Below are 57,671 nucleotides of genomic sequence, written 5' to 3' on the forward strand. Positions count from 1 at the left end.
CCCCAACCGGGGAAGGAGAAGGGGCCCCCCCTGGGGGGGGGAGCGAGGGGGGGCGGGCCGCTAAACGGAGGGGCAGGGTCACGGGGGGGGGCGGGCAGCCGAGGGCGCGGGGGGGCGGGGCGACGGGGGGCCCCCCCCCGCGCCCGCCCCCGATCCCGCCCCGGAGGGCCCGGCCGGGGCGGCCCCAAGGGCGGTGGTTGCGCCGCCGAGCGGGGGCTTGTGCCCCCCCGCGGGGGGGGGGGGGGCGGCGGACGGCGGCGCGGCACGGGGGGGCGGGGGGCGGAGGCGCCGGCCGGGGCGGGCCCCCGGCTTTGGCGGGGGCGGCCGCGGAGGGGGCGAGGGGGGAGGGGCGCGGGGACGGGCGCGCCCGGGGGGGCGCGGGGCGGGCGGGGGGCACGCCGGGGGGGGGGCGGCCGCGCGAGCGGGGGGCGGGGGGGGGCAGGCGGGGACGGCGGGGCGGGGGGGGTCTCCGCGGGGGGGGGGGGCGGGGGGGCCGCCGGCGGGCGGGGCGGGGGGGGGGGGGGCGGAGGGGGGCCGCCCGGGGACCCGCGGGCCGCCCCCGTCGAGGGGGAGGGGAGCCCCCGCGAGTGAACGCGACCTTCCTGCGTCGCGATGCGCTGGTCGCTGCGGTCGGAGAGCGACTCGAACACGTGATCGAGCTCCTGCCCTTGGCGTTTCGTTTTGCCCGCGGCTCGCGTCTGCGCCTGTGTCTGGGCGCGGCGGACGTCGACCATTTCACGACTCCTGGCCCGGCACGCGTGACCTGGCGAATCGAGCGTGGGGGCTCGCGGCTGCTGTTGCCGGTGCTCTGACTCGTGTTTCGCCGGAGAGGGCGAAACACGTCAGGTCGGCGCCGCGACGGGCAGCGGCTCGCGCCGGGCGGGGGGCAGGTGCTCGCGCAAGTCCGCCAGGAGCTCGTCGCGCCGCGCCCGATACTCGGGCTCGCCGAAGCGATTTTCGAACTGATGAGGATCGGCGTTCAGATCGTAGAGCTCACCTTCGCTGCCGTCGAAGCGCGGGATCTCGCAGCCACGACCCCAGATCGGCCAGTACAGTGAGAACTTGCCGCCCTGGTCTCGGGTGCTCGGCAGGTAACGGGTGCACAGCTGCCCGTCCCGATAGATCGTCTCGAGGTGCATGCCCACGCGGGCAAACTGACTGTCGAACGTGGTGATCACCCGCTCGCGCTTCGAGCCGGAGGTCTGCGGCAGCGTCGCACCCTGCATCCAGTCGAGCGTGCCGAGGCCCGCTACCTCGGCGAAGGTCGGCGCCAGATCGACGTGTCCCACGGGCTCGGTGATCTCCGCGGGGGAGATGCCCAGCGACGGCGCCGGGCGCCAGAACAGCGGGATGTGGAGCAAGGACGTGACGTGATAGGGCCCCTTGAAGAACAACCCCAAGTCCCCCTGCAGCTCGCCGTGATCCGAGGTGTAGAAGATGTCGGTGTTTTCGTCGACGCCGCTCTCGACCAAGAGGCAGAGCACTCGCTTCACGGCGTCGTCGATCAGCTCGTTCTCGACGTGGATCATCGCGTGCATCTCGCGCAGGGCGTCGTCACTCAATGCGCCCGGGCGAAATGCCGTCGGGCCGCCCTCGGGATTCGTGAAGCGACCCTGCCACCACATGCGCCAGTGGGCGGGCTTCTTGGCCAGCACACGCTCGATGTCAGCGCGCGCCGGGCGCCCCGGCGGTAGCGCCAGGTCGCGCCAGTCGATGCGCCGCCTCACCTCCGACAGCGGCGGATCGAAGGGATGGTGCGGATCCGGGAAGCTCATCCAGCAGAACCAGCGCTGCTCGGGCGTGCGTGTACGCTCGCGCAGCCACGCCAGCGTGCGCTCCGCCACCCAGTCGGTGTGGTACAGCTCCCGCGGGATGGGATTGTGGGCCACCTCGGGCGCACCGGTGTCGCCGCCGCCCATGCCGGTCAGCACCGACGAAAACCCCGCGACCATCTCCGGGTGCTGGCGCCGAATGAAGTCCGCGTAGTGGTGGCCGCCGATGGGCCCGTGGGTGGCTAGCTCGAGATGCTCGAAGCCGTGCCAGCGGCCCGAGTGCGGACGGGCGGCCAGCTGATTCTCGGTGTAGCGCAGGGTCGGATCGAGATGCGGATCGAAGTGGGCCTTGCCGATCAGCGCGGTGCGATACCCGGCGCGCGCCAGGGCCTCGGCGACGCTGGGTGCGTCGTCCGGCAGCCGGATGCCGTTGGCCACGACGCCATGTGTGCGCGGATGCTGCCCGGTCAACATCGTGGCTCGCGACGGCATGCACACGACGTTTTGCACATGCGCTCGACGGTAGTTGATGCCGCTCCGGGCCAGAGCGTCGAGCGTCGGCGTCTTCGCGACGCGACCGCCGTTCACCCCGAGCGCGTCGTAGCGCTGTTGATCCACGGTGATGAACAACACGTTGCGACCGGTGGTCGATGCCGGCGTCGAGGCGCGCGGCGCGGGCGCCCTGCGCCCTTCCAACCGGGCTTGAGCACGCCGCAGCGCCAGCATCGCCCCCGTGACGTGCACCAGTGCGCGCGCGCCCCGCTCGATCACGCTCATGGGCCGAGTAGCGCCGAGGCCTCGGGCTCTGTCAAGCGCGAGCGCTGTGACACGCCCTCAGTAGGTGACGACCGTACGGATGCTCGTGCCGGCGTGCATCAGCTCGAACGCTTCGTTGATGCGGTCGAGGGGCAGGGTGTGGGTGATCAGGCTGTCGATGTCGATCTTGCCGTCCATGTACCAGTCGACGATCTTGGGCACGTCGGTGCGGCCGCGGGCTCCGCCGAACGCGCTGCCGCGCCAGACACGGCCGGTCACGAGCTGGAAGGGTCGCGTGCAGATCTCCGTGCCCGCAGGCGCTACCCCGATGATGATCGACTCACCCCAGCCCTTGTGACAGCACTCGAGCGCCTGCCGCATCAAGTTCACGTCTCCCACGCACTCGAAGCTGTAGTCCGCGCCGCCGCCAGTGAGGTTCACCAGGTGCGCTACCAGATCGCTGCCGAGCTCCTTCGGATTGACGAAGTGGGTCATGCCGAACTTTTCGGCGACCGCACGCCGGGCCGGGTTGATGTCGACGCCTACGATCATGTCGGCGCCGACCAGGCGAGCGCCCTGCACGACATTGAGGCCGATGCCGCCGAGGCCGAAGACCACCACCTTCGACCCGGGTTCGACCTTGGCCGTGTGGATCACGGCGCCGATGCCGGTGGTGACACCGCAGCCGATGTAACAGACCTTGTCGAAGGGCGCGTCGCTCCGGATCTTCGCCACCGCGATCTCCGGCAGCACCGTGTGGCTCGCGAACGTGCTCGTGCCCATGTAGTGATAGAGCGGCTGGCCGCCCGAGGAAAACCGACTCGTGCCGTCCGGCATCAGACCCTTGCCTTGGGTCGCGCGGATGGCCTGGCACAAGTTGGTCTTGGGATTCAGGCAGTACTCACACTGGCGACACTCGGGGGTGTAGAGCGGGATCACGTGGTCGCCGGGGCGCACGCTGTGCACGCCGGCCCCGACCTCGAGCACGACACCCGCGCCCTCGTGGCCGAGGATGCTCGGGAAGATCCCCTCGGAGTCCTTGCCGCTGAGGGTGTACTCGTCGGTGTGACAGACACCGGTTGCCTTGAGCTCGATCAGGACCTCGCCGGCGCGTGGGCCGTCGAGCTCGACGCTCTCGATGCTGAGGGGTTGGCCAGCTGCGCGGGCGACTGCGGCGCGGATCTGCATGCTGTTCTCCGGAGGATTCAGGCTCGTTAGGGTTTGGCGGTCGCGACGGTCAGGTCGTCGACCCAGAACGACTGCGCGACGGGCGAACCGTCGCCGATGTACGGCAGGACGGCGAACTGGTTGAAGGCGAGGGTGGGGTGGGCGTTCGTGCGCATCAAGATCTTGTCGGATTTGATCAACGTCACCCCGTCCTGAACCCAGCGGATCTTGCCGTCGGCGACTCCCTTGCCACCCACGATGGAGTTCATCGCGAAGTAGACCTCGACGAAGTGCCAGTCGCTCTTCAGGTTCGGCCCCGCCGCGTCCACGAAGGCGTTGGGGCTCGACCAGCTGCGTGAGCTGTACCAGGTGCCATTGCCGTTCGAGAAGCAGTCTCGGCCTTGGAGCTCTCCCAGGAGGCCGTTGCACGCACACACCGAGCGGTTCTCGGTGAAGGGATAGGTCGAGAAGCTGCCGCTGCAGCCGTTGAAGCTGTCGTCGTTCTTCAGGATGCAACCGAGGTCGACGTTCTTGCTGTCTTGCAACGCCAGGAGCGCCTTGCCCTGAACGACCTCCATGTAGGTCGTGAGGTAGGTGTGCGAAGGCCCGACCCACTGATCATCCAGGTCGTTGATGAAGTGGAACATGTGCGGGTGATAGGCCTTGCCAGAGCCTTGCCAGTTCTGGCCGAACTTGAGCCAGAAGCTCGCGTAGACCGTCGGGCTGGCGGTGAGCTTGTGGCGCGCGGGTTTGCCCGCGGTGCACGTCGTCGCACCCTTGGCGAACGCACACTCGAACGAGCTGGTGCTGCCAGGCGCGTGCTCGGTCGCGCTGATCGTGCCTTTCGAACCGTCGTACCAGCCGCGCGCGGTGAAGTTTTCGTCAGCGAACTTCTCTTGAAACAGGATCGTTCCGCCGCCGGGAATGTCGGTATTCGCGCCGCCAGTGCCGCCGGTGTTGGCGCCGCCGCCTCCACTCGCGCCGCCACTTCCGCTCGCGCCGCCACTTCCGCTCGCGCCGCCACTTCCGCTCGCGCCGCCACTTCCGCTCGCGCCGCCGCTTCCGCCCGCGCCGCCGCTTCCACTCGCACCGCCGCTTCCGCTCGCGCCGCCGCTTCCGCCGGTGTTGGCGCCGCCGCTGCCTTTGCCGCCACTTCCGCCGCCGCTACTGCCGCCGCTGCCGGGCTTGCCGTCGCTTCCCCCATCGTCACCGCAGCCGCTGGCGCCAAAAGAAACCAGCAGCGCGACGAGCCCCATCGAGATGTGCCGCATCACAGTAAGGGACCACATCGAGGGTGAGCTCGACAAGCTCCGGCGTTTTCTGCGGCGTTCTGCCGGGACGCGCGCAGCCAGCGGGGCGCGTGCGCACCCGATCATGGTCATGGCCGCCGCGTCGAAGCTGTGCATGAATCCGCGCTCCCGATGCCTCCCGAGATCCGCCGAACCGTCGCCGAGTTTCGCGCGCACTGCGACCACGTCCGCGGCCAGGGTCGCCGACTCGGGCTCGTGCCAACCATGGGTGCGCTGCACGATGGGCATCTCGCCCTCGTGCGGGAGGCCGGCCGGCGTTCGGACGAGGTAGCGGTGACGATCTTCGTCAACCCAACCCAGTTCGGGCCCAAGGAGGACTTCTCGAAGTACCCGCGCACGCTGGCCTTGGATCTCGAGAAATGCGCGTCCGCCGGCGCATCGGTGGTCTTTGCGCCGGACGTGTCCGAGATGTACCCCGGCGGAGAAAAGACGCGCGTGCGGGTCGACTCGCTCACCGATCACCTGTGCGGGAGCTCGCGGCCCGGGCACTTCGAGGGCGTGACGACCATCGTCGCGAAGCTCTTCGCCGTGGCGGGGCCGTGTGTCGCGGTGTTCGGGCGCAAGGACTACCAACAGCTGAAGGTAATCGAGCGCATGACCCGGGATCTGCTCCTGCCCGTGGAGATCGTCGGGCACGCTACGGTGCGGGAGCCGGACGGACTCGCGCGCTCGTCGCGCAACGCGTACCTGTCGGCTGACGATCGCCAGCGAGCGGTCGTGCTGTCGGCTTCCCTCAGCCAGGCGGTGCGGCGATTCGCGGCGGGCGAGCGCAGCGTGTCGCGGCTGCGCAAGCCGGTGGAGGAGGCCATCGTCGCCGCGGGGCTCAGGCCGGACTACGTGACCTTGGCCGATCCAGAGCAGCTCTCTCCCATCGCGGACGATGCGCTTGCTGGTGAGCGGGCGCTGCTGGCGCTGGCGGTCTTCTGTGGCCCGGCGCGCCTGATCGACAACGTGGTGCTGGGAGAGGACCCGCCTCCGACGCCCGGGGCGTCGTCGTGACCTTTCAGCGCGGACACTTCATCGTTCTCGAGGGTATCGATGGCGCGGGCACGACCACCCAGCTCCAGCTGCTCGGGATGGCGCTCGAAGCGCGCGGGCTGGCCGTGCACAAGACGCGTGAACCGAGCGACGGCCCCGTGGGTAAGTTGATTCGGCAGTACCTGCGCCACGGCCTGACGCTCGAGAGCGGCGAGCCACGTCCGGTGAGCTGGGACACGATGGCGCTGCTCTTTGCGGCCGACCGAGTCGATCACGTGGCCAGCGAGATCGAGCCGGCGCTGGCCCGCGGGAGCTGGGTGCTCTCGGATCGCTACGATCTGTCGAGCCTCGCCTATCAGTCGGCGACCGCGCCGAGCGGTGACGTGGTGGCGTGGATCCGAACGCTCAACGCTCGCGCCATGCGCCCGGACTTGACGTTGGTCCTCGATGTGCCACCGGAGCTCGCCGAGGGTCGACGGGGCGCGCGCGGAGGGGCCGAAGAGCTGTACGAAAAGGCCGAGCTACAGCGGCGCTTGGCGCAGGTCTACGCCGGGGCAGCGGAGCTGATTCCGGGCGATCGGATCGTGAACGTCTCCGGCGAGGGAACGCGCGAAGAGGTTGCGGCACGAGTGCTCGGCGCAATCGACACGGCGTTCGGCTGCCCATGATGCGAGCGGGTCAGTCGCACGCCCAGCAGATGAACTCGTTCTCGCCGTTGAACGGGTAACTCTCGGCGCAGCCGGCGTTGTGAAAAAGCTTCGTTCCCTTCGGGTCCGTCTCCGTGACGTGGACCGTGGTCGGCGCGAAGCTCTTGCAGTACGTGAGCTCCCCGACGGTGCAGCCGCTGGAGCACGCCGGGTCGGTCTTCCAGTCCGTGCCTGGCACCTTCTGGACGTTGACCTTGCCACACCAGGTCGCAAAGCGTCCCACCTCCTTGCAGCTAGCTGGGTTCACGCAACCACAGGAGGGTGCGCCACCCGAGCCGCCGGCTCCACCGGTCGCGCCGCCCGCACCGCCTGTTCCACCGGTTGCGCCACCCGAGCCGCCGGCTCCACCAGTTGCGCCGCCCGCACCACCGGTTCCGCCAGTTGCGCCGCCCGCACCACCTGTTCCGCCAGTCGCGCCGCCCGCACCGCCTGTTCCACCGGTTGCGCCACCCGAGCCGCCGGCTCCACCGGTTGCGCCGCCCGCACCACCTGTTCCGCCGGTTGCGCCGCCCGAACCACCGCTGCCGCTCACGCCGCCGCCGCTGCTAGTGCCACCCGGGCCCGCGTCGCCTCCCGGTACGACACAGCGGTTGCTCGTGACGTCACACACGTAGCCTGAAGCGCAGGGGCAGGCCTTGCCCTCGACATCGACACCGTCCACGGTGCAGCCGGCCACCCAGACCGCAAGCAGCCATCCTGCACCCGTCAGCGCCCGCACCCCGGGATTGTCACTCACGTCGGCCTCGGACGCCACCGTCGAAGGAAAATCGCTGACTCTCCCTCATCCCGTCACCCTGCGCAGTGCGGCCTCGAAGCGGGCATGCCTGGCGAGCAGTTGAGTCGCCTCGGTCTCACTTGCTCCGCCCTTGCCACGCACGCGCCCCGTTTGGGGGACAGGGCTCGGGGATCCGCAGTGGGTTTCGGATCTCCGGGACCAGCTCGAAGCGCTCGTTCTCGAGCGGCTCGGGCTGAAAATACGGCGGGCGCCCTCCGATTTCGATCTCGGCGCGGGCACTGCCTGGTTGACTCGCGGTGAACCGGATGGGGATGTCGCAGGGCGATCACCTGGCGCGTGGCAGCGAGCACCTCCGCGTCATCGGGGTAGGCGCGCAAGAACTCGAGCAGCTGGCAGAGTTCGGGCAACGCGCCGTTCGGCGCTCGAGTCTCACAGCTGGCGTCCATTCACCGCGAGCTCGGGCAGTAGCCGCTTCTTCTCTCGCCGCGCGCGAGGCCGAAGTCGGGGTTTGGGGCGCAGCCCCAACGTAAAGGTCCTAGAACACGAGCAGCGCAAGCTGATCGGTGTTCTAGGCTCGGGGGCATTGGCTCATCTCCTGCCGAACGTTCGCGCGTGTTCCGGCACGTCGTCCAGGAACGCGCGGCGTAGCTCCGGATCACTGATCTGCTCCGCCAGCTCGCGAACGCGGGCTTCGGCAGCAGTCAGGGCGAGCTTGGCGCGCTCGAGCTCACCGACGCCACGGAGCGCGTCCACCCAGGCCAGGCGCACCATGAGCTCGCCCTCCTCGACTCCGACGCTCTCGAGCAGCTCCATGGCCTCGCGCGCTCTCTCCAGCGCCAGCGTGAGGTCACCTCGCACGAGCGCGACCCGAGCACCGACCGCCAGGGCGTAGGCGCGCACCCGACCCAGGCTCGAGGAGCCGGCCGCCGCCGCTTCAGCCTCGGTCTCGGCCGCTTCGAGTTGGCCCAGCTCGAGCAGGATCCAGCCGAGATACGCGCGTGACGCCGCAGCCATGCGCACGTCGCCGAAGCTGCTGAACGCGTCGACCGCTTCCCGTTCGACGAGCTCCGCTTCAGGGAGTCGGCCGCGGCGCATCAGGACCAGGCCCAGGTTGTTCTTGGCCATCGCGCTGGCGTTGTGCAGACGCAGTTCGTTGGCCGTCGCGAGTGCCTCGCGCAGGTGTCGCTCGGCCGGTTCGTACAGGCCGAGCAGCGACTCTGCGTAGCCCAGGTTTACGCGCTGCAGTGCTGCCGTGCGCACGTCGCCCGCGGCGTCGAGCTGCTCCACCGCAGCCTGCGTTCGGCTCAAGCACTCCGCCAGGTCACCGACGTGCCCGGCACGGGTGGCGTGCGCGCGGTTGATGGCGGCAGCGAGCAATGGGTCGGTGCCCCCCACCTCGGGCGCGTCTTCCACGCGCGCGAGCAGCCGTGCCGCGAGCTCGAATGAACCCGCGTTGAACGCCTGAACCGCCGCCTGGGCCAGCGCAAGCTGGTGGGCGCGGCGGGTAGCCGGACTGGGCGCGACCCGCACCAACTGCTCAGAGAGACTCGAGAGGCGATCCAGGCTGCCGAGCCTGCCCGCGGCGGCGACGACCTCGCGCGCTGCGCGGCACCAGAGCGGCGAGCCGGGTGGGAGCGCGTCGAGTGCCTGGGCCCCGGCGCGTTCCGCCTCGGCGTTTTCCCCCCGCCACTGATGCGCTGCGGCCTTCACCCAAGACAGACCACCGAAGAGGACCGCGTCGGCGTCGCCGGCGGCGTTGCAGGCAATGCCGCGATTGGCCCGCGTGATCGCGGCCTCGAGATCGTCGGCGTGCAGCGCCGCGATGGCGGCTCGCTCCCACCAGGGGCCTGCGCTGGCGGGGCTCTGGCCGCGCTCGAAATGCTCGGCGAGCATGCCCGCGTCGGTTTCACCCGCCTGCTCGAGCCACTGTGCAGCCAGGCGATGTCCGATGGCGTGATCGCGCTCGGTCAACGTTGCGTAGGCGCCCTCCCTCACCAGAGCGTGACGAAAGACCAGCTCCCGCTCTCCGGGAAATCGGCTCTCGCTGCGCGGGCTGAAGAGCTCCCGCTCCGACAGCACCTTCAGCCACTCGCCGAGCCGCTCGGCTTGGTTGTCCCCACCGAGCAGCGCAAGCACTCCGCCCTCCCAGAACGCTTGACCAAAGACACTCGCAGCACGCATGACCTGTCGCGCCTCGGGTTCCAGCGCTTCGAGTCGCGCTTGCACGGTCGCGAGGACCGTCTCTGGCATATGCTCGCTGCCTCGCTCCGACACCGAGCGCGCGAGCTCTTCGAGATAGAAAGCGTTGCCGGCGGCGCGGTCCACGATTTGTTTCACCGTCGCCGCGGACACGTCATCACCCAACGCCGAACGGACCACACGTTCGCTGGCGCGCCGCGTGAGCTCGAGCAGCTTGAGCTCGCTGAGCCCGCGCTCGGCGAACAAGCGGGGGAAGATGTCGTGAACCTCCGGGCGACCCAGCGCGAGCAATAGCAGCGGACGCTCCGCGAGGGCGTCCAGCGCTGCGTCGAGATACTTGATGGTCGGCAGATCGCCCCACTGCAGATCCTCGAGCACGAGGGTGAGCGGCGCGGCCTCGCACTCCGCGCGCAGGAAATCGATCCAAGCGCGCAAGGTCTGGTCGTGCATGAGCTGGGCGCTGTCCCGCGCCATGGCCAGCGCCCCATCGGGGTCCGCCTTCAGTCCCGCGACCTCGCCCAGGAAGGCGGTCACCCGCGCGACCTCGGCGCTCGCCACCCGCTCTTTGACGCGGGTCTCGAGCGCCTCGCGCTGCACCTCGACGGGGTCGCCATCGCGCATGCCGGCGGCGCGCCGGATCAACTGGCCCAGCATGCCGAACGCCGAGCCCGCGCTCATCAGCTCGCCGCGGGCGATCCACACGCGAGGTGGTTCGTCGCGGGTCTCGAACAGCTTCAGCAGCTCGTAACGGATGCGCGATTTTCCGACCCCCGCCGGCGCTGTCACCAGCACGGCGCGGGCGACGGACTCGGACACACACTCGTCGAAGAACGCGAGCAGCGTCGCGAGCTCCCGCTCTCTGCCAAAACACGGCACCGCCCGACCGAGCAGCTTGCGCACGCCGGGGGACACCGCGTGTTCGCCGACGAGCTCCTGTCCTTCGGCGCGGCTGCGCACGTCGAGCTCGGGACCGAGCAGCCCTGCCGTTGCGTCGTCCAGCCACACACTGGGCAGCGTGAGCGTCTCCGCGCGAGCGAGCAGCGTGATGCCACGATCCACCAGGTCGCCGGTGGGTTTGCCCTTGCCGAGCACCTCCCCGCCGGACACCACCACGATGTGTGACTCCGGGAGCGCGGCCCTGAGCGCCAGCGCGCAGCGGGCGCCGCGCTGGGCGAGGTCACTCGCCTCGGGTGTGCCCAGGAGCACGGCGATGGCGAGGTCTTCGCCCAAGATTTCGACCCGGACGTTGAAGCGGTCGAGCACGGCGTGAACCACGCTTGCATGCGCCGCGATCACACTCTGAGCGAGGGTGACCTCCGGGTCGCCGAAGGCGGAGAGCCGAGCCATCACCAGGCACATCAAGCGCCGCTCGGTGGTCGTCAGTCCTTCACTGAAGGCCAGGCGCTCCGACAACGGTCCGCCCTCCACGAGCGTCGCGAGCAAGAGATCGATTTCCCGCGTGACCAGGCTCGCCTGCTCGGGTCGGTTCTCGGCGGCCTTGGCCAACAGGTGCTGGACGAGGCCGTCCACCTCCGGCGGGACGTCAGGGACCAGCTCGACCAAGCGGGGGGCGTCTTCCAGCAGCAACTTCAGGACAACGCCGATGGCGTCGTCGCCGATGAACGGTGGACGTCCGGCGATGCAGCTGAACATGATGGCGCCCAGCGCAAACAGGTCGGCGCGCGAGTCGATGCCCCCGGCGCTGCGCGCTTGCTCCGGCGCCATGAACGACGGTGTACCCAGCATGGCGCCGGTGCCCGTGATGGCGTGGGTCTGGCGCACGCTGCGAGCCAGGCCAAAGTCCAGGAGTTTTACCCGCGTTATTTCGCCATCGACCAGCATGATGTTGCCGGGCTTCACGTCGCGGTGCACCAGCCCGCGCGAGTGAATGGCGCCGAGGGCGTCGGAGATGTGGCGCGCCACGGTCAGGGTCTGCACGAGCGTCAGCGGGGCTCGCTTGAGGCGGTCCGCAAGTGTCTCGCCCTCCAGCCACTCCATTGCCAGATAGAGCTGGCCGTCGTCCGCAACGCCGTGCGCCACGTAGCGCACGACGTCGGGGTGACTGATGCCGGCCAGGACCTGGGCCTCACGCAGGAAGCGCATGGGTTCGAGCTCGTCCCCGCCGTGCAAGACCTTCAGCGCCACGTCCTCCCCGGTCACTTTGTCCCAGGCCTGATAGACCACTCCCGCGCCACCCGCGCCCACTCGGCGCCTGACGTCGAAACGGTCGCTCACGCGGATCTGCACGCTCACAAACGCACGAGCCTAGACGCAATCAGTCCCTGACGCGAGGCCATCTATGCTTTAGAACACCGATCAGCTTGCGCTGCTCGTGTTCTAGAACACTTACGTTGGGGCTGCGCCCCAACCCCGCGGCCTTCGGCCGTGCGCGCTCCGCGCGCGAGCGCCGAACACATTGCAAGTCGCTGAAAACAAACGACGTTCAACCTGCTCGGCGCTCTAGAAGAGCCAGCCGACGCTGAAGTCTGCGCCGAGCGTCACGCGAGTGTTGGGCGCGAGGCGCCCGCCTTGGTCGAAATCGTGGCGCACGTCGAACGACGCGGCGAGGCTGATCTCCTGGAGGCCCCAGATGACAAAGCGGTTGCCGAAGCGGAACGACTCCTGGAGCTGCCAGAGTGTGCCGACGTCGCGATCCGTGGGCACGTAACGCACGGAGGTGCGGCCGGCGTCGAAGGCGACGCCGAGGTAGGGGCCCGCCATGCCGCGGAAGCCCGAGGCCCAGTCCCGGCGAGTGAGCCAGTATCTGCCCTCGCTGATGAACGACAGCGTGTACGAGTCGAAGTCCTCGCGCGCGGCACGGCGCGCACCCAGCCCCGCGAGGGCGCTCCAGCGCTCCGCCAGCTGACGCTCGTATTGCAGCGTCAGCCCGCTGGCAGCCAGGGCGAACGGTTTGTGGGAAATGGCGTTGTGTTTCGTCACCGGAGCGGCCTCGGCCGCACCGGGCAGCGCCAGCAGCGCGAGGCCCGCGACGAGCCCGCCGAATTTCATGGCTCTCCGATGTGGCGAGCCAGAAAGTCCGCGATCACCAGCCACGCTTCGGGGGTCTCGGTCAGGACCTCGAAGGCCAGCTCGCCTGGATCGACTCCAGGCTGCAGCAGGTGACCGCCGCCCGCGAGCCGTAGCTCGTCGGCCTCGGTACCAACGGCGCGCAGCGCGTCACGCATCGGGCGTGCTTGTTCAGGCGCGCCGATCCAATCGCCGCCGCCGTCGATCAACAAGAAGGGCGGCTCCCCGGGCTGGATCTGCGCAATGGGGGAGGCTTGCTCGTATTTGTCGGGCAGCTCGTCCAGCGTACCGCCCATGAAGTCCTGCACCCACTCCGCGTCGGCGCGCGCGCGCAGATCGTGGGCGCCGGCGCCAGGGATCACCGCTGCAGGTCGGGCTGGGCGTCCCCACTCACAGTCCGGCGCGATGCTGTCTTCGTCCCACGCCACACCCAGGAGCGACGTGAGATGCCCACCGGCCGAATAACCCATGATGGCGATGCGCTTGGGATCGATGCCGTACTCGTCGGCGTTGGCCTGCAAGAACGCCAACGCGCAACCACAATCCTTGGGTGCGTTGGGGTACACCCCGGAAGGGACCAGCCGGTAGTTGATGCTCGCGGCGACGTAGCCCGAGCGCGCGAAGCGACGGGCGGCGTTGGCGAAGTGGCGTTTGTCGCCCCAGCGCCAGGCCCCGCCATGGATGAGCAGGATCGCTGGCTGCGGGCCGGACTCGTCGGGCAGGTACAGGTCGAGCTTGGTGTCGTCGCCGTAGCGGGAGTCGTACGGGACATCGTCGATCTCGGTCGGGGCCCGGCAGGCCGTCGAGATCCCCACGACCGCCAGCGAGGCAAGAGCGCGGCGCCACATGACCCGGGAGTTTTACGCCGGAAACGCGGCGCCGACCCGCCCGAAGCACCGACTCGCTCGGATGCCGTGGAAAAACCCCGGGCGCGGCGCCGGGCTCGGCGCCCGGGAGCCCCAGAAGTTGCCAGCGCCCGGGGGCCCAGCCCATATTGAGGGCCTGATGCGCCGGCTGTTCCTGATTCCGATCTTGGCGTTCGCCCTCGGCGGCTGTGCCGGACGCGACAGCGAGGCCGAGTACCCCTCGGACGACGCGCTGTCCGCCGAGGCGGAAACCTTCGAGGCAGACGAAGACGACGCGGAGGCTGCCCGCCCGGCGCCGCCGCCCGGCACACTCTGGCGCGACGAGGTGCACTCCATCGTCGACGCCGGCCTCGGTTGGTTCTTGCAGCGGGTCGACGTCGAGGCCGCACTGGAGGCGGGGCGCTTCCGTGGCTTCCGTGTGGTTCGGCTCAAGCCGGCGGACTTCTGGCAGGGCGTGGATCTGAAGCCGGGTGACGTCGTTCTCAGCGTGAACGGCATGTCGATCGAACACGAGACCGAAGCCTACGGCGCGTTCCAGTCCCTGAAGAAGTCGGACGAGCTGCGGAGTCAAGTACGTGCGCGGTGGGAGCGAGCGTGAGCTCGTGTATCGCATCGTGGAGCCGCCCGCAGAGGCGCAGGTCAAGCTGAAGACCGACAAGAAGCTGGCGGCCAAGGCAGCGCGCTGAGCGCGGCGGCTTGGCGCGCGCCGAGCTCAGGTCGCGAGCTGGAACTTCGCCACGCTGTCGAGTAGCGAGTTGAATCGCTGGCGATCGAAGTGGGCGCCGCTGGTCATCCAGTCGACGTGTTCGCCATCCGGTTGGTCGTCGTGGAAATGCCCGAGCACGTCCAGGTGGTCACCGTCACCACACCACAAGAGCTCACCCCAGATCTGACTCAAGCTGGGCACGATGCCGTCGCTGCTCTTGTCGGTGACCTCGCCGCGAATGCCGGCAGCCAAGAGCTCGAGCTGCTCCGGCGACGGCGTGGCGTAGGGGTACATCTTGTGACGCTGGCTCGTGAATTGGTACAGCGTGGTGTACATCGCGGCGGTCAGCGCGGCGTACGGTGAGCGGACTTTCTTGGCGAAACGCACGGCCTGGGGCGGAGGCGCGGCGGTGACCACCGAGGCGTAGCGCACCTGCGGAGCGTCCTCTGCGGTGGCGTTGAACAGGTCCATCGCCTCCGGCATGATTTGTACGACCCCGCCCTGGTCAGTGCGGATCTTCTCCAGAAATCCGGAGATCTCGCCCCGACCATTCTTGTCGACGAAGCGTAAGATCAAATCTGTGGCACCGCTGATCAGGCGCACGTCGCCGCCGAAGAGTTGTTCCACCCCGCCGAGAGCCGCCAGGAGCTTCGAGAAGACCGCGAGTGAGGGCTCGCCGACCGAGAGTGAGACGACGGTGAGCAGCGAGAGGGCGTACAGCACGCGTGTGCCCGAGACGGTGGCGAAGTAGCCGGCCAGCGGCGTCCCGTAGTGCGGTGTGTTGAAAGTGACCGCCGTCCGGACCCGCGGGCGCCAGCGCAGGCGTTCTGCGTCGCTCTTCAGATCCGTGGTGGGCGACAGGACCAAGCGGATGTCGAGACCACCCGTGGAGTGACCGACCAGGTGAATGGGCCCGTCGCCGGTGGCGCTGCCCTGGACCGCCTTCGCCAACATCCGTGCGCGGTGCCGCAGCGACGAGGTCGGCGGCGTCGGCACGACGTCCGCGACGAGTTTCACCCCCGCGTCGTCGAAGCGTCGTTCCAGCCCGCGGCGCAGATGGCGAAAGTAGTCGTACCCAGCCAGGCTGCCGAAGCCGAACATGCCCGGCACGAAGTACACACGGTGAGTGGGCATACGGCGGGGGAGCGTAACACTCTCGTACGGGATTTTCGCCGCGCGCGCGACGATTCAGGCCAGAGCGTTCAGGTCCGCGAGGTCGGCCTCGGGAGCCGAGTCGCGCTCGGTCAGCGGAAACGAGAGCACGACGTCGCCGCCACGTCGAACGACGTGCGCCCGATCGACCGCCCCGTGGCGGCCCCCCGCGCGGTGCAGCGCCTCGAGCGCGTCGCGGAGGCGGGCATGCTCGGCGCGGCTCAACGCGCCGTCGAGGGGGGTGCCCACGACGACCTCGACCCAAACGGTGTCGTCGCCGGGTTGCACGGCGAGCACGCCGGCAAGAGCCGAATGATCCGCCTGGGCAAAGGCCCGGGCCCGTTCGAAGCTCGGGCCGTGCGTCGGCAGGACCACGAGCTCGCGCCCGAGCCAGGTGTCTCTGAAACGATGCGCGTCGAGAGCCTGGAGTCGGCCCTCGGTGTTTTGTCGTCGACGTGACTCCGGGGGAACACTCGCGTGCCGTCGCTCCAGTTTTTTCTCGGGCCAGCGGAGGCCTGCCAAGAGCTCGCGGGCCTCGCGGGCGCTCTCCGGCCGCTCGGCTTCGGGCCCAATCAAGCGCCGGACCAGCGCGCACTCGGCCTCACCGAGCAGGTCCGACGGCAGTTCCATTGCCGCCGCCGGTGGCGCGTCGGTCAGCGCGTGCCAGAGCAGCGCGCCGACGCCGTAGATGTCGCTCTTGGCGTTTGCTGGAGCGCCGGAGCGTTGCTCCGGTGCCATGTACGCCAAGGTCCCGATCAGTCCGCTCGTCACCGTCTGGGCGGCGTCCGCCACGTGGGCCGTGCCGAAGTCTGCCAGGTACGCGGCGCCGGCGGCGTCGAACAGCACGTTGGCCGGTTTGATGTCTCGGTGCAAAATCCCGCGGCGGTGGGCTTCGGACAGCGCAGCGAGGACTGCGCTCGCGATCTCGACGGCGCGCGCGGGCGAGACGCTGTCCTTTTCCAGCAGATCGGCCAACGAGCCGCCAGCCATCCACGCCAGGATCACGGCGGGACCCTCGGGAAAATACGCCTTGAGCGGCACAATGGCGGGGTGCCTGAGCTGGCCGAGCACCACCGCCTCGCGCTCGAAACGTTTCAGCGCGTCGCGACCCGTGTCGCGCAGCGACGCAGCCGAGAAGAGCTTCACGGCGACCTCGCTGCTCGTGAGCTGATCGACGGCGCGGAGCACACGCGCGGTGGGAGTGCGCGCAACTTCGGCGACGACGCGGTAGCGTCCGAAGAGCACCGTCTCATCCGCTTTCGCGGGCGCGCTTGGCTCTCGGGCGGGCGTTGGGACGGCGGCCGGCGCCTCCGCCTCGAGATCGCGAAGCGCGTCGCTGAGTCCGAGTGCCGCGAGGGCGCGTCGGAGGTGGGGCAAGGCGGCCGCGCGTTCGGGGGCTTCGCGCGGGATTTTTTGCAGCACCCTGAGCGCCGCCTCGTGTCGGCCGTGGTCGAGATAGAGCGCTCCGAGCAGCACACTGGCTTGGTTGCCGAGCAAGGGGTCTTCCCTGGCGCGCTCCAGACAACGCGCCGCGCCCCGCGGATCGCCGGACTGGTTGTGGGCCGTGGCTGCGTCCAGAAATAGCCCCGCGCGTTCGAAGCTCTCGGCGGCGCCGCTGGCGTCCCCCGACGCGAGCCACAGCCGTGCGGCACTCGCGTGGCGGCCTTGCTCCGAGAGCCCGCGCGCAACTCGCCACGCCGCATCGGGCGTCGCAACCAGCGCGGCGATCGCTCGGGCCTCGAGCGCCGCGTCCCCAGCCCGGCTCGCGAGCTCGACGGCGCGTGCGGCGTCGCCGGCTCGCAGGGCGGCGTCACCGGCCCGTTCGAAGCGGCAGGCCTGCTCCCACAAACGAGCCGCATCTGCCAAGAGACCGCGCTGTTCAGCGAGCGCTGCGGCCTCTTCCAGTCGATCGCTCTCTTCGAGCTCGCGGATGGCGTCCCGGGGCGGAGCGGCCTCGTGTGTCATCCGCCGTGCTTGCGCGCGCCCTTGCGCGCGCCCTGCTTGCTCACGGGCTTTCGGTGCTTCTTGTGGACCGGACGGCTCCGCTGTCCGGGACCGCTCGAGTCGACCCAGTAGTGTGGGCTCGACCTCACGTCCACGTGAACGAAGCCGCTCCTCGGGTAGAGACCGACCCCGGTGCCGCCGAGGGAGCGCGCATGGCTGGCGAGCGACTTGTCGTCGACTCCGGGGAGCACGATGTCCGCCGCGAGACCGCGGGCGTGCTGGGAGCGCCCGCCGGCCCGGTAGGCGCTGATGATGCGAACACACGGTGCGTCGAAGTGGCGCTGCAAGCCGTACAAGAGGTCGATGAGCCCAGCGTCGACGCTGTGCGCTTCGCCCTTGCGCGTGTCGCCTAGTACCTGGGCCGCGCGCGCGCGCTCGCTCTCCGCGAACTCACCGGAGTCGGAGCCAGCCGTCAGCTCCACGCGTTCTTTGGTGTTGATGTTCTCGAGCACGAGCTTGGGCCGACCGCTCGCATCGAGCGGCGCGCGGGCGCCCGCTTCGCGCAGGTGCCAGCGCGCGACATGCGCCCGGTACGCGGCGCCCGTCGCGCGTTTCGCTGCTCGGCGTGGCGCGGGTTTGGCCTGGCTCGTTGTCGTAAACGAGAAGAGTGCGAGCGCAAGCGCCAAGCCGAGAAACGCCCGAAGAGCCCGCATCATCCTCCGCAGCGCTCCAGCGCGTCAGGGCTTGAAGGCGACGCTCGTGGAGAGCTCGAACTGGAACGCCAGCTCACCGAAGTCGACGCCGGGAGCCCGGAAGGTCGCGGTGCGGACGCGCTGCAGCGAGACTCTGCCGGCGCCAGCGCGATCGAACGCGCTCGCGGGGATGGTGCCAGCGCCCACGTCGTCGCGGAAAGCGCAGGCGAGCACCCCGTCCGTCGTGGAGAGCTCCACCACGACGACGTCTCCCGCGGAGCCCACTCCCCACGTGACGTCGATCGGAGTGCGGAGGTCGACCTCTTTCAGATCACCGAGCGCTACGCCGCCCAAGGTCACGGTGTCGAGGTCGAGCGGCGCCTCGGTCGTCAAGTTGATGGCGGGCGCGTTCGGCCCACCCGCGGTGCGTACGACGTAGCTCGACGCCGAGGGAAGCGCGCTCGCCGAGCGATCCCGCGAGGCGTACAGCACGCCAGCAATCTGATCGGTGACGGTCGGGAAGGCGTGGGGAGCCAAGGTGGACTCACTGCCCGCCGCGCCGACCCATACATCCCCTGCTTCGAGCAGCTCGACGCGTCCGATGCCGGACAGCGGTGGAGTGCTCTCAAGGCCAGCCGACTTCGCGCGGCACTGCCCGATCGGCGGTGTGACGGTTCGCAGCCCGAGCAGCTGATACAGCGGCCGGGTCTCCACGTCCGCCGGCACCCGCACGAACCCAGCCAACACCTCGGCCCGGGGCGGCGTGCCGTCCGCGGTGAGCGAGCGCTGGATGGTCACGAGCGCGTGGGCACTCTCGTTCGTGTCGGCGTCGGTGCTGTAGTGCTCGAGCTCGGCGGAGCACCCGAGCGCGGCCGCGCCCATGAGCGCGAGCGCACCACTTCGAAGAGAGGCGTGACTCACGGAAGGCATGGTAGGACGCCGGGCGGGGGTGAGCAAGCTGGGTCTGGCTCGTGGCGGGGCGGAAGGGCCGGTTCTACAAAGGTTTTTCGACTCTCTTGATACGTTTGTCACCGTGCATCCCTTCCTTAAAGAAGGGTTTATGTCACTTCCACAGGTGCACGATGACCGCCGCTCCGGGGGTGATGGTGAACCCTTCGAGCTTGCCGTTGCGCCGCGTGCGCCCCCCGCTGGCATCGAGCAGCTGAATGGAGCCCTTGCCGTACTGGTACCCGGCGTCGAGCTCGAGGGCGATGCTGATGGGGTGCACCGTGGCAGCGACGCCGAACACTCCCAGGGCGAACCAGCGCTCCGCCTCGAAGGGAGCGTCATCCGCCAGCGAGGGGTCCGGGTCGATGCGGATGATGGCGGTGCCGCGCAGCCGCTCGTACCCGCCCCGCCCACCGAGCCAGAGCTGGAACAAGCTGGCCTGGCTGCGCCAGCCCACCAAGAGCGGAACATCGAACCCCACGCCGGATACACCGCCGGCGTCGACTCCGGGGATCTGCTCGTCGCTGTCGCCGCGAGCTTCACCCGGCGGGTCGTGCCCCGGACGGGCCAGCACTCCGGTCGCGCCGAGCCCAGCGCTCGCGGCGAAGCTCTCCGACGTCAGGGCGTAGCGGCCGTCGATGCGCGCGCTGCGCGCGGTGTAGGTCAAGCCAGCCTCCGTCGAGTAACCGAGCCCGGCGCGCGCGCTGACCCACGGGGCGAGGCCGGGGGCGAGCAGGCTGTGGGCGAGCGCGCCGGTCACGAATCGGTCGCGCTCCACATCGGAGTCGATGGCGCCGTTTGCCATCGCGTCGCGCGCCTCCTGGATGTGCGTCTTCGCGGTCCCCGCAACGAATTGAGAGCTGACCCCGGAGCCCATTGAGACGTGCTCTTGGGGCAGAGGATGCGCCGGGTGCAGCAGCGGAGCTCCACCGCCACACGCCGTCGAGAGGAGCGCGCCCAGCGCGCCCACGCGCAGGCAGGCTTGCCTCTTCATTTTGCGAACCTCGACGGCACCTGCCCGCGGCCGGCCCGCTCGTGCAGGTCGCGGTCGTCGGGGTGCAGGCTCAGGGCGCGCTCGAGCAGGGTCGCCTCACTCTCGGGTCGGTTCGGGTCGGGCAAGCAACACAGGACGGGGCAGACCGCCTGGCAAGCTTCGTGGTCGAAGTACCCCACGCACTCGGTGCAGCGCGCCGGATCGATGACGTAGATCTCGTCACCCTGGCTGATGGCGTCGTTGGGGCAATCAGGCTCGCACGCGCCGCAGTTGATGCAGTCGACGGTGATGTGCGTGGCCATGGCGCGTTTCTCGGGCTTTTAGGGGCCGACTCCGGCGGTGTCAACCCGGCCGGCGGGGTGCCAAGCTGGCGTTTCATCGTGACTTTTGCGGCGATGCCGCTAGAGTCCGCGCGCTCTCCATGGCGCAGCAAACTCTCGAGCGTTGGGCGGCGGTCATCGCCCTCTGTGCGCTGTCGCTGCTCGGCTGCAAACCCGAGATCGGCGACGAGTGTTCGGTCTCGACGGATTGCTCCAACGTGGGGGACCGCCTGTGCGACACCACCCAGCCCAACGGGTACTGCACGATCTTCAACTGTGAGCCTGGCACCTGCCCGGAGGAGGCGATCTGCGTCGCCTATCACACGTCGGAGAGTCTGGTATGCGAGGATCCGCAGAGCGGGCAGCGCCTGCAGCGCACCTTCTGCCTGCGTCGCTGCGACGGGAACGGTGACTGTCGTGTCGGTTACTCCTGCGAGGACCTGGGGAAGAAGAACCCCTGGGGTGCGGACGTCGTCGAATTTGGACCTACCAACGGCAAGGTGTGTGTCGTGCCGTTCTCCGGCGCTCCGCTGCCGGATGATCCCAACACCGAGGTCTGCACCGGCACCGACGCGGGTTTCGACGTGACACCCTGGCAACCCGATACGGGTACGAGCGGCGATGCCGCGTCGGATGGCGCCGACGACGCTGCGGACGCAGGCACGGAAGCGGGCGACGCGGGGGATGACGGGGCCGCGGACGCGGGCGCTGGGGACGCCGGCGACGCCGCGGCCGACGCGAGCGCCGACGCAGCCACCGACGCATGAAAAGCCAGAGCGGCGCGGCGCACCGCCGTCCGGCTCGACGGCTCCTCGACGCGCTCGTTTCCATCGCGCGGCTCGCGCGCACGGTGATGCTCCGAACGGGAGGCGCCTTCGCGACCCTGATCGCCCTCGCCACGCTGGTGTTTCTCGCGCTTCGGCTGCTGCCCGGCGATCCCGCCGCCCTGGTGCTCGGGGAACAAGCGTCGGAGCTGGACCGCGCGCTCCTGAGACATCGACTTGGGCTCGACCAGTCGCTGCCGCAGCAATACTTGCGATTCCTCGTCGGCCTCCTGCGACTGGATCTGGGCGACTCGCTCGCGCGGCCGGGCACCCGCGCGTTTGCGGAGGTCGGCCGCGCGCTCGGCCCGACCGCGAGCCTCGCAGGGATTGCCGTGCTCATCGGCGCCGTCGTCGGCATCGCGGCGGCGGTCTTGTGTGTGGGGCCGTGGCTTGGTGCTCGGCGCGAGTGGCTGCACCGGAGCGTGCTGCTCGTGGCGGCGACGCCGCTCTTGGCGTTTGCGCCCCTTGCGACCTATGTGCTCGCCGTGCGGCTGCGCTGGGTTCCTCTCCCGGGTGATCCCGACAGCGGCGCGAGCGGGCTCCTGTTCGCGTCGGTGCTGCTGTCGATCCCGCTCGCGGCCCAGGTTGCGCGCATCAGTCGCGCGGCGTTGCTCGATCTGGGGCGAGCCAAATTCCTCGATGCTGCCCGGGCCAAGGGTGGTTCACCAACGCGCGTCTGGGTACTGCACGCGTTGCCCGCGGCGTCGGCACCGATCTCGGTCGTGATCGCCGCGCAGCTGGGTGCGCTGCTCGGCGGCGCGGTGGTGCTCGAGCGGCTGTTCGAGCGCCCGGGGCTCGGCACCCTGATGCTGGGCGCGTACGCGGCCCGCGACATCCCCGTGCTCGAGGCCAGCGTCGTGGCGGCCGGGCTCTTGTTCGTGGCGGTTCAGGCGATTGCCATCGCGCTGCATGCAGCGATCGATCCCCGGGGGAGGGAGCAGTGAGCGCGGAACAGGCCGGCCGCGCTCGGCGCCGAAAGGCGCTGTCCGCCCTGCTCCCGGCGCTCTTTTTGGGCGTCACGACCGGCCTCGTGGCGCTGACGTCGCAGCGCTCTCCCTCGCGACTCCACCTGGACTTCGCCTGGGCGCCGCCGGATGCGGGGCACCCTTTCGGCTCCGGTGACGCGGGCGTGGATCTGTTCGCGTTGGTCAATCACGCGACGTTGCGCGCCATGCTGCTCGCGCTCGCGGTCAGCTGTTTTGGGTTCCTGGTAGGCACACCCCTCGGCGCAGCAGCAGGGCTCCTGCGCGGGCGCTTCGAGCGCTGGACGCTCGGCGCCTGTGATCTCGTGCAGTCGTTCCCGACGTTCCTGCTGGCCCTGGCGGTGCTCTCCGCGGTGGCGGTGCCGTCGCGGATGCACATTGGCCTGGTGTTCGCCGTGACCGCCTGGGCGCCGTTCGCCCGCGTGGCGGCGTCGCAAGCTCGGATCTTGGGAGAGGCGGAGTTCGTGCACGCCGCGCGCGCGCTGGGTCTCACACGTCCGGTGATCATCCTGCGGCACGTGATCCCGAACCTGCTCGGGCCCGTCTCGGTTCAGCTCGGCACGTCCGCCGCCGGCGTCGTACTGGGTGAGACCGCGCTGGGCTTCGTCGGCCTGGGTCCGCCGGATGGAGTCAGCCTCGGCTCCCTGCTCGAGCAGGGCACCCTGGCCATGTTGCGTGCGCCGCACGTGCTCGCGGTCGGGGTGCTGAGTGTGATGCTCGTCAGCGGCACGCTGCAGCTCGCGAGCGAGGGCATCCGCCGCGCCGCCCACGTCGAGTGACGGCGGCGTCAGGCGACCAGATCGCTGCGCCGGAGCCGACGCGCGGCGAGCAACATACACAGGCTACCGAGCAGCACCGGCCAACCTGCACCAACGAGCAACGTCAGTCGCGGCCCGAACGAGTTGGCGAGCCAGAAGCCGACCGGTCCCAGCACTCCGAGCTCGGGATCGACCCCGGACAGGAGCGCCACCCGCGCGGCCTCGGCGGGGTTCGCCGCCGCGAGGGCAAAGACCGCGGAGGGCGCCAGGCGGAAGCGCAAGAGCGCGCCGATCAGCGCAAAGTCGTGGAGCGCCGCGCCCAGCAGCCAGGCAAAGAGCGCGTACACCGTGGCACGCTCCGGGGTCTTGGCGAGGGAGCTGGCCAGGAGCCCGATGCCGAGGAAGGCCCAGGCCAGGGCCGCCGTGACCGCCAAGCTGCGCGCGACGAGCGGTGCGAGCGCCGCGTCCGACTCCCGCAAGATGGCGCTGGCGACCAGCGTTCCCAAGAACAGCACCACCAGCGGTCCGAGCACCACCACCGCACGCGACGCGACGACCGCAACCAGCCAATCGTTGCGCCGGCAGGGTTGCGCCAGGACCAGCTCGAAGAACCCGCTGGTACGAGCCCGGACGATGGTCTGGCTGGACGCGACCAGCGCGACCAGGGGCACCGCGATGACCACCGCGTTGGCGACGTTGAGCACCACGCGGGACAGTCCGGTGAACCCGAGCACCGTCGACTCGCGCAGCCCGAGCCAGATGAAGGCGGCGAAGACCACGCCGTAGACCGCGGTGGTGAACACCACCCAGCGCGAACGCAGCGCGTCGCTGAGCTCCAGCCGAAACAAAGCCTGCTGTCGGTCGGCGGCGCTCACGGTTTCTGCTCCCGCCGCTTGCGCGCGGCCGCTTCGAGCTGACTGAAGTCGGCGTCGCCGTCGCCAGCAACGACGAAGCCGTAGTCCATGGGGGTCTTGCCCGAAGCGCTGAAGCGGGCGCTCTTTGCGTCGAGCCACTTGCCGCTCGTATCGCGCACCCACATCTTGGTGGCGGTCACACCGCGCTCCTGAAGGTAGGCCGCCATGCACCCCGGGTCGTCGAAGAAGACTCGCTTGCCATCGCTTGTCACCAGCTGAGCGGCGTGGGCCGGATCGCTGACCAGCATGGCGCAGCTGCCGCAGGGCTGTTTGCCCCAGATCGGGTCCGCGGGCTCGTTGGTCGCCTCGCAGGCCAAGAGCGCAAACGAAATCAGCACGGCGGCGCAGCCCCGAGTCATGTCCGCACCGCCTTGAGTCGGGGTTTGGACCCTGGCTCCGCGTCCGTGGCCGGGTCGCTCAGCGAGAGATCGTCCACGTGGTACACGCTGAGATCCGAGATCGCCGTGCCGTGTTCGCGCACCAGACGCGCCATCAACGCGATCTTGTCGTCCTGGGTGACGAGGGCTTCGAACTTGTTCGGTCCGCCGAGAACGAAGCCGTTGTCGTGCAGGAAGGCCCGCACGGTTTCCGGAGCGCTGCCGCTCAGGGTGACCTCGAACTGGAAGCGGCGACGATCCGCCAAGATCTCGTCGACCGATGCGTCGCGCTCGACTCGCCCTTCACGCAGTTCGACCACGCGCTCGACCAGCTGCCGGACCTCGTCGATGCGGTGGGAGCAGAGCACGGTGATGTGGTGTGAGGGTCTTCGATCCAGCTCCGCCAGAAATGCCGCGCGAGCCTCGGCGTCCAGGTTTGCGGTGGGTTCGTCACAAACCAGCACCGGCGCGTGAGCCGCGAGCGCCAGTGCGCCGAGCAACTTCTGTTTCGTGCCGCCGGACAGATCGCGAAAACGAACCCGCGAGATCTCCTCGAGGGAGAGGCCGAGGCGAAGCGCGCGCTCGACTACGGCCTTCGGCGCCATGTCGCGCATGCGGCACAGCGCAGTGACGACCTCCTTGACCGGAGCCTCGATGGGCGGGGCGATTTGTGGCATGTATGCCACGCTTTTGAGCGCAATCTCCGGGCTCACGGCGACGTCGATGCCACCGATGCGCACGCTGCCTTCGACCCGAAGCAGACCGAGAATGGCTCTGAGGAGGGTGGTCTTGCCGGAGCCGTTCGAACCAACGAACGCAACCCGTTCTCCGGGCTCGACCCGCAGGCTCACGTCGTTGAGCGCCGTGACTCGCCCGAACGCCTTCGACACGTGGGAGATCTCGATCATGGTGGCCTCCGCTCGAAGGCGGGCCGGGCATCGACGAGCAGCTTGCGCTGAGCGAACGTCGGGACGGCTTCGGCAATGGTGTCTACCAGACCCATGGCCGCAGTGCCGCGAAAGAAGCGCAGACTAGGGTGGGAGTCGGTCAGCTCACCAGAGAGCCGCTTGACCTCGTAGGCCACGTCGCCGACCCCGTCCCGATTCAGGTCGTAACCGGCGTAATCCGACCAGTAGTTGCCCACGAACGACAGACCTAGCATGTCGCCGCCGCCATCGACCTCACCCACCGCGCCGTTTCCAGACAGCTCGTTGTCGGCGAAGCGGATGCTGCGGTTCGAGCCGTGGGTCCGGAGGGCCACGTCGTTGAGAGCCAGCAGGTTGCGCTCGAACACCACCTCTTCGTGCGGGGAGCGCGGGGTGTTGTCGAGATAGATGCCGGTGGTGTTGGCGACGATCCAGTTGTTCTCCAGGTGAACCGTCTCGCTCTCTTTGAAGCCGAAACCCATGCCGGCAGCGCCGCGTGCTCCGGCCAGGACGTTGCCTTGGGCATGCACGCGGTTCGAGTACATCACGAAGATCCCGACCTCGTTCTCGAGCAAGCGGCAGTTCTTCGAGAACGAGTCGTGGGCGTACATGAAATGCGCGCCGTAGCGGCTCTTCTTCACGATCACGTTCTCGAGCGTCACCCGGCGCGAGTACCAGATCACGACGTCCCTCGCGTTCTCGACCAGAGAGTCCCGCACGACCGAGTCGTGAGCCTCCCACAGTCGGATGCCGTCACCGCGCAGCAGGTCGCCGGAGGTTCCCGCGACGTGCACACCGCGGACCAGGCAATGGGTGCACTCGCTGAGCTCGAGACCAAACAGTGTGTCCTCGGTGCGAAGCTGCTCCAGTCGGATCCTCTTTCCACTCGCCTTGACGCCTGCGTCTTCGCGCGTGTTGCTCCTGCCCGAGTGCGCCAGGGTCAGGTTCTCGACGCTGACCCCGTCGGCCTTGATCGTGAGGACCGTGCCCGAGCCCTGGCCGTCCAGCACACTCTGGCCGGTTCCGCGCAGGGAGACGCGCCGATGGATCGCGAAGTTGCCGCTGAACGTCCCCGGTCCGAGCCAGATCTCCTGCGGCCCGGTTGGGTCCGCCAAGAGGCGCGTGAGTGCGGTCGCGTCCTTGGCGATGGGGGCTCCCGCGGGCGGCGAGAGGGCGCTCGGTCCGCCGGGCGCCGGGACCTCCGGGGGGGTGCGGAAGGTGGGCCGCAGATTGCGTGCGGCGAACGCCGTCGCGGCGAAGGCCACGGAGAGCGCGGCTCCCCAGGCCAATCGCCGCCACGTGCGCGGCGTCACGGACTAGCCCCGGCCTGCGGTCCCACGAATGCATCCCGACACACTGCGCCGCAGTTCCCGGCCTTTGCGCAGCTGTTGCAGACCCGAGCGCGCAAGACCGCGGCGCCAGCCAGCAGCACGAACGCGGCCACGGCCATCCAGAATCCCGTCGTGGGCTGAGCGAAGGTCATGAACTGGCCGATCTTGCCGTTGCCGAAGAGCTGCGGGGTGAACGAGGGCAGGCGGATGGGCGCCTCGGGGTTCAGCGAGTGCCCAAAACGGTACATCCAGTAGTAGCTGTCGGCGATGAAGGCGAAGGGAAACACGAAACCCACCGCGGCGAGCAGCCGTCCCAGCTTCTTGCCGGCGATCAAGGTCAACGCGACCACTGCCACCGCTAGCACGGCAATCCCGTAGCCGGCCAGCTGCCGCTCGGTGGGAGCGGCCTGGGTCAGGCTGGCCATGCCGATGTAGTGGTTCAGGATGTCCACCTCCTTGGCGTCGCCGGAGACGCCGGTGAGGGAGACGATGATCTGCAGACCCTTTGGGTACTGCGGCGCATACAGCTTGATCCACCACCAGGGCTGAGAGAGTGAGCTCACCTGCAGGCCCACGGCGGCGAGGGCGAGCACAATCACGCTCCACCTCGCCGCCCACCGCCGCCGCACGCCGGGCACGGGCGCCACGACCTTCAGGTGGTGATGCCCGTCCGCGGTTTCTTTGACGTTCTCTCGCTTCGATTCGGCAGCGGCTGTCATCGTGGCTTCGGTGCTTTCTCCCCCCTCACTTCGGCTTGACCAGGAAGTAGCCAGCCATCTCCAGGTGCAGGGCAGAGCAGAACTCGGTGCAGTAGAACGGGAAGACACCCGGTACGTCGGCCTTGAAGGTCACGTTCTCGTGTTTGCCCGGCTCCAGGCTCAGGTTGACGTTGTACATGTTCAGCGCAAAGCCGTGGGTCTGGTCCTCGGCCGCCTCGAGGCTGGTGATGTGGAGATTCACGGTGTCGCCTTCGTTGACCTCGATCTGATCGGGGACGAAGTGGCTGCGGATTGCCGTCATCCAGACGTCGACGGTGGTGCCGTTGCGGGTGATCTTGGCGGCCTTCTCGTTCGCCACTGCGTTCGGATCGACCTGCCCCGTGTAGGGGTTCTCTCCCGCTTTGTACGCCTGAATCGGCTTCAGCTTGTCGCTCTTGATCATCTGCGAGTAGTGCGGCTCACCGATGCCGATTGGGGTGTCGCTGAGCAACCGCATGTTGTCGCCGGCCACGTCGAGGAGCTGGAAGTTCTGCGGGTACAGCGGGCCGACCTTGGAGAACCGGTCCATGCTCATCTTGTTCATCGCCACGACGTATTTGCCGTCCGGGCTCACGGTGTCCCCTTCGGCCGCCATGATGTGGCCGATATTGTAGTGCACCGGGAGCTTTTCGACGAGCTTCAGGTCCTTGAGCGACCATTTGGCGACGACACTCTCGATGAACACCGAGGTGTAGGCGAAACCCTTGTCGTCGAAGACCGTGTGCAGCGGTCCGAGGCCGATCTCCGTCTGGCCGCGGATCGACTCCTTGAACGACAAGATGGGCAAGCCGTAGGCGTCCTTGCCCTCGAACTTCTTCTGGTCGATGAGCGCCTTCATCTTGGCGAAGTCATAGACCGTGGCATGGGTGTCGAGCTTGCCACCGACCACGATCGCGGTTCCGTCGGGCGTCACGTCGCAGCCGTGGGGGCTCTTGGGCTCGCCGACCAGCGCGATCACGTTCTCTTCGGCGCTGACCTTGAGCGGTAGCACCTTCATGCCCTTGATCGTGACGGCCTTGCCATCTTTGACCAGCTTTTCGGCCTTCTTCCAGTCGATGATGTGCATGTAGTCCATGTCGTTCTTGGACGCACCGCTCTCGATTGGGGGTTTGCCTTCCAGCGTGCCACCGATGGCCATCTCGGTGTTGAACGAGTTGATGAAGGCCCAGCCGTCGCTGACCAGCTTGCCGGCGTCGGCGAGATCCTGAGTGTAAGGCGGCAGCTCGATCGCAAAACTCTGCGCGGTGTCGATACGGCCCTTCGCGCGGTCGAACTTCCAGAACATCGCCACGCCGCGGTACTTCTCTTTGTACTCCGACAGCGGCGCGTACTCGCGGCCCAGTGGGGCCGGATACTGGCTGGTCTCGATGATGTAGTTGGTGTTCGGATCGACGAAGGCGCCGCCGTGATCGCTGGCGACCAGGGGATTGGGCACCAGCTGTTTGGTCATGAAGTCTTTGAGATCGACCACGGCCACGCGGCCGTTGGCCTTGTCGTTCACGAACAGGTACTCGCCGTCGTAGTCACCCTTGGTCTCGCTCAGGTTCGGGTGGTGCACGTCGGCCCACGAGAGCTTGCGCGAGGTCTGCGCACCTTGCGCGAGGATCTTGTCGCTCTCACCACCGTAGCCGTAGCCCTGCCATGGCTCCGGGGAGAACACGGCGATGACCTTCAGCAGGCGCATGGAGGGCATATCGATCATCAGGATCTGGCCAGACTGCCCGCCCGACGCGAACACGATGTAGTCGTCACTCTTGCCGCCGGGCACGTAGGTCTTGAGCGCGCCTTCGACGTCCGCTTCGGTCAGCCCGCGCGCGTCCATGAGCTGTTTGATCGACGCCGACGCGCCGAGTGCCCCGCTCGCGGTCTGAGCGCCTTTCTTTTCGGCTTTGTTCTCGCAAGATGCGGCCAAGGCCGCCAAACCGAGGACTGCGCCGCCCATGAGCAGCGCTTTCGTGAGGGTCAGTTGCATCACATGTCTCCTGATTGTGCCGAGTGCCGCGAGGCTGGTTCCGGTGTCGACTCACTGGCAAAGGTCGTTCCGTTGCGAGTCAGACCTGACGGACACTGGGCTCGGGGCCTTGGGGGGCTAGTTCTCGTGGTGGATAGGGGATGTTCGGTGGAATTTGCGCGACCAAGATCGCGCAGTGGGTGCGCGAGCGAGCGCCGAGGGCGCAGTGATTTCGGCAATCTGGACCTCTGGGTCCACTATTGGGCCGGCGGGAGCAGCACCCCATCGATGACGTGAACGATGCCGTTCGACGCCCGGATCGAGGCCGTTATCGTCGCGTCGTTCAGCATGACCTTGTCGCCCTTGACGTGGATCGTGACCTTCAGACCGTTGGCCATCGCCAAGGTCTCGCCGTCCTTCAGATCCTTCGTTTCGTAGACCGACGTGGTCACGTGAAATTTCAGAATGTTGCGGAGGTCGTCCTTCTTTTCGGGCTTGAGCAGGCCGTCGACCGTGCCCGCAGGGAGCTTTTCGAAGGCGGCGTTGGTGGGCGCGAACACCGTCAATGGACCGGCGTTCGACACCGAGGTGACGTAGTCCGCCGCCTTGAGCGCGGTCACCAGGGTCGTGTGATCCTTGGAACCTACCGCAATGCTGACGATGTTTTTCGGGTCGAGCGGGGGCAGGTTGCTGGCGGGCGCTCGAGAGGCGGCGGGCGCGGCAGCGGCGCTCTCCGCGGCCGAGCCGGCCTGGGCCGCGGCATCGGTCTTGTCGCAGCTCGCGAGCGAGAGGCAGATCCCCATGGTGATGAGCGACTTGTGCATTTGGCTCCTCCAGAGCGACGGGCGAGCCGGACAATTCGGAACCCCGCGTCGTGCGGCCGTAGGCAGCATGCGTGCCAACCGTGCTGCTCGGTGCTGCTAGGCTCCGCCCAGCCCATGTTCGGCCTGGCTCCACTGCCCCGCACGCTGGCCGCTGCGCTGCGTGATGCGGGCCACAAGAAATTCGAGGTTCGCCTCTCGGCGCTGCGTGACCTCGGTCGTCATGCTGGGGAAGGGAGCCAGGACGCCGTCTCACGCCTGCGCGCGGCGCTGCTCGAAGACGCTGCCGCGGGGGTTCGGGCGGAGGCTGCGCTCGCCCTCGCCGACGCAGGCGTGAAAGGGGTGCTCCCCGATCTGGTTCGAGCCGTGACCGAGGACGAGTCGCTACGCGTGCGACAGATGTGTCTGGTTGCCCTCGGCGAGATCGCGGGCACCGACGCGGAGGCCGCCGTCGAGGTGGTGGACGTGGTCGAAGCGGCGCTCGCAGATCCTCGACCGGAGATCCGTTTCCAGGCCATGGTTGCCTTCGCGCAGGTCGGGGGAGAGCGCTCGGTCGATGCGCTGTTTCGCGCGCTCGAGGATCCCGACGGCCACGTGCGTTATGTCGGCCTTAGACTGGCGGAGGAGCGCTGGGTTGGTGAGCACACATCGGTCGCCCCCGCTCGGCTCGCGTCGAGAGCGCGTGTGCTGCTCGATGACGAGGTTGCCGAGGTGCGCTTGGCCGCCGCGCTGCTCCTTGGGCGGCTGGGCGACAAGAGCGGCGCGGACGTGTTGGTGGTGGCGGTGGGGACTGGCAGCGGCACTCACGAGCCGGAGGACGCCGAGGCGGCCATCGAGCTCGCGGGGGAGCTCGGGCTCGCCGCGGCCCGCGCCGGCCTGGTGAAGCGGGCGTTCGGACTGTTCGGCGTGAGCCGCGACCCGTTCGCGTGGCAGGCCAAGGTCGCGCTGGCTCGCCTCGGTGATGCGCGGGCCCGCAGCAGCATTCTCCAGGGGCTCGACGCCTGGACGCGAGACGCGCGGACCCTGGCGGTCGCCGCCGCCGGACGTGCGCGGCTAAAGGAAGCGCGTACGCTGATTCTGGCGATGCGGGGCCGGCCGGAGCGGGCGGAGCCCTCGGCCGTGGAAGAATCACTGCGGCTACTGGGCGCTGCCGATCACATTGACGCCGCGCCGGGCCACGGCGAAGGAGGAGACCATGATTCAGCTGCGCGACAAGACCCTGGCCAGGATCCGTGACGAGCTGCTCGAGGTGGGTCAACCCCCGAGCGTTCACTTCATGCGTGCCGCGGCGGAGGACGACCCGTTCGCGGGTGATCCCGACGCCAAGCAACGCTTCGAGGCGCTGTTCGAGGTGATGTGCCTGATGGTCATGGCGGACGGTAAGGTCACCGACAGCGAGCGTGACGTGTTGCGCGGCGCGGTGCGGGGGCTGACTCAGCACGCCGTGCGGACGCACCACATCGAAAAGCTGTTCGAGCAGTGTGCCGAGCTGGCGAAGCAGGGCATGGAAGCGCGCCTGGCCGCCGTGGCGCCCACGCTGAAAGAGGACCCCGCCCTCGCGGACGCCGCGTTCTCGCTGGCCGCCGCGCTGGCGTTTGCCGACGACGAGATCGAAGACAGCGAGAACGAGGTGATCAACGCCCTGGCCGAAGCCCTGGAGCTCGATGGAGATCACGCGACGGAGCTCCTGAACCAGCTCGAGACGGAATCCGAGTGACCGGCAAGCGGTCCGAGCGCAGCGCCGATCCGACGCTCGGGTTGCTCCGAGTGCTCACGGACGACGGCAGCACCGATCCCGCAACGGATCCGCGCCTGCCGCGGGAGACCCTGCTGCGCATGTACCGCGAAATGCGGAAGATGCGCGTGCTCGAGACACGCATGGTCGGTCTGCAGCGACAGGGCCGCGTCGGGTTCTACGGCACCTGTACGGGGCAGGAGGCGACCCCCATCGCAACCGCCCTCGCCACCGCAGAGAACGACTGGATCTTCCCCGCGCTACGCGAGAGCTCCATCATGCTGGTCCGGGGGTTCCCTCTGGACACGTACCTCGCCCAGGTCTTCGGCAACGACCTCGACGTGCTGAAGGGGCGCAACATGCCCAGCCACATGGCGGGCCGAGCGGTGAACCAGGTGTCGTGGTCGAGCTGCATCGGCCCCCAGATCCCCCAGGCGGTGGGCGCGGCTTGGGCTGCGAAGCTGCGCAAAGATCCGACGGTTACCATCGGCTTCATGGGGGATGGCGCGACGAGCCAGCCGGACTTCCACAACGCGATGAACTTCGCTGCCGTGTTCCAGGTCCCGTGCGTGATGATCTGCCAGAACAACCACTGGTCCATCAGTGTGCCAACAGCTCGCCAGACCGCGTCCGAGACGCTGGCGGTGAAGGCCAAGGCCTACGGCCTGCCTGGCGTGCGCGTCGACGGCAACGACGTGCTCGCGGTCTACCGAGTGGTCAAAGACGCGGTCGACCGCGCGCGAGCCGGCGGCGGACCGACGTTCGTCGAGAGTTTCACCTATCGCATGGGGGCCCACTCGACGAGTGACGATCCGACCCGCTATCGCTCCGAAGAGGAAGTGAAGAGCTGGGCCGAGAAGGACCCCATCGACCGCATCCGGCGCCACCTCGAGCGCGAGGGCCACCTGGACGCGGCGCTCGTGGAGCGCATCGATCAGGAGCTCAACGAGGAAATCTCGCGCGCCATCGAGGCAGTCGAAAAACGCCTGCCCCCGCCCCTCGAGTCACTCTTCGACGACGTGTACGCGGTGCTGCCCTGGCATCTTCGCGAGCAGCGCGACGCGCTGGCAAACGCACCGCGGGCGCCGAGCGGGCACTGACTCGTGACTCGCCTTTGCGGGCGAATCACGAAGGCTTCCGGGGTCAGGCGTCAGGCCACCGGCTCGAGAGCGCACCGCGAGCGATCGAATGAGGCCATCGAGTGCACGGAGCCAGGAACCGGCCCTGATCGGGAGTCGGGCCGGCCAGCAGCAAAGGGGCACGGCCGAGGTGCCCCCGCCTCGCCCGGCGAGAGCTGGAAGGCCAGCGCCGAGGACCGAGCGGTCGGCGAAGGCAGCGGCCGCGAGAAGAGAGCAAGGAAGACGAAGTAGTCACTCTGCGGCGCAGGGCGAGACGATGCCCGCGCGGACGTCGCGTCTCGTCGCCTGGGAGCGGCCACCGGAAGAGCGGTCTCAACGCGCACGGTGTGCCCCGCTCGGGCTCGGTCGCGTTGCTTTGCTGCGCGAGCCGGCGAGCCCATGCCGCTGCCGCTTCCAAGACCACCGAGGGCAATCCGTGCACCCCTCTTTGTTCGAGGGGTGCGAGAGGCGTGGTTCCGAGCTCTGCGCCGCGCCGAAGCGCGTGCTTGAAAAGAGCATGTCGAGCGCGACACGAGCACGATTTTTCTTGACCGGTTTCCGGGCGCGCAGCGCGCGCTTGCGACGAGTCACGCGGAGACCCTCACGCGCTGCCACGAGGATGAGCGCTGTGCGCGCTTCGCGCATCGCGGTGACGTTCGAAGCATTTCACGTCGTGAGCGTCGCGCCTGGTGGCAGCGGTGAGGGCGAAAAATCGCGTGGTATGCGGAGATATGCGCGCCCCTCTCGCTCACTGCTCTCACCGATGACGAGCTCATCGCTCACTTGCCGGAGGCCCGCCGCGCCGAGCGCCGCGCCGTCGCCCGGGTCATCGCCTACCTCGGCGAGGTCGAGCGGCGGAAGTTGTATCTCGGTCAGGCCTGCTCCTCGATGTTCGCGTACTGCACGGAGCGGCTCGGGTACTCCGAAAACGAGGCGCAGACGCGCATCGCCGTCGCCCGGACTTGCCTTCGGTTTCCCGAGGCAATGGCCGACCTCGAGTCCGGCGCGCTCCACCTGACCGGCCTCTGGTTGCTCGCGCCTCGCCTCACGGACGAAAACGTGAGTGCGCTGCTCAGCGAGGTCCGGGGCAAGAGCCGCCGCCAAATCGAGGCGCTGCTCGCGCGCCGCTTCCCCAAGCCGGACGTGCTCCCGAGCATCACGCCGCTCGGGGGACGCACCATGCTCGAGCAAGGTGACACGGGGCCCGGCGCCCCGGTCGCCCAGGGCGACGCGACCCCGGGCGCGCCGGCGAGCTCCCGGGCTCGGGTCGAGCCGCTCTCGGCGACGAGCTTCCGCGTGGAGTTCACGGCCAGTGCGGCGCTCAGGGACAAGCTCGAGCGCGCTCGAGACCTGCTCAGCCACGCCGAGCCGGGCGGGGAGCTCGCCGTCATCATCGAGCGGGCCATCGACGAGCTCATCGCCGTCGAGACCAAGCGCCGCGAGGGCGCGGGCAAGCCGCGCAAGCGTCGCGAGACGAAGCCGGGCTCGCGGCACGTGCCCGTCGACGTCCAGCGGGAGGTGCGGGAGCGGGACGCTGACCAGTGCACCTTCACCGATGCTGCCGGTCGCAGATGCTCGGAGACCCGTTTCCTGACCATCGAGCACATCGTTCCCTTCGCGAAGGGCGGGCCGACCACCGTGGACAACTGCTGCCTGCTCTGCTCGGCTCACAACTCGTATCGAGCGCGACAGGTGTTCGGCGAAGAGCACATCCAGAACGAGATCGCCGGGGCTCGAGCTCGCCGCGAAACGAACCGCACGCCGGCACCTGCGGTCGCGGCCGCGCCCGAGCCCGAAGTGTTCGAGAAGGTGCGCTCGGCGCTGGTGCTCTCGGGGTTCAAGCGGGCCCAGGCACGGCAAGCTGTCGAGCACGTGCGACTGCGCGGGATCGAGCCTCGGGTCGAACCCCTGCTTCGCGCCGCCATCGCCGTGCTCACACCCTGAGACGGTCCGGGCACACCCGCACAAAGGGTGTGCCGGCAGGTGCTCGTGGTCTCGGCAGCGGCAGCGTTGTGGGCACCAATGCGAGCGCATCATGACTCGAAGGGGACGCACCAGGCAGAGGCTCATCGGCATGCTGCAGAACCGCATCGGCGAGGCGAGGCTCGACGAGGTCCCCGACTCGCGCGACCGGCCCGGCCGCCGGCGGGAGCAGAGCGCGCTCTTGGGGGATGAGCCAGGAACCGGGTGGCTTGCGGGGCAGCGTGGCCCGGACTAGACGATGCCTTCACGACCGAACCAAGCGGAGCGGAGCCCCATGAAGAAGTTTCTCGTCCTCTACAAAGCGCCGATGGCCTCGTACGAGCAGGCGAAAAAAGCCACGCCCGAGCAGCAAAAAGCCGGCATGGACGCCTGGATGGCGTGGAGCAAGAACTCGAGCGGCACGATTGTCGACATGGGGGCGCCGCTCGGCAAGGGCGTGCATGTGACGACTGCCGGTGCCGCCGAAGTCCCCAACGATCTGGGGGGCTACTCGGTGCTCCAGGCAGAGTCCAAAGAGGCTCTGGCCGAGAGCCTGAAAGGGCATCCGCATTTCATGATGCCCGAGGGGTTCATCGAGGTCGTCGAGATCATGCAAATCCCGGGGATGTGAGTCGGCGCGTTGCTCCCGACGCTGAGGTCACTTGCGCAGGATCCTCAGGGCTCGGAGCGCGATGTTGTCGTACTCGTCGGTCTCCGCGACGGTGTCCCCATCGTCCACGGCCATCAACACGTAGTGGTAACCCTCGCCGGCGTCGGCGGGCACCTGCGTTCGCAGCACGTGCTCGCCGCGCTCGCCGCCACTCTGCAGGCCGAGGACGGCGAAGTCCGTCAGCCGCTGGTCTTTCGCATCCAGGCGCGGGTCGGCGGAGAAATAGAATGCTACCTTGAACGGACCGCTCCGATCCGCTCCCATGTTGCGCAGCGAGAAGCGCAGCTCGAGCGGGTCGCCCGGCAAGGCCGATGACTTGTCGAGGAAGAAGAAGCGATCGCTGAGGTTGACTTTCCGGATGGCGAGCGGCACCGCCTTGATGTTGTTGCGCTCCTTGAGCTCGCCGTTCTTGTCGTCGACATCGACGATCACCCCCACGAAGTACTTGCCGCTGGCGAGCGCGGGGACGGTGAGCTCCTGGTGGAAGGTGCCGCTGGTCGTGTTGGCGGCGAGCCCCGTGATCTCCAGCGTGTCAGCCAGCGTGTCGGTCGGGTCGATGCTCGCATTCTTCGAGATGTAGGCCGCGACCTTGAACGGCAGCGCGGCGACCTTGCCCTGGTTCTGGAGGCGGTACGCGAGCACGATGCGCGAACCCGGCGCGGCCGCATCCCGGCTCACGGAGAGCTGTCCGACGACCAGATCCGGCGAGCGGAACACCCAGTAGGGAGCCGACTCGGAGTTGTCGCTCTCGTTGGCTTCCAAGACTGCGCCGTCGAGGTCCGCGACGATGCCGAGCTCGACCTGCTGACCGCGGACCGGACAGCGGGTGTCCACGGCAAGCTTGCGACTGATTGTGAGCTGGCCATTGCCGGCGATCGCCCCGTGGATGAAGGTCGTGAGGATCAGATCGTCGTGGGTCAGCTCCGCGTCGTCGGAGCAGTAGAGCCCGAGCTTGAAGGGCCCCTGGGCGGCGTAAGGCGTCGTGTTCTTGACCGTCGCCGACAGCTTGATCTCCCGGGCTGCTGGCCCGCGGTCGGGCGTGAGCGAGACCTTCTCGACCCGCAGGTTCGGCAGGAAGCTCGGGTCGACCGTGATCGGAACCGCTTTGAAATTGTTGTCCTCGGAGCGCTCGAGCACCGTGCCCCAGGCATCGGCATAAGCGTACACACTCCCAGGCTTGCACTTGTCGCACGGGGGCAAGCGGACTCGGGCGGAGAACGTCGAGCTCTGCCCGGCGCCGAGTCCTCGGTCCACCTGGATCGCACCGATGCGCGTGACGTTGCCGCGCTTGGGTACGATGAGTCCGTCGCTGTGATAGATGGCGATCCGGAACGGACCCGCATCCACCGTGCCCGAATTCGTGGCGGTCAGCTCGACCTCGAGCCACGAGTCCGGCGCGGCCTGATCGTGACTGAGGGCGAGCTTGCTGATGACCAGATCCGGTCTCGCCGCCGGGACCTGCGCCGCGACATCGGAGGCGATGCCTAAGCACAAAACCGACGTGAGCAAGCTCCCGTTGCGTAGAAAATTCGTGCGGGCCATGTGCAATCGAAGACGCAACCGACATGCCAGAGGGTGAGCTCGCAAAGTGGCCCAGAAGATCGCGCGCGCCGCAGAACGCGGCGGCAAGGCTTGCGCTCGGAGCCGCCAGATGCGGGACATTTGCGGGGCGGCTACCGGCGCCAATTGACTCGTGTAGGCTCGCGCCGTGGTGACGCCGGAGGCGAGGGAGGTGGTACCCGAGCTGCCCGCTTTCGCTCGCGAGCTCACTCCCGGCGGCACGACGAACCGCGCAGTCCGGCAGCTCCACGCGAGGCTCTGTCAAGTCGAGCCAACGAGCCCGCTGCCCGAACGGCTGCACGCCATCGAACAACTCACCCGCTGGGTGTGCGACGGACCGAAACCGCCGCCGCTCGACGGCGCTGCGACCGAGCCGTACGCGACTACGCGGCTGAGGCTGCTCTTGCGGGCGCTCGTCAACGTCCCGGAGCTGCAGCGTCGGCTGCGCGAGACCACGACCAGCGTGCTGTCCGAGGCCAACGCCCTCGGGCTCCTGTGCGAGGTGGGGCTGCCCAACGACCGCGGACTCCTGGACGAGACGAGTGATCGGCTGGCGCGCCGTCTCTTGCCTCGGGCACCCGACCCTCGCGATCTCGGTGAGCTGTTCGCGCACATGTTCAAGACGTCGCGGGATGCCGACTGGCTCGCCGGGCTCCCGACGGAGCTCGTGGTCGAGTTCTTGACGGTGCTCGGCGACGTGTGGCAGCCGCTGCGCGACGCAACGGAAGACGCGCTGGCGCTGCTCACTACCCGGGTCTCGGCGCTCGGCTTGTCGGACGACATTCGACGGCGCGGGCCTGCCGGACCGGTGCGAGAGAGCCCGTTCTTCCGGGTGCATCACGCCGCCTTTGACGAGCTGCCGGAGCTCTCGACGTTGTGTCGTAGCGATCTGGTGGTCGTGCTCGACAACCTCGAGCGCTTCGGTGTCAGCGTCGACGTCGTTTACCGGCTGGAAGTCATCGCGAAGTGCCTCACGCGCATCGAGTCCATCTTGGTGGCGCGGGATCCCCGGAAGACGCCCGAGATCGTCAGTGCCGAGGCGGCGTTCGTGGCGGAGCTGGTGCGGGCGCGGCTGCGTGAGCAGAGTGTGCGCGGGGTGGTTCGGGACAATCTGCAGCTCCTGGCGCGCAAGGTCATCGAGCGCGCGGGCGAGACCGGTGAGCACTACATCACCGTGTCCCGGGGTGAGTGGTGGAAGATGCTGGCCTCGGCCGCGGGAGGTGGCTTTCTCACTGCGTTCACCTGCGCCGGGAAGTTCCTGACGAAGTGGGGCGGTTTTGCGCCGGCCATCGAGGGCATGGTCAACGCAGTCAACTTCGCCGGGAGCTTCATCGGCATGCAGCTGCTCGGTTTCACGCTGGCGACCAAACAACCGAGCATGACCGCCGCTGCCCTCGCCGGGTCGATCCGCAGCCAGGAGGGGGCGCACCAGCTCGATGACCTGATCACGACCATCGCTCGCATCTGTCGTTCACAGCTGGCGGCGGCGCTGGGCAACGTCGGGGTCGTGATCCCGTCAGCGATGGCCTTCGACCTGGTGTTTCGCGCGGTCGCCGCGCGCCCGTTCCTGGATGGCGAGACCGCGCACCACGCCATCGAGGCGCTGCATCCCGGCCACAGCGCCACGATCCCGTTCGCCGCTCTGACCGGCGTCCTGCTCTGGCTGTCGAGCCTGGGGGCGGGCTGGCTGGAGAACTGGGCCGTGTATCGCCGCATTCCCGAGGCCATCACCGAACACCGGCTGGGGCGGCTCTTCGGGCGTCGCCTGTTCGGGTTCTTCGGGCGCGCTTTCAAGAAACACATCGCGGGATTCGGCGGCAGCGTCACCCTCGGCCTCTTGCTCGGCATGCTCCCGGCGTTCGGCAAGTTCTTTGGACTGCCCGTCGACGTGCGCCACGTCACACTCTCGACCGGCTCGCTCGCGCTCTCGGTCACGGCGCTTGGCGTCGACGCCCTCAAAGATCCAGCCGTGGCCTGGGCGGCGCTGGGCATCCTGTGCATCGGGAGCATGAACTTCGGCATCAGCTTCGTGCTCGCCTTGGGCGTTGCGTTCCGCGCCCGCGAGGTGCCATTGCTCCGCGGGCTCAACCTGCTCGGTGCCGTGCTCGGCCGCTTCGTGCGCTCGCCGCTCGAGTTCGTTTACCCGCCGGCCAGCCAGACCGAGCAGGTATTTTCTCACAGGCCCAGCATGGTCCCGCGGGGTTCGGCGGCCTCACTGCACCGGATCAGCCGGCCGCCATCCTAGAACACCGATCAGCTTGCGCTGCTCGTGTTCTAGGACACTTACGTTGGGGCTGCGCCCCAAACCCCCGGCCTTCGGCCGTGCGCGCTCCGCGCGCGAGCGCCGAACAGATTGCAAGTCGCTGAAAAACAGACGGTCCTGTTGAGCGTGTAGGGTGGGGCGCCCCGGCCTTGGCCGCGCGCGGAGGCCGAACAGATTGCAAGTCGCTGAAAAACAAACGACGGTCACCTGTTCGGCGCTCTAGAACACCGATCAGCTTGCGCTGCTCGCGTTCTAGGACTTTTACGTTGGGGCTGCGCCCCAAACCCCCGGCCTTCGGCCGTGCGCGCTCCGCGCGCGAGCGCCGAACAGATTGCAAGTCGCTGAAAAACAAACGACGGTCACCTGTTCGGCGCTCTAGGCTGGTGCCACGGCTCGGCTTCGATGTTACAAACGCCGCGCGATGGCAGAACGTGTCTACGACGTGGTGGTTCTTGGCGGCGGTCCCGGCGGGTATCCGTGCGCCATTCGGCTCGGTCAGCTGGGGTTGAAGGTCGCCTGCGTCGAGGCCGAAGAGTACGGCGGCGTGTGTTTGAACTGGGGCTGCATCCCGTCGAAGGCGCTGATCAGCACCGCACACCAGTACGAAAAGGCGGGCAAAGCCTCGGAGCAAGGGCTGTCGTTCGGTGAGGTCAGCATCGACGTCGACAAGCTGCAGGCCTGGAAGAACGGCATCGTCAAGAAGCTGACCTCCGGCGTCCGGCACCTGCTCAAACAGAACGGCGCCGAGGCCATCGAGGGCATGGGGCGCTTCGTCGACGCGCAGACGCTCGAGGTGAAACAGAAGTCGGGTGAGCTGCTGCGGGTGCGGGCCACGCGCGGCATCGTGGTTGCGACCGGCTCGGCGACGATCGAGGTGCCGGGCTTCGAGTTCGACGGCAAACAGATCATCGGCGCGCGGGAGGCAGTCAGCCTGACGCACGTGCCAAGACGCCTGGCCGTGATCGGCGGCGGTGTCATCGGGCTCGAGCTCGGCATGGTGTATCAGGCGCTGGGCAGTCAGCTGACCGTGATCGAGCTGACCCCGAATCTGCTGCCTGGCACCGACCCCGATGCGGTGAAGATCGTCGAGCGTTCGCTGGCCAAGAAGGGTGGCCGTGTGCTCAAGCAGGCCAAAGCCGAGCGCTGGGAGCGGAACCCGGACGGCAGCGTGGCGGTCATCGTGTCGACGGGCGGCGCGACTGAACGCGTGGACGCGGACGTGGTGCTGGTTGCCGTGGGCATGCGCCCACGCTCTGGCGGGATCGGGCTCGAGGAGATCGGGGTGACAGTGGACGCGCGGGGTTTCGTTCCGACCGACCCCGAGTGCCGGACCAACGTGCCTGGTGTGTTTGCCATCGGCGACGTCAGCGGCGCGCCGATGCTGGCGCACAAGGCCACCAAAGAAGGGGAGGTGTGCGCCGAGGTCATTGCGGGCAAAGCGGCCGCCAAAGACTGGGTCACCATTCCCGGCATCATCTTCACCGACCCGGAGATCGCCAGCGTGGGATTGACCGAGGAAGCCGCAAAGGCGAGCGGGTTCGAGCTCAAGGTCGGGCGCTTCCCGTTTGCCGCCCTCGGCCGCGCCATGAGCATTCGCGAAACCGACGGCTTCGTGAAGATCGTGACCGAGAAGGGGTCGGCGCGGATCCTCGGCATCCATATCGTCGGGCCCTCGGCCAGCGACCTGATCAGTGAAGCGGCGCTGGCGATGGAAATGGCCGCGACTGCCGAGGACATCGCGCTGACCGTGCATCCGCACCCCACGCTGGGGGAGGCCCTGATGGAAGCCGCGCAGCACGCCCTGGGCCACGCCATTCACATCGCGAATCGCTGACCGGCGCGAGCCGCCCTCGCCCCGGGGTGATGGGCGCCGGCGGCCGCGCACGGCGCAAGAGTGGGCCGCGATTCGCTGGGCTGGCGACCCGGATTGGGTCATGGCATGGTGGCGCCCATGGGGATCTTCGATCGAATGGGCCGTGTGATCTCGAGCAACTTCAACGCATTGCTCGACAAGGCAGATGACCCGAAGAAGTCCATCGAGACGACGCTCTCCGAGATGCAAGATCAGGTGCGCGCCGGCCGCCAGGAAGTGGTCCGGGCCGTCGCCGCGGAGAAACAACTGCGGCAGAAGGTCGCAGACCTCGACACCGAGGTCGAGAAGTGGTCCCAGCGTGCCGAGCTGGCGGTGAAACACGACGACGACGATCTCGCGCGCGAGGCGCTGCTCCAGAAGAAGCGCGTCACCGGTGAACGAGATCGGGCCGAGGCGCTGCGAGCCGAACAGCGCGCCGCGGCCCTCGAGATGAAGGCCGAGCTCGAGCGCATGGAGCAGAAACACCAGGAGTACCAGTCGAAGAAGAGCACCATCATCGCCCGCGCCCAGCAGGTCAAAGCGGGAGGCGGACCTGAAGGGCTGGGCGTAACCGGTCCTGGAGGCAGTGCATTCTCCGAGTTCCGTCGGATGGAAGATCAGATCGAGGGCGTCGAGACCGCGGCGCAAGCGCAGCGTGAGCTCGACGAAGCGTTGGGCGGCGGGCGTGGCCCCGGCGGGCTGACCCGCGAGGAGGTCGAGGCGAAGTTCCGCGCGCTGGAGTACGGCGGCGGCGCGGACGCACCCAAGGGCGGAAGCGAAGTCGACGACGAGCTGGCCCAGCTCAAGAAGAAGATCCGCATCGGAACCTGAGCGCCGCCTTCATGCCCGAAGACGACCGCATCGTCGCGTGTTTCCGCTGGCGCGGAGCGGCGTCCTTGGCCGAGCGTGTCGCAGAGTACGCGAGCGCCGCGGAGGCAGTCTTCACTCGCGCCGAGGATCTCGGTGCGCAGCTGGTTGCGTGGCACGCCGCCAGCTTCGCCGTTGCATTTCCCAAGGACGGCGTCGAGCGACTGGTCGAGCTGATCACGGCCGACGACAGCGCGGCGCTGGGTTTCAGCGTCGGGATCGCGGAGGGGCCGCTGAGTGAGGTGGGGGGCACCGGGCGCATGACGTACGCTTGGGGGCAGTGCCTGGTGATGGCCTGGGCCCTGGCGCGGGTCGCGCGCTCCGGGGAGGTGCTGCTCGATCCAGCGGTCTCGGCGGTGCAAGACGAGCGGCTCTTGGTGCGCGGTTCGCGCATTGGCCTCCTGGGCGAGGCGAGAGTGCGGGGTGTGCGTCTCGATCTGCGCCACCCCTTTCAGCCGGCGCGCGGGTTTCCGACCATCGCGCTCGTTCGAACTCCGTTCCTCGGGCGTGAGCCCGTGGCGCCGCCGCCCGGCACGCTGGGCTTGGTCACGGGGCGTCGCGGTTCGGGTGGCACGCGCTGGCTCGAAGAGCTGGCCGCACGCGAGCGCGAGCGCCGCACGCTGTGGTTGCGGCCTCGGCTGGGAGAGCCGCTTGGCTCGCTCCGACGGGCGCTGGCCCGGGCCGAAGAGGCTCAGGCGGAGCTCGATCCCGAGCTGGGCGCCTCACTGGGCAGTGTGCTCGCGGGGGAAGGTCTCGATCTCGACACCGCGAGCCACCTGTTGTCGGCGCTCCTCCGGCGTGAGGACAGCACTGGGCTGATCCTGATCGACGATGTGGAGCAGATTGATTTCGACAGCCTCGAGGCGGTCGTGCATGCCTCCAAGTCTGGAGCCTTCGCCGTGGTCGCCCGCGCGGTCGATGGACTCGCGCTCCCGGAGGCGCTCGCGTTTTTGCCGACGGCGTTCGAGGTCGAGCTCACGCCGTTCCCGCGGGAGACCGCCGAGGAGCTTGCCCGAGAGCTGTCGAGCGGACGGCTGCGGGGCAGCGAAGCGACGGCGTGGGCCAAGCGAGGGGGTGGCCTTGCCCTCGGGGTGGTCGCTGCCCTCGCGGATGCGCTCGAGAGCGGCGAGCTCGTGTTGCGCGAGGACGCCACCACCACGCGCAGCGTGAAGGCAGAGAGTTTTGCTCCGCAGCAGCTGATTTCGCGACGGGTTCGCCGCTGGGATGCCGGAGTGCGCAGCGTGCTCGGTGCCCTGGCGGTGCTGGGTGGCGATTCGGACGAGGAAGAGATCGCCGCGCTGCTCGGCATGCTGAAACAGGCGCCGCCCGCCGAAGAGACCCTGCACGGGTTGGAGGCTGGCGATCTTCTGCGGCGGGACGGCCGACGACTCACGCTTCCGTCCGCGACACTTCGCTTCGTCTTGAACGACGCATTGGCGGAGGCCGAGCGCGCGCGCCTGCACCGCGCCGCCGCCGCCGTGCTCGCCGGAGCAGACTTGCCGATGTGCTCCGTCGCCGCTTCCGTGCACTCCATGCTGGGTGGTGACGTCGATCGCGCACTGCCGCTCGCCCGGCGCAGTGCTGGAGCGCTGCGCGCCGGCGGGCTCGAAGACACCGCCCGCGCACTCGAGGCGTTCAGCGAGACCGGTGATCCGGCGCTGGTTCATCGGCGAGGTTTGTTCGGGGGTGCAAAGTCGGAGCGGGCCGGATTGCAGCGCTCCGACGTGCCTCCGCCGCTTTCCATGCAGCCGGCGCCGATCACCGATCGACCCTCACGCGCCCCGCCGCCGTCGGGCGAAGAAGCTGGCAAGCGCTTCGTGCAGGCGTTGAGGCTCGGAGATCACGCCGCGATGGAAGTGCTCGCGTCGGAGTTGCGCGACGATGGGGCGCAGCATGTGGTCGCCGATCGACTCGAGGGCATGGCCTGCCTCGCCCGCGGACAGCTGACCGACGCGCTGCGCCGATTGCGGCAGGCCAAAGACGGTGCGCGCAAGCTCGAGCCTCGGGCGCAGAGCCGCGCGGCGCTCGCCCTCGGGGTTGCGCTCGCCAGTGCCGGACGTGGAACCGAAGCCTTGCTCGAGGGGCTCGAGGCGTTGGCCCGCGCGCGCGCGGCTGACGACTCTCGCGGAGAGGCCGCTTGCGCGCGGTTCCTCGCTCAGCTCTCGGCCGCGGCAGGTAGCGACGCGGCCGCCAGTCGCTGGACGCGCGTGGTCGAGCAGACGACTCAGGTTTGAGGCTCGGTCTCAGCCTTGGCGTCGGCCCAGGCCTCCCTCAAGATCTCGGCGACGGCTTCGTAGAGCGCCTCCGGGATCTCGTCGCCGACCTCGAGGTCCATCAGCGCCTGGGCGATGGGCACGTCGCGGACGACGGGGACGCCGTAGGCGTGGGCCGCGGCGATCATCTTCCGGGCGAGCTCCCCGCTGCCCTGGGCAACCACCCGGGGGGCGCTGTCCCCTTCTTCTTCGTAGTGCAGCGCGGCCGCCAGGTGCGTCGGGTTGACGATCAGCACCGAGGCCTTCTGCACGGCGTTCACGCTGGCGCTCGCCAACATCTCCTGGTGCGCCCGGTGGCGCGCGCCCTTCAGCTCGGGATCGCCCTCGCTCTCCTTGTGTTCACGCTTGATCTCGTCGGGGCTCATGCGATTGCGGCGCAGCCAGGACTGGCGCACGAACAGCACGTCGACGGCGGCGAGGGCGACGCCCACCAGCGCTGCAATCCACGCGAGCCGGCCGAGGAGATGGCCCGCCACGAGGGTGCCCTTTGCCGGCTCGCCAACGCTCGCCGCGATGTCCGCGGCGCGCGCGGCCAGCAAGCGCGACGCGAGGTAGGCGATCAGCAGCGAGGCCGCGAGTGCCCGCACGATTCCGAACATGCGCTCGCGTGAGAGCAGAGATCCGAGCCCCTTGGCTGGGTTCAGCTTCGAGAAATCCGGACCCAGCTTCTTCCAGGCCACGAAACCACCCGCCTGGACCGCGCCGGTTGCTGCGGCCGCGAGCGCGGCGCCGAGCACGAGCGGCGCCGACAAGGTCACGACCTCGGTGGCGACTCCGAGCGCGATGCCGGACGGGGCGCCCGGTGGTTCGCGGATGGCGGCGGGGAGCAACTCCGCCACGCGTGCGAGAGTTGCCGCGATGGCCGCCGGCGCCAACGCCACCGCAACGATGAACGACAGGCTCTGAGTGAGTGGCTGCGAGATCGGGCTGTCGCCCTGCTCGCGCGCCTTCCTGAGCCGTCCCGGTGTGGGCTCTTCGGTTTTCTCACTCACGCGCCCCGAGCCTAGCTCAGAAGGGCAAGGTCGGGATCTGCCAGCCCTGACCGCCGCCGGAGCGCCAGGCGGCTGCGGCCTGCTGGATCACCGGCGTGCGGATCTGCGGCGGAGGGTGTGAGCGCTCGAACCCGAACACGATGTCGATCGGACTCATGGCGTCCAGTCCGGCGAAGAACTGCATCGTCAGGAGCCCCCCGGCCTCGGTCCAGTTGTAGGCAGGAACGCGCTTCTTTCCCGCGGCCAGCACGTTGTTCGTGCCGGAGACGTCCGCCGCGAGCTCGTTCGGCTGATTGAAGAACGGTACGGCGCTGGTGAGCACTTGGTTTACCTCGGCGGCGGTGGCGCCGCCGCCGCTGGCAGTGCAAGGCAGGTGCCCGAGGTAGTGATGGCCGAGCTCGTGGCCGAGCACGAAGGCGATCTGTTCGTCCAAGATCTCGTGCTGTCGCTTGACCTTGCGCCCGTCTGCATCTTGTCCGGGATCGAAGAAGCCGGGTGCCGGGCGAATGATCGGGCTGCCGGGCTTCTGGTTCTTGGCAATCAGCTGGATGTACTGCGCGGTCTTGTTGGTGCCGAAGATCTCGTCGGTGGCCTTGGAGCGGGCCAAGTGCGATTCGATGTCGAGCAGGCCGTCGCTGATCGCCATCGCGCTCTTGCCGCCCTTGGTGCAGGCGGCGAAGGCGTTCACTTCTCCGACGCGGTCGTCGACGATCAGAGGGATGCCGGCGACCTTCTGGGACTTGCCCGCGTCGAGCGCACCCACAAGCTCTTGGATCACTGCTTGGGCGCGGCCGCGCAAGAAGTTCACGTCGGTCGCGTTGATCGGATCGTACGCGACCGGGGGAAGGACCGGCTGCGCGGGCTGCGCCGGTTGTCCAGGTTGCGGCGGCTGTCCCGGAGGCGGCTGATTCGGATAGCCGGGTTGCGGCTGGCCGTAGCCCGGCTGCTGGCCATATCCGGGTGGCGCCTGTCCCGGAGGATAACCGCCGTAATAACCCGGCGGCGGTTGGTTGGGGTAACGGGGCCGCGAGTTGCCGCTGTCGAGCTCACACGAGAGTGCCAAACAGCTCACACCGACGAGCAGGAGCAAGCGCAAGGAGCGAAGTTGGGCCATGGCGGGAGGATAGCAGGGGGTTGGGAGCCCGGGGCGCATGACCCCGAAGCAGCCTACGTCCGGCTGCCTTCGGTCCGCTGCCGGCGCCGCCCGCCTCGGCGGTGTTGCCGATCGCGGGCCGCCGGGGCGGCCGGGCGGCGCGGCGAGCCCCAGCATGAGGCGTTTCGGAAGGGCGGCGCTATGCTTCGCCGGATCTTGGAGCTCCGCACTCACGAATCGATACGCGACGTCGGAGAGAAGACGTGGAACGAGCTCGCGTGCGGCGCGGGGCCGATGCTCTCGTTCACCTGGCTCGAGGCGCTCGAGGCGACCGGTTGTGTGCGCCCCGAGCGCGGCTGGCTTCCGCTCCACCTGACGCTGGAGGAAAACGGACGAGTGCTCGCGGCGGCACCGGCTTACCTCAAGGGCAACAGCGAAGGGGAGTTCGTGTTCGACTACGCTTGGGCGAGCCACGCCGAGGGCCGCCTCGGCATCGACTACTACCCCAAGCTGCTCGTTGCGGTGCCATTCACCCCTGCGACGGGGCTGCGGCTCTTGACCGCGCCGGACGTCGACGAGGCCAAGCTGCTGCCAGCGTTTGCAGAAGGGCTTAGGGCACTGGCGGAGCGCATCGGAGCCTCAGGCGCTCACGTGCTGTTCCCCACCGAAGCCGAGGCCGCCGGTCTCGAGGCGGCGGGCATGGCTCGGCGGGCAGGCGTGCAGTTTCACTGGCAGAACGCCGGCTATACGAGCTTCGATGATTTCCTCGGGTCGTTCGACGCCAAGCGCCGTCACCAGCTCCGCCGCGAGCGACGCGAGAGCGCGGCGCAAGGCCTGGTGTTCGAGACGTTGCTCGGCTCGGAGCTGGACTCGGCGCGGATCGACAGCGTGTTCGAGCTCTACCTGACCACCGTCGACAAGTTCGCCTGGGGGCGGCGTTATCTGTGTCGCGAGTTTTTTCACGAAATTTGCAGCAAGATGGGCGAGCGCATCCACGTGGTCTTCGCCCGTGACGGTGCGGGCGCCGAGCCCCTGGCGATGGCCTTCAACGTGGTGGGTGACGACACACTCTATGGGCGCTACTGGGGCACCCGCGAGGAGCGAAAATTCCTCCATTTCGAGGTCTGTTATTACCGTGGCATCGAGGACGCCATCTCACGCGGTCTCCAGCGCTTCGAGCCGGGCGCTGGGGGAGAGCACAAAGTTGCGCGCGGATTTCTGCCAACCATCACCCACAGCGCTCATTGGTTGCTCGACGGGCGGCTCGATCTCGCAGTCCGCGATCATGTCGAGCGGGAGCGCGCGGCGGTGATCGAGCACGTTGCTCGGGAACGCGACTCTGCGCCGACCCCGGCGCTCAGTCGGAGAGCCCGCTGAAGAAGATGCTGTGCCAGGAGAGCACTGCGACCAGCGCGCCGTCCGCCCGTTCGCCGGCCCCCGGATTCGGCCACCTGAGCAGTGCGCGGCCCTCGAGCCAAGGTCCGCCGGCGATGCCGGCGAGCGGCACACCCAGGCCTGCGGATAGCTCGAACCCGCGCGCATCACCGAAGCTCCTGCCGGGCGGCTCCGCGTAGAACGCACCGACACCCACGGCGAGGCTGTCGATCGTCAGGTCCCAGCCGCTCGGACCTTGCTGGCGATCCTGCAACCAACGCGGGATGAAGAGCGGTCGCAGGTCGACACCGAAGGAAATGCTGCGGGCTAGCTCGCGCTCGCGACCCAATGCGTCGGCATAACTCGCGTAGACCCCGAGGGAAGAGAAGTAGTGCAACGAGAGGCGGGCTGCACCGGCGGTGCCATCGCGCATCGCGTCGACGCCGAGCCCGGCCCCGAGGTCGAGATCGCCGTCGAGGCGGCCGTACACCCCATCGCCGGAGCGTGCCGTACCGGGTGTGTCGACCTCGCCCTTCAGCGTCGACGTCGTTCGTTCACCCGGCTCCCAGTGGGAGTCGGCTGCCTGCGTCGTGGCGGGTCCGCCGAGCGCGACGGACGCAATCACGAAGCTCACCCCGCCCGGACGCATCTCACGACTCCACGGCGCTGCTGATGGCGTCCCGCAGCTCCTCGGCGAAGATCAGTCGGACTCGCAGCATGCGTTGCCCCCGAAGTCGCCCGAGCAAGTAGGAGACGTCGCCGGGACGACGCGGCGCGCCGGTGGGAAAAATCACGGAGAGGGAGCCGTCCGTGTCGTCGAACGGCAGATCCGACGCACAGTCGAGGCCGACGTAGATCTCCGGGTCGAACCCGGCTTTCTGCGCGACCTCCCGCGCGCGGTCGAGCAGCTCGCGCCGCGCCTCCGGCTCCGCGTCACTGCCGTACAGCTCGTAGGTCTTGAACAGCCGGCGCGTGACCAGACGGGTGCAGAGATCGGAGAGGACCTTGTCCTTCGAAGTCTGCCAGCTCGCGAGCGACGTCCAGAGCACTGCGTCATCCAGTGCAAGGTACTCTCTCAGATCGGCGTCGCCGTCGCGGGAGAGGCTGGCGATGGCGGGGGGCACGGCCGGCAGACGTGTGCCGTCCACCAGCAGCTGGCGCACACGACCCAGGATGCGCGCGAGCAGCCACTCACTCGCGCGGCAGGTCTTGTGGAAGTAGACCTGCTGAAACATGAAGAGGCGCGCCAAGATGAAGGACTCGATGGCCGGGAGCCCCTTGGCGCCGTCGATGGCCAGCGGCGGAGCCTGGCCCTCACGGGTCGAGACGCCCAACCTCAAGCTGCGCAGCAGCCAGTCGAGATCGAACGAGCCGTAGCCGACGCCGGTGAAATAGGCGTCGCGCAACAGGTAGTCACAGCGGTCGACGTCGAAGGTGCCGCTGACCGCCCGCGCCAGGAAGGTGAGCTCGTGGCGTCCATGCACGAGCTCGGCGACGCGTTGGGGCAGGGTCGCGTCATGGCGCACGAGGATGCGATGCACGTCAGTGTCCGGGTCCAAGATGATGCGCTCGGTCCAGGTCTCGTGGCGCGGACCTTCGGGGAGCGCCTCCTCGAACAGATGCGAAAACGGTCCGTGCCCGACGTCGTGCAAGAGCGCGGCAGCCAGCGCGTCGCGCGCCCGCTCACTGGTGACCCGCTGCCAGAACGGCAGCTCGTCATGCACCTGACGCATGCGCCGGATGAAGCGCGTCATGACGAAGGCGGCGCCGATGGCGTGGGAAAACCGTGTGTGGTCGGCGCCGGGATACGCGAGGGCTGCGAGGCCGAGCTGCCGAATGCGGCGCAACCGTTGCACTTCGCCGGCCTCGAGCAGCGCGGACACAATGTCCTCTTCGTCTGTCTCGAATTCGACCAGTCCGTGTACCGGGTCTCGGAGAATCACGCTCGCCTCCACCGGGGCAGTGCCCTGGGTCCCCTCATTAACCCGGCCCGGTCGCGAAGTGGACGCAGTGTGGCCACGGGGCGTCTTCCCGCGAGCCGGAGCGGCGTTCACCTGGGTTCCCGTGGCAACGGCTGGACAAGCGGCCTGAATCCAGGTTTCCTGGGAGAACCGCGAAAGTCTGACCTTCGCGTCGGAGACCCGAGGATGAAGCACCGGGATTCAGAGAGCGGCTCGCGGGCGCAATTCGCGCTCCGGGTCGCGGACGTGCTCCGGCAGCTGCCGGACCGCGAGATCGAGTCGCTAATCGAGCGGCTCGAGATCGGCGTGGATCCGGCCAAGCGCATCGATGTTCCCTCCCAGGTGGCGCGCGCGCTGGTGTGTTTGCCCGAGGTGCGCGACCCCGCGAACTACCTGCCCGGCCCGACGGCAGAGCTGTTCTTTCGCATCGCCGAGGCCAAGGGTGTGCTGGTGCTCGAGTCGCTGCCGCCCGCCGTGGCGCCGCTCGTCCACCGAGGGATCGTCTTTGCGCGAGGCGGATCGCACGGCGGTGTGGAGCTCGTGCTGCCCATCGCCTACATGGTTCAGGTCAAGAGCTGGGAGGGCGATGACCCGCGGGGTGCACGTGCGCTCTTGTCCCAGGCGTCGCCCGAGGTCGCGAGCAGCATCGCGTCTCACTATCTGGGGCGACCCGCCACGCCGCCTCTGGCGCTGTCCCTCGAAGCAGCCTGGGAAATCATGAACGACCCACAGGCGCTGGCCAAAGAGGTCGAGGCGCTGGCCCCGCTCGAGCGCAAGCTGCTGCGAGCCGTCGAGAAAGTCGGCGGTGAGGTCGACACCGAAGAGCTGCTCGATCTGGAGCGCGAGCCCATGCGGCTTCGCGGAGCAACCGGAGCGACGCCGTCGCGGCGGGGCGTCGGCTTCGCCCTCGAGCGACGCGGCTTCCTGATCCCGGTCTATCCCAATCGCCACTTGATCCCGTCCGAGGTGGCCGCGGTGGTGGGTGCCCAACGCAGGGCCGAGCGGGACGCCCAGCGGCGTGAAATCTTGAGCTTCGTGCTGGCGGAAGATCACGCGCCCCGCCGTGCGCGATTCGCCGAAGATCCCGTGCCGCTCGCCCTGGCGATGGCCTTGGCCGTGCGGGACCCATCGATCGACGTGCGACCTGGGGTTGGCACACCGCGCTCGCTGGTGTCGAAGCTAGCCACGCGCTTCGGCAAGCCCCCGGACGCGGTCGCGTTGATCGCGGCGCTCAGCCGCGCAATGGGCCTCTGGGATTCGTCGGTGAGCAGTGTGCTGTCGCCGCCGGGGGCCAGTCGGGTCGGGGATCTCGGGCGACTGCTGTTCGAGACCTGGCTGCGCGGTGGAGCGTGGGACGAGGCGCGGCCGGATGGCGAAGTGCTGCGCGTCACGAGCGAGGCGCGGGAGGCGAGCGCCGTTGGCGTGCTCCGGCGCATGGTGCTCGACGCGCTACGCGAGCTCGGCGATGGACGCTGGGTGCCGTGGGAGGCCGTGGCGGCCTTCGTGCGCGCCGACTCGCGCACGCCGGGTCTGCTGCGCTTGCTGGAGCGCTGGGCGCAGCGGGCCGGGCTCGAAGGGTCCACGCCGGCGGAGATTGCTCGGCGCATCGCCTGTGAGACCTTGCACGCGCTCGGCGTCGTCGACCTTGGTGATCCATCCGACGACAGCGAGCAGCCGACGCTGCGCATCACACCGCGGGGCCGCGCTTACATCACGGGCACAGCCCTGCCGAACCCCGAGGCTCAGCGCGAGGGGGGCCGCTTCTTGGACGGGCAGGTCCTGCGCATTGGGCCGGCGGATAAGATCGGAAACGTCGTTGCACTCTCGGCCTTCGTCGAGATCGGCTCGGTCACGGCGCACCTCGACGTGAGTGTCACCCAGCAGGCGCTCTCGGCGGCACTCGCCGCAGGGTTCGAGAGCGACAACCTCAAGGCACGGCTCGAGGCGCTGTCGCAGCTACCGGACCCGATCGAGCGCATGCTGACCCAGGCGTCGGCCATCCTGGGGCGCGCCGAGTTCGTGCAGACCCAAGGGTTCTTGTGGGTGGAGGACAACGAAATCCGCGAGCTCTTGCGGACCCGACGTCAGACCGCGGATCTGTTCGTCGACCCGTCACCCCCGTCCGGTTTGCTCCTGAACCCTGGCGCGGACATCGAGCGCGTGGCGCGCCGTTGCCGCGCCCTCGGCGTCGAGGTCGTGGTCGACGGCGAGGTCTATCGAACCCGGAGTCTGACGCCGCCGCCGCGCAACTCGAGCGCCGCCCGGCGCTACGACCGCACGGAGCCGCCGCCGCGAGACGCCAGCCGCAAACACACCGGCACGCGCCGGCGATCGTCGACCCAGACGCCGGCCGTATACAAACGCAAACCCTGAAGCCTCAGGCCTCGAGCCGTCGTTTCACCCAATCGTCCATGCCGCGCGAGCGGGCGACGTGCGCAACCCGCCCTTCGGCCACGAAGACCTCACTGGGGAGCGCGCGACCGTTGTACTCACTGGCCATGGTGAAGCCGTAGGCGCCGGCGTCCCGCACTACCACTTGTTTCGGCAGCGTCGCGCCCAGCGCGTGCAGACCGAAGTCGTCCGCGCTCTCACACACCGGCCCCACGACTTGCCACTCGGGAGCGGACGGCGCCGCCTCGACGGGCTCGATGCGATGGCGGGCGCCGTACAGCGCGGGACGCAGCAGATCGTTCATGCCTGCATCGATCATGCACCAGCGTCGTGCGCCGCTCTGCTTGCCCTGAACGACCCGGGCCACGAGCACCCCGAAGGGAGCGACCACCGCGCGGCCGGGCTCGACCACGAGCGCAAGCTCCGCGAGGCCCTCGTCGCTCAAGAGCCCGAGGGCCGCCCGCACGAAGCTCGCCGGGGCGTCCGCCGGCGCGTCGCCGTAGTCGATGCCAAAACCGCCACCGAAATCCAGAAAATCCAGGGAGCGCCCCGCACCTCTCAGCTCGCGGGCGAGCTTGCAGACGACCCGGGCGCTGTCGAGATAGGGGCGAGGTGTGGCCAGCATGGAGCCCACGTGGGTCGAGAGCCCCGCCAGCGTGATGCAGTCGCCGGCGCTCGCGAGCTGCGACAGCGCTGCGGGAAGATCTCGAACGACAATGCCGAACTTCGCCTCGTCGTGCCCCGTCGCGATGTGCGCGTGGGAGTCGATCTCGACGTCCGGATTGACCCGCAAGCTGACGCGCGCAGTCTTTCCGAGCGCTGTCGCCCGAGCCTTCACCCGCGCGACCTCCTCGACGCTCTCGAGCTGAATTGCACGAATGCCCTCGGCGATCGCCAGCTCGAGCTCGTGATCCTGCTTCGCGACGCCGCTCATCACGATTCGGTCCGGCGCGATCCCCGCGCCGAGCGCCACCCGCAGCTCGCCGCCGCTCACCACGTCCGCGCCACCGCCGGCGCTCTCTACCGCGCGCAGAATGCTGCCCGCGGTGTTTGCTTTCACGGCGTACGCCACCAACCCCCGCGCCTCGCCGAACGCTCCCACGAGCTCGGAGGTGACCCGGGTGATGCCGCTCAGGTCGTAGAAATAAGCGGGAGTGTCGACCCGAGCTTCACGGCAGAGCTCGGTGAGCGCCGTTCCGCCCAGGGTCGCCGCACCGTGTGCATCTCGCTGAAAGCCCGACATGCGGGGCTTATAGCGTTTTTTTGCGGCTCCCACCCCTCCGAACCCCGCGCCCGGTCGGCCGTTGACCCGGCGCCGGCACGCTGTGGCACCATGGGCTCGGATGAGCCCGAGGCGCGCCAAGATCGTGTGTACCCTCGGGCCAGCCGTCGGGTCCGCCGAGCGCGTCCGCGAGCTGGTCGCGGCGGGCATGGACGTTGCGCGGCTGAATTTCTCTCACGGAACCCACGAGTCGCATCGGGAGCTGTACGACATCGTGCGGGCCGAGAGTCTTCGCGCCGGGCGCCCCGTGGCCATCCTGCAAGATCTCTGCGGCCCCAAGATCCGAACCGGCTCGATCATGCCGCCGCCGCTCGAGGTGGGACAGACCATCGACCTCGTGTCCTGGGCTCGGGGTGACACGACGACCATCGGCGTCGAGTACGAGGGGCTGCACGAGGACGTGCGTGTTGGCGACCGCATCTTGCTCGGCGACGGGCACGTGGAGCTCGAGGTCGCGGCAGTGGCGGGCGAGCGGGTCACGGCCCGGGTCGAACATGGCGGGAGCCTGCGGGCGAAGATGGGGGTGAACCTGCCGTCGGACCGGGTGCGGGTCTCCGCGCTCACCGACAAAGATCGCGATGACCTCAGATTTGGTCTCGGGTTGGGTGTGGACTACGTGGCGCTCTCGTTCGTGCGCTCGGCTGCCGACGTCGAGGAGCTGCGAGCGCTGTGTGTGAAGGAGGGTAGGCCGACTCCGATCGTGGCGAAGGTCGAGACCCCGGCGGCCGTCGAGCACATCGATGCGGTGGTCGCGGCGGCCGATGCGGTGATGGTCGCGCGGGGTGATCTCGGAGTCGAGCTGCCTCCGGAGCGCGTGCCCGTCGTCCAGCGGCAGCTGATCGCCGCATGTCGCGCCCAGCGCAAACCGGTGATCGTTGCGACCGAGATGCTTCAGTCGATGGTCGACTCACCGCGGCCCACACGGGCCGAGGCCAGCGACGTTGCCGGGGCGGTGTTCGGTGGGGCAGACGCCGTGATGCTCTCGGGCGAGACCGCGACCGGCAAATATCCCATCCGCGCCTGCCAGATGATGGATCGCATCATCCGCGAGGCGGAGGCGAGCGCGTACTTCGAGCCCATTCCGTCGGAGTGTGGCAGCGACACCGCCGAGGCCATCGCCCACGCTGCCTGCAGCATCGCGAGCGAGGTCGGGGCCAAGCTGATCGTGGCCTTGACCCAGAGCGGCGGCACAGCGCGACTCGTCTCCAAGGCCCGGCCCAGGGTGCCCATCCTGGCGCTTTCGCCCGAGCCCGAGACGCTGCGCAGACTTGCGCTATTCTGGGGCGTGTCGCCCCTGCCGCTGGATGTCGTCACCGATCTCGAGGTGCTGGCCAGACGCATCCGCGAGCTGCTCGTCAGCGATGGCATGGTCGTTCCGGGGGATCGCTTCGTGATCGTCTACGGCGCGCCGGTCGGGGGCCGCGGCTCCACCAACGCACTACGGGTGGAGGCCGTCACCTGACATGCCCCTCGTCGCCGAAGAGCTGCCGCGCCTCGCGAAGTACGAAGTCGAGGAGGAGATTGGCCACGGCGGCATGGCGACGGTGTACCGCGCCAAGGACCGACGCCTCGGTCGAGACGTCGCGATCAAGGTCATTCACAAACACCTGCGCGAGAACCTCGAGGTCGCCGCGCGCTTCGTCGCCGAAGCCCGAGCGGTGGCCAAGCTCAAACACCCGAACATCGTCGAGGTCTACGACGTCTCGGACGAGGACGACAGCGAGCGTTACCTGGTCGTCGAGCTCGTGCCTGGCACCACGCTGCGCAAGCTCTTGAGCGAGCGTGGCCACATGCCGGCGGAGGTGGCCGCCGCCGTCGGCATCGAGATCGGTGGCGCGCTGCACCACGCTCACGATCAAGGGGTCATCCACCGGGACGTGAAGCCCGAGAACGTGCTCGTGGATTTCTCCGACCGCGCGCCGAGCAAGCGCAGCGCTTCGCAGGAGCGCCCCCTGGACGCCGAAGCAGGTCGGGTGAAAATTACCGATTTTGGCATCGCCAAGCTGCTCGACGCCCAAGGGGTCACCAGCACCGGACAGGTGCTCGGTTCTCCGGCGCACATGGCCCCGGAGCAGATCGAGGGCGGAGACGTGACGGCGCGGGCCGACGTGTTCGGCATGGGGGTGATGCTCTACGAGTGCATGGTGGGTCGCCTGCCGTTCGACGGGAAGAACCCGGCCCAGGTGCTGCGCAAGGTCCTCGACGGCACATTCACGCCGCCGGAGCGGGCGCGTCCCAGCGTCGGCGCAGGATTCAGTCGCATCGTCGAGCGTGCATTGGCACGCGAGCCCGAGGCTCGCTACGCGAGCTGCGCCGAGCTGTGCGACGCGCTTCGCCAAGAGCTACTCTCCCTCGGGTTCGAGAACCCCCGGCGCGAGCTGGCCGAGTATCTGACGTCGCCCGAGAGTTATGCCGCGGACTACGAGCGGCGTGTGGTGCGCAAGCTGGTGGAGCTCGGAAAACGAGCGCGCGCGGAGCGTCAGGCGCCCATCGCCGCGGCGCACTTCAACCGGGCACTGGCGTTTCGCCCGGACGACGCCGAGCTCCTGAAGCAGGTTGCAGGGCTCGCGCAGAGTGAGCGCCGTCGGCGCCTCGGTTCGCGCGCTGCGGCGGTGCTCGGCATGAGCTTGGTCCTCGGGGGCATGGCCTATGGCGTGGCGCGCCGCGCACGTCAGCCGACCTTGACCATCAACCCGGATGTCCCGATCGAGCGCCGTGGTGTGGTCGAACGCATCATCGAAGCACAGCGGACCTTGCCGCCCGTGACGAGCAGTATCGAGCCTGCTCCGAGCGCGCGGGCTGCCAATTCAAAACACGGTGTGCCGCTGCCGGCCCCGAGCGCTGCACTTGGTCAGCCGCGCAAGGTGAAGATCATCGTCGCGGGTGCCGGGAGCAGCATCGTGCACCTCGACGGCACGCCCTACACGGACTGGTTCGGGCGCATCTTCGAGCTCAGCGTCGGTTCGCACACCATCGAGGTGGTCCCACCGAACAGCGAGTGCTGCGTGAACCAGGGACGCAGGCCGTTCGAGGTGCTGCCTGGCGACGGAGTGCAGACGGTCCAGGGTGCTGCGCCCTTCAAGGATGCCACGCTCTCACTCAGTGGACCCGGGGGCACTGAGGCGACGTGCGGCCGCCTTTTCCCCGGCAAGCTCCTGGCGGGCAGCTCGCGTCGGATCAAGATCCCGGGGCCCCAACCGCTTGTGACCGCCGAGTGCACCATCTCGGGTCCCCCCGTCGGATCGGCCCCGAAAGTGGTGCCGGTCGTGCTCAACCCGTCGAAAAACCTGCAGCTGACCTGGCAAGGTGGTTGACTCGCTCTCTGCTGCGGTAAAACCTCGGGTTCCGGCGCGTCCCGCATAGCGATGCCGCGGCCCCGATGCCCCCGGCCCGACCCCAGCACCTCTTGGCTCTCTTCTCCGCGCTCTCCTGCGTGGCGGCGGGTGCCGGTGCACAGCCGAACCCGAAGCCGGTGACGGGTCTGAGTGACGACGCGGAGCTTGCCCGGGTCATCACCCTCTACGACGGCGGCAAGTACCTGGAGTGCGCGAAGGAGTTCGCGCAGCTGCTCGAGAGCGAGCCGCGCAAGATCGAAGACCCCGACGTGCTCGAGCGGGCGCGGATCTATTACGCCGCGTGCCTGATCGGAAATTCGCAGATCCCGCTGGCCGAGGAGCAGATGCGCAAGGCCATCCGGCAGAATCCGCAGATGCGCGCGCCCGACAGCCTGGTCTTTCCGGCGCCGGTCATCGACCGATTCTTCAAGGTCCGCGACTCGATGCTGGACGAGATCAAACGCTCCGAGGCGGAGCAGCTGGCAAAAAAACGCGCCGCCGCCGCCGCTGCTGCTCAGCGTGCGGCCGACGAAAAACGCCGCGTCGAGCGGCTCGAGGAGCTGGCCGGTCGCGAGGTACTGGTTACCCGGAACAGTCGCTGGGCGGCCGCGGTCCCGTTCGGGGCCGGCCAGTTTCAGAACCGCGATCCCCTGCTCGGGTACATCTTTCTCGGCACGGAAGCCGTATTGGCGGCCACCGTGCTCACCACGATGGTGCTGGAGCTGCAGCTCAACGCTCGGGCGGACGACGATCCGCCGCCGGATCCCGCAGATCTGAACCCGAAGCTGGCGAACGCCCAGCGCGTGCTCGTGATCTCCAGCTGGAGCTTCGTGGGTGTGGCGGCGCTCGGGGTGCTACAGGCCCAGCTCGCGTATGTTCCGGAGTTTCGTGACGTCGTCAAGAAGCCGCTCGCGCCGGATTTGAGGCGTCCGGCGGAGGCCGAGGGAATGTCGCTTCGCCCCGTGTTGTTACCGTCCCCAGGCGGGGCCGAGCTCAACATCGTGGGAAGATTCTGATGCGAGAGTC

47 protein-coding genes are annotated in these 57,671 nt (G+C 68.7%); 21 read left to right on the top strand and 26 right to left on the bottom strand.

Going from position 1 to position 57,671, the window contains the following annotated elements; genetic code table 11:
- The first annotated feature begins 587 nt into the window (after positions 1-587).
- The gene (locus IPI67_15065; protein MBK7581516.1) at positions 588-812 is read left to right on the top strand and encodes a hypothetical protein; all 225 of its coding nucleotides are present in this window, start codon (positions 588-590) and stop codon (positions 810-812) included.
- 30 nt (positions 813-842) lie between these two features.
- On the opposite strand, the gene IPI67_15070 is transcribed toward IPI67_15065, so the two are convergent.
- The 3 genes from IPI67_15070 to IPI67_15080 all read right to left on the bottom strand — a co-directional run bounded on the left by IPI67_15070 (position 843) and on the right by IPI67_15080 (position 5,224).
- The gene (locus IPI67_15070) at positions 843-2,498 is read right to left on the bottom strand and encodes a sulfatase-like hydrolase/transferase (GenBank protein ID MBK7581517.1); all 1,656 of its coding nucleotides are present in this window, start codon (positions 2,496-2,498) and stop codon (positions 843-845) included.
- Between the two features lie 108 nt (positions 2,499-2,606).
- Positions 2,607-3,716, bottom strand: coding sequence for an S-(hydroxymethyl)glutathione dehydrogenase/class III alcohol dehydrogenase (locus IPI67_15075; GenBank protein MBK7581518.1), 1,110 nt, complete (start codon positions 3,714-3,716; stop codon positions 2,607-2,609).
- A gap of 26 nt (positions 3,717-3,742) precedes the next feature.
- Positions 3,743-5,224 (bottom strand): hypothetical protein, encoded by a 1,482-nt coding sequence (locus IPI67_15080; GenBank protein ID MBK7581519.1) that lies wholly within the window; start codon positions 5,222-5,224, stop codon positions 3,743-3,745.
- Here IPI67_15080 and IPI67_15085 point away from each other — a divergent pair.
- Positions 5,117-6,004, top strand: coding sequence for a pantoate--beta-alanine ligase (locus tag IPI67_15085; protein ID MBK7581520.1), 888 nt, complete (start codon positions 5,117-5,119; stop codon positions 6,002-6,004). The genes IPI67_15080 and IPI67_15085 overlap by 108 nt on opposite strands.
- Positions 6,005-6,024: 20 nt before the next feature.
- Positions 6,025-6,651, top strand: coding sequence for a dTMP kinase (gene tmk / locus IPI67_15090; protein MBK7581521.1), 627 nt, complete (start codon positions 6,025-6,027; stop codon positions 6,649-6,651).
- A gap of 10 nt (positions 6,652-6,661) precedes the next feature.
- Here the strand turns inward: tmk and IPI67_15095 are convergent, their stop codons facing one another.
- From IPI67_15095 to IPI67_15110, 4 genes are all read right to left on the bottom strand, one after another.
- Positions 6,662-7,426, bottom strand: coding sequence for a hypothetical protein (locus IPI67_15095; GenBank protein MBK7581522.1), 765 nt, complete (start codon positions 7,424-7,426; stop codon positions 6,662-6,664).
- 588 nt (positions 7,427-8,014) lie between these two features.
- Positions 8,015-11,860, bottom strand: coding sequence for a protein kinase (locus IPI67_15100; protein ID MBK7581523.1), 3,846 nt, complete (start codon positions 11,858-11,860; stop codon positions 8,015-8,017).
- A gap of 225 nt (positions 11,861-12,085) precedes the next feature.
- A complete protein-coding gene (locus IPI67_15105) occupies positions 12,086-12,634 on the bottom strand; it encodes a hypothetical protein (protein MBK7581524.1) in 549 nt (182 codons plus the stop codon).
- Complete coding sequence (locus tag IPI67_15110) at positions 12,631-13,500, bottom strand: alpha/beta hydrolase (GenBank protein ID MBK7581525.1); 870 nt, start codon at positions 13,498-13,500, stop codon at positions 12,631-12,633. Before IPI67_15110 ends, IPI67_15105 begins: the two co-directional genes overlap by 4 nt.
- 157 nt (positions 13,501-13,657) lie before the next feature.
- Here IPI67_15110 and IPI67_15115 point away from each other — a divergent pair, with 157 nt between their 5' ends.
- Positions 13,658-14,116, top strand: coding sequence for a hypothetical protein (locus IPI67_15115; protein ID MBK7581526.1), 459 nt, complete (start codon positions 13,658-13,660; stop codon positions 14,114-14,116).
- A gap of 114 nt (positions 14,117-14,230) precedes the next feature.
- Here IPI67_15115 and IPI67_15120 read toward each other — a convergent pair whose 3' ends face one another.
- From IPI67_15120 to IPI67_15145, 6 genes are all read right to left on the bottom strand, one after another.
- A complete protein-coding gene (locus IPI67_15120) occupies positions 14,231-15,358 on the bottom strand; it encodes a hypothetical protein (GenBank protein MBK7581527.1) in 1,128 nt (375 codons plus the stop codon).
- A gap of 54 nt (positions 15,359-15,412) precedes the next feature.
- Positions 15,413-17,341, bottom strand: a complete 1,929-nt coding sequence (locus IPI67_15125; protein ID MBK7581528.1) for a protein kinase — start codon at positions 17,339-17,341, stop codon at positions 15,413-15,415.
- A complete protein-coding gene (locus IPI67_15130; GenBank protein ID MBK7581529.1) occupies positions 17,338-18,036 on the bottom strand; it encodes a YcbK family protein in 699 nt (232 codons plus the stop codon). Before IPI67_15130 ends, IPI67_15125 begins: the two co-directional genes overlap by 4 nt.
- Before the next feature lie 21 nt (positions 18,037-18,057).
- Positions 18,058-18,933: a hypothetical protein gene (locus tag IPI67_15135; protein ID MBK7581530.1), complete on the bottom strand. Its 876-nt coding sequence runs from the start codon at positions 18,931-18,933 to the stop codon at positions 18,058-18,060.
- Between the two features lie 142 nt (positions 18,934-19,075).
- The gene (locus IPI67_15140) at positions 19,076-19,954 is read right to left on the bottom strand and encodes a hypothetical protein (protein ID MBK7581531.1); all 879 of its coding nucleotides are present in this window, start codon (positions 19,952-19,954) and stop codon (positions 19,076-19,078) included.
- The gene (locus IPI67_15145; GenBank protein ID MBK7581532.1) at positions 19,951-20,256 is read right to left on the bottom strand and encodes a YfhL family 4Fe-4S dicluster ferredoxin; all 306 of its coding nucleotides are present in this window, start codon (positions 20,254-20,256) and stop codon (positions 19,951-19,953) included. Before IPI67_15145 ends, IPI67_15140 begins: the two co-directional genes overlap by 4 nt.
- 119 nt (positions 20,257-20,375) lie before the next feature.
- Between IPI67_15145 and IPI67_15150 the strand changes: the two genes are divergently transcribed.
- Genes IPI67_15150 through IPI67_15160 form a run of 3 tightly spaced genes read left to right on the top strand, consistent with a single transcriptional unit; the run spans position 20,376 to position 22,860 of the window.
- Entirely contained in the window at positions 20,376-21,041 is a 666-nt protein-coding gene (locus IPI67_15150) for a hypothetical protein (GenBank protein MBK7581533.1), read from the top strand.
- Positions 21,038-22,042 carry an ABC transporter permease gene (locus IPI67_15155; GenBank protein ID MBK7581534.1) on the top strand — a complete coding sequence of 335 codons (1,005 nt, stop codon included), beginning with the start codon at positions 21,038-21,040 and terminating at the stop codon, positions 22,040-22,042. Before IPI67_15150 ends, IPI67_15155 begins: the two co-directional genes overlap by 4 nt.
- Complete coding sequence (locus tag IPI67_15160; GenBank protein MBK7581535.1) at positions 22,039-22,860, top strand: ABC transporter permease; 822 nt, start codon at positions 22,039-22,041, stop codon at positions 22,858-22,860. The genes IPI67_15155 and IPI67_15160 overlap by 4 nt, the downstream gene beginning before the upstream one ends.
- A gap of 8 nt (positions 22,861-22,868) precedes the next feature.
- Here the strand turns inward: IPI67_15160 and IPI67_15165 are convergent, their stop codons facing one another.
- The 7 genes from IPI67_15165 to IPI67_15195 form a co-directional block, all read right to left on the bottom strand.
- A complete protein-coding gene (locus IPI67_15165; GenBank protein MBK7581536.1) occupies positions 22,869-23,714 on the bottom strand; it encodes an ABC transporter permease subunit in 846 nt (281 codons plus the stop codon).
- The gene (locus IPI67_15170) at positions 23,711-24,112 is read right to left on the bottom strand and encodes a hypothetical protein (protein MBK7581537.1); all 402 of its coding nucleotides are present in this window, start codon (positions 24,110-24,112) and stop codon (positions 23,711-23,713) included. The genes IPI67_15165 and IPI67_15170 overlap by 4 nt, the downstream gene beginning before the upstream one ends.
- On the bottom strand, positions 24,109-25,038 hold the full coding sequence (locus tag IPI67_15175) for an ABC transporter ATP-binding protein (protein ID MBK7581538.1): 930 nt from the start codon (positions 25,036-25,038) through the stop codon (positions 24,109-24,111). The genes IPI67_15170 and IPI67_15175 overlap by 4 nt, the downstream gene beginning before the upstream one ends.
- Positions 25,035-26,369, bottom strand: coding sequence for a nitrous oxide reductase family maturation protein NosD (gene nosD, locus IPI67_15180; protein MBK7581539.1), 1,335 nt, complete (start codon positions 26,367-26,369; stop codon positions 25,035-25,037). Before nosD ends, IPI67_15175 begins: the two co-directional genes overlap by 4 nt.
- A complete protein-coding gene (locus tag IPI67_15185; GenBank protein ID MBK7581540.1) occupies positions 26,366-27,106 on the bottom strand; it encodes a cytochrome C in 741 nt (246 codons plus the stop codon). The genes nosD and IPI67_15185 overlap by 4 nt, the downstream gene beginning before the upstream one ends.
- Positions 27,107-27,131: 25 nt before the next feature.
- Positions 27,132-29,087, bottom strand: coding sequence for a Sec-dependent nitrous-oxide reductase (gene nosZ / locus IPI67_15190; protein MBK7581541.1), 1,956 nt, complete (start codon positions 29,085-29,087; stop codon positions 27,132-27,134).
- Between the two features lie 266 nt (positions 29,088-29,353).
- Entirely contained in the window at positions 29,354-29,920 is a 567-nt protein-coding gene (locus IPI67_15195; GenBank protein MBK7581542.1) for a fasciclin domain-containing protein, read from the bottom strand.
- Between the two features lie 114 nt (positions 29,921-30,034).
- On the opposite strand from IPI67_15195, the gene IPI67_15200 reads away from it, so the two are divergent.
- From IPI67_15200 to IPI67_15220, 5 genes are all read left to right on the top strand, one after another.
- Positions 30,035-31,153 (top strand): HEAT repeat domain-containing protein, encoded by a 1,119-nt coding sequence (locus IPI67_15200; protein MBK7581543.1) that lies wholly within the window; start codon positions 30,035-30,037, stop codon positions 31,151-31,153.
- Positions 31,113-31,634, top strand: a complete 522-nt coding sequence (locus tag IPI67_15205) for a TerB family tellurite resistance protein (protein MBK7581544.1) — start codon at positions 31,113-31,115, stop codon at positions 31,632-31,634. The genes IPI67_15200 and IPI67_15205 overlap by 41 nt, the downstream gene beginning before the upstream one ends.
- Before the next feature lie 119 nt (positions 31,635-31,753).
- On the top strand, positions 31,754-32,752 hold the full coding sequence (locus IPI67_15210) for a thiamine pyrophosphate-dependent dehydrogenase E1 component subunit alpha (protein MBK7581545.1): 999 nt from the start codon (positions 31,754-31,756) through the stop codon (positions 32,750-32,752).
- Between the two features lie 801 nt (positions 32,753-33,553).
- Positions 33,554-34,714, top strand: coding sequence for an HNH endonuclease (locus IPI67_15215; GenBank protein MBK7581546.1), 1,161 nt, complete (start codon positions 33,554-33,556; stop codon positions 34,712-34,714).
- Positions 34,715-35,027: 313 nt separating this feature from the next.
- Entirely contained in the window at positions 35,028-35,363 is a 336-nt protein-coding gene (locus IPI67_15220) for a hypothetical protein (protein ID MBK7581547.1), read from the top strand.
- Positions 35,364-35,390: 27 nt separating this feature from the next.
- Here IPI67_15220 and IPI67_15225 read toward each other — a convergent pair whose 3' ends face one another.
- Positions 35,391-36,944: a hypothetical protein gene (locus IPI67_15225; protein MBK7581548.1), complete on the bottom strand. Its 1,554-nt coding sequence runs from the start codon at positions 36,942-36,944 to the stop codon at positions 35,391-35,393.
- Between the two features lie 166 nt (positions 36,945-37,110).
- Between IPI67_15225 and IPI67_15230 the strand changes: the two genes are divergently transcribed.
- From IPI67_15230 to IPI67_15245, 4 genes are all read left to right on the top strand, one after another.
- Entirely contained in the window at positions 37,111-39,207 is a 2,097-nt protein-coding gene (locus IPI67_15230) for a gliding motility protein (protein MBK7581549.1), read from the top strand.
- A 439-nt stretch (positions 39,208-39,646) separates the two neighbouring features.
- On the top strand, positions 39,647-41,059 hold the full coding sequence (gene lpdA / locus IPI67_15235) for a dihydrolipoyl dehydrogenase (GenBank protein ID MBK7581550.1): 1,413 nt from the start codon (positions 39,647-39,649) through the stop codon (positions 41,057-41,059).
- 117 nt (positions 41,060-41,176) lie between these two features.
- Positions 41,177-41,908 carry a PspA/IM30 family protein gene (locus IPI67_15240; protein ID MBK7581551.1) on the top strand — a complete coding sequence of 244 codons (732 nt, stop codon included), beginning with the start codon at positions 41,177-41,179 and terminating at the stop codon, positions 41,906-41,908.
- An 11-nt stretch (positions 41,909-41,919) separates the two neighbouring features.
- On the top strand, positions 41,920-44,178 hold the full coding sequence (locus IPI67_15245; GenBank protein MBK7581552.1) for a hypothetical protein: 2,259 nt from the start codon (positions 41,920-41,922) through the stop codon (positions 44,176-44,178).
- On the opposite strand, the gene IPI67_15250 is transcribed toward IPI67_15245, so the two are convergent.
- Both IPI67_15250 and IPI67_15255 read right to left on the bottom strand, forming a co-directional pair.
- Positions 44,169-45,209, bottom strand: a complete 1,041-nt coding sequence (locus IPI67_15250; protein ID MBK7581553.1) for an EscU/YscU/HrcU family type III secretion system export apparatus switch protein — start codon at positions 45,207-45,209, stop codon at positions 44,169-44,171. The genes IPI67_15245 and IPI67_15250 overlap by 10 nt on opposite strands.
- A 16-nt stretch (positions 45,210-45,225) precedes the next feature.
- Positions 45,226-46,323: a M48 family metalloprotease gene (locus IPI67_15255; GenBank protein MBK7581554.1), complete on the bottom strand. Its 1,098-nt coding sequence runs from the start codon at positions 46,321-46,323 to the stop codon at positions 45,226-45,228.
- 180 nt (positions 46,324-46,503) lie between these two features.
- Here IPI67_15255 and IPI67_15260 point away from each other — a divergent pair, with 180 nt between their 5' ends.
- Complete coding sequence (locus IPI67_15260; GenBank protein MBK7581555.1) at positions 46,504-47,679, top strand: GNAT family N-acetyltransferase; 1,176 nt, start codon at positions 46,504-46,506, stop codon at positions 47,677-47,679.
- On the opposite strand, the gene IPI67_15265 is transcribed toward IPI67_15260, so the two are convergent.
- Positions 47,660-48,325: a hypothetical protein gene (locus IPI67_15265; GenBank protein ID MBK7581556.1), complete on the bottom strand. Its 666-nt coding sequence runs from the start codon at positions 48,323-48,325 to the stop codon at positions 47,660-47,662. The genes IPI67_15260 and IPI67_15265 overlap by 20 nt on opposite strands.
- Before the next feature lies 1 nt (position 48,326).
- The gene (locus tag IPI67_15270) at positions 48,327-49,619 is read right to left on the bottom strand and encodes an HD domain-containing protein (protein MBK7581557.1); all 1,293 of its coding nucleotides are present in this window, start codon (positions 49,617-49,619) and stop codon (positions 48,327-48,329) included.
- A gap of 204 nt (positions 49,620-49,823) precedes the next feature.
- Between IPI67_15270 and IPI67_15275 the strand changes: the two genes are divergently transcribed.
- A complete protein-coding gene (locus tag IPI67_15275) occupies positions 49,824-52,010 on the top strand; it encodes a hypothetical protein (protein ID MBK7581558.1) in 2,187 nt (728 codons plus the stop codon).
- A gap of 4 nt (positions 52,011-52,014) precedes the next feature.
- Here IPI67_15275 and lysA read toward each other — a convergent pair whose 3' ends face one another.
- Complete coding sequence (lysA, locus tag IPI67_15280; GenBank protein MBK7581559.1) at positions 52,015-53,271, bottom strand: diaminopimelate decarboxylase; 1,257 nt, start codon at positions 53,269-53,271, stop codon at positions 52,015-52,017.
- A gap of 100 nt (positions 53,272-53,371) precedes the next feature.
- Here lysA and pyk point away from each other — a divergent pair, with 100 nt between their 5' ends.
- The 3 genes from pyk (at position 53,372) to IPI67_15295 (ending at position 57,661) form a co-directional block, all read left to right on the top strand.
- Entirely contained in the window at positions 53,372-54,772 is a 1,401-nt protein-coding gene (pyk, locus tag IPI67_15285; protein MBK7581560.1) for a pyruvate kinase, read from the top strand.
- 1 nt (position 54,773) lies between these two features.
- Positions 54,774-56,624 (top strand): serine/threonine protein kinase, encoded by a 1,851-nt coding sequence (locus IPI67_15290; protein MBK7581561.1) that lies wholly within the window; start codon positions 54,774-54,776, stop codon positions 56,622-56,624.
- Between the two features lie 65 nt (positions 56,625-56,689).
- On the top strand, positions 56,690-57,661 hold the full coding sequence (locus IPI67_15295; GenBank protein MBK7581562.1) for a hypothetical protein: 972 nt from the start codon (positions 56,690-56,692) through the stop codon (positions 57,659-57,661).
- Positions 57,662-57,671 lie beyond the last annotated feature (10 nt).

It is taken from the genome of Myxococcales bacterium (assembly GCA_016706225.1).
Classification (GTDB): domain Bacteria; phylum Myxococcota_A; class Polyangia; order Polyangiales; family Polyangiaceae; genus JADJKB01.

What these genes read in the sequence shown, in the direction of transcription:
- IPI67_15070 (MBK7581517.1), bottom strand. Translation starts at nt 2,498, where the DNA reads ATGCTGGCGCTGCGGCGTGCTCAAGCCCGGTTGGAAGGGCGCAGGGCG.
- IPI67_15075 (MBK7581518.1), bottom strand. Translation starts at nt 3,716, where the DNA reads ATGCAGATCCGCGCCGCAGTCGCCCGCGCAGCTGGCCAACCCCTCAGC.
- IPI67_15085 (MBK7581520.1), top strand. Translation starts at nt 5,117, where the DNA reads ATGCCTCCCGAGATCCGCCGAACCGTCGCCGAGTTTCGCGCGCACTGC.
- IPI67_15105 (MBK7581524.1), bottom strand. Translation starts at nt 12,634, where the DNA reads ATGAAATTCGGCGGGCTCGTCGCGGGCCTCGCGCTGCTGGCGCTGCCC.
- IPI67_15110 (MBK7581525.1), bottom strand. Translation starts at nt 13,500, where the DNA reads ATGTGGCGCCGCGCTCTTGCCTCGCTGGCGGTCGTGGGGATCTCGACG.
- IPI67_15115 (MBK7581526.1), top strand. Translation starts at nt 13,658, where the DNA reads ATGCGCCGGCTGTTCCTGATTCCGATCTTGGCGTTCGCCCTCGGCGGC.
- IPI67_15120 (MBK7581527.1), bottom strand. Translation starts at nt 15,358, where the DNA reads ATGCCCACTCACCGTGTGTACTTCGTGCCGGGCATGTTCGGCTTCGGC.
- IPI67_15125 (MBK7581528.1), bottom strand. Translation starts at nt 17,341, where the DNA reads ATGACACACGAGGCCGCTCCGCCCCGGGACGCCATCCGCGAGCTCGAA.
- IPI67_15130 (MBK7581529.1), bottom strand. Translation starts at nt 18,036, where the DNA reads ATGATGCGGGCTCTTCGGGCGTTTCTCGGCTTGGCGCTTGCGCTCGCA.
- IPI67_15140 (MBK7581531.1), bottom strand. Translation starts at nt 19,954, where the DNA reads ATGAAGAGGCAAGCCTGCCTGCGCGTGGGCGCGCTGGGCGCGCTCCTC.
- IPI67_15145 (MBK7581532.1), bottom strand. Translation starts at nt 20,256, where the DNA reads ATGGCCACGCACATCACCGTCGACTGCATCAACTGCGGCGCGTGCGAG.
- IPI67_15150 (MBK7581533.1), top strand. Translation starts at nt 20,376, where the DNA reads ATGGCGCAGCAAACTCTCGAGCGTTGGGCGGCGGTCATCGCCCTCTGT.
- IPI67_15155 (MBK7581534.1), top strand. Translation starts at nt 21,038, where the DNA reads ATGAAAAGCCAGAGCGGCGCGGCGCACCGCCGTCCGGCTCGACGGCTC.
- IPI67_15170 (MBK7581537.1), bottom strand. Translation starts at nt 24,112, where the DNA reads ATGACTCGGGGCTGCGCCGCCGTGCTGATTTCGTTTGCGCTCTTGGCC.
- IPI67_15175 (MBK7581538.1), bottom strand. Translation starts at nt 25,038, where the DNA reads ATGATCGAGATCTCCCACGTGTCGAAGGCGTTCGGGCGAGTCACGGCG.
- IPI67_15185 (MBK7581540.1), bottom strand. Translation starts at nt 27,106, where the DNA reads ATGACAGCCGCTGCCGAATCGAAGCGAGAGAACGTCAAAGAAACCGCG.
- nosZ (MBK7581541.1), bottom strand. Translation starts at nt 29,087, where the DNA reads ATGGGCGGCGCAGTCCTCGGTTTGGCGGCCTTGGCCGCATCTTGCGAG.
- IPI67_15195 (MBK7581542.1), bottom strand. Translation starts at nt 29,920, where the DNA reads ATGCACAAGTCGCTCATCACCATGGGGATCTGCCTCTCGCTCGCGAGC.
- IPI67_15200 (MBK7581543.1), top strand. Translation starts at nt 30,035, where the DNA reads ATGTTCGGCCTGGCTCCACTGCCCCGCACGCTGGCCGCTGCGCTGCGT.
- IPI67_15205 (MBK7581544.1), top strand. Translation starts at nt 31,113, where the DNA reads ATGATTCAGCTGCGCGACAAGACCCTGGCCAGGATCCGTGACGAGCTG.
- IPI67_15210 (MBK7581545.1), top strand. Translation starts at nt 31,754, where the DNA reads ATGTACCGCGAAATGCGGAAGATGCGCGTGCTCGAGACACGCATGGTC.
- IPI67_15220 (MBK7581547.1), top strand. Translation starts at nt 35,028, where the DNA reads ATGAAGAAGTTTCTCGTCCTCTACAAAGCGCCGATGGCCTCGTACGAG.
- IPI67_15225 (MBK7581548.1), bottom strand. Translation starts at nt 36,944, where the DNA reads ATGGCCCGCACGAATTTTCTACGCAACGGGAGCTTGCTCACGTCGGTT.
- lpdA (MBK7581550.1), top strand. Translation starts at nt 39,647, where the DNA reads ATGGCAGAACGTGTCTACGACGTGGTGGTTCTTGGCGGCGGTCCCGGC.
- IPI67_15240 (MBK7581551.1), top strand. Translation starts at nt 41,177, where the DNA reads ATGGGGATCTTCGATCGAATGGGCCGTGTGATCTCGAGCAACTTCAAC.
- IPI67_15245 (MBK7581552.1), top strand. Translation starts at nt 41,920, where the DNA reads ATGCCCGAAGACGACCGCATCGTCGCGTGTTTCCGCTGGCGCGGAGCG.
- IPI67_15255 (MBK7581554.1), bottom strand. Translation starts at nt 46,323, where the DNA reads ATGGCCCAACTTCGCTCCTTGCGCTTGCTCCTGCTCGTCGGTGTGAGC.
- IPI67_15260 (MBK7581555.1), top strand. Translation starts at nt 46,504, where the DNA reads ATGCTTCGCCGGATCTTGGAGCTCCGCACTCACGAATCGATACGCGAC.
- IPI67_15265 (MBK7581556.1), bottom strand. Translation starts at nt 48,325, where the DNA reads ATGCGTCCGGGCGGGGTGAGCTTCGTGATTGCGTCCGTCGCGCTCGGC.
- IPI67_15275 (MBK7581558.1), top strand. Translation starts at nt 49,824, where the DNA reads ATGAAGCACCGGGATTCAGAGAGCGGCTCGCGGGCGCAATTCGCGCTC.
- lysA (MBK7581559.1), bottom strand. Translation starts at nt 53,271, where the DNA reads ATGTCGGGCTTTCAGCGAGATGCACACGGTGCGGCGACCCTGGGCGGA.
- pyk (MBK7581560.1), top strand. Translation starts at nt 53,372, where the DNA reads ATGAGCCCGAGGCGCGCCAAGATCGTGTGTACCCTCGGGCCAGCCGTC.
- IPI67_15290 (MBK7581561.1), top strand. Translation starts at nt 54,774, where the DNA reads ATGCCCCTCGTCGCCGAAGAGCTGCCGCGCCTCGCGAAGTACGAAGTC.
- IPI67_15295 (MBK7581562.1), top strand. Translation starts at nt 56,690, where the DNA reads ATGCCCCCGGCCCGACCCCAGCACCTCTTGGCTCTCTTCTCCGCGCTC.